General features: G+C 72.2%; 47 protein-coding genes and 1 pseudogene (2 of these 48 only partly in view). 25 read left to right on the top strand and 23 right to left on the bottom strand.

What is annotated here, in order from left to right:
* A protein-coding gene (gene paaN / locus ACIBA9_RS23730) for a phenylacetic acid degradation protein PaaN (protein WP_399365928.1) crosses the window boundary here: on the bottom strand, positions 1-484 show its 5' end (the start). Its footprint begins 1208 nt before the window's first position; the window shows 484 of its 1692 coding nt (coding positions 1-484); its start codon is at positions 482-484; the stop codon falls past the left edge of the window.
* A 159-nt stretch (positions 485-643) separates the two neighbouring features.
* On the opposite strand from paaN, the gene ACIBA9_RS23725 reads away from it, so the two are divergent.
* Positions 644-2155, top strand: coding sequence for a 3-hydroxyacyl-CoA dehydrogenase (locus ACIBA9_RS23725; protein ID WP_362149878.1), 1512 nt, complete (start codon positions 644-646; stop codon positions 2153-2155).
* On the top strand, positions 2152-2739 hold the full coding sequence (locus ACIBA9_RS23720) for a TetR/AcrR family transcriptional regulator (RefSeq protein WP_362149879.1): 588 nt from the start codon (positions 2152-2154) through the stop codon (positions 2737-2739). The genes ACIBA9_RS23725 and ACIBA9_RS23720 overlap by 4 nt, the downstream gene beginning before the upstream one ends.
* A 91-nt stretch (positions 2740-2830) precedes the next feature.
* Here the strand turns inward: ACIBA9_RS23720 and ACIBA9_RS23715 are convergent, their stop codons facing one another.
* Entirely contained in the window at positions 2831-3316 is a 486-nt protein-coding gene (locus ACIBA9_RS23715; protein WP_399366028.1) for an Lrp/AsnC family transcriptional regulator, read from the bottom strand.
* 190 nt (positions 3317-3506) lie between these two features.
* On the opposite strand from ACIBA9_RS23715, the gene pdhA (ACIBA9_RS23710) reads away from it, so the two are divergent.
* From pdhA (ACIBA9_RS23710) to ACIBA9_RS23680, 7 genes are all read left to right on the top strand, one after another.
* Positions 3507-4661, top strand: a complete 1155-nt coding sequence (gene pdhA, locus ACIBA9_RS23710) for a pyruvate dehydrogenase (acetyl-transferring) E1 component subunit alpha (protein ID WP_399365926.1) — start codon at positions 3507-3509, stop codon at positions 4659-4661.
* Complete coding sequence (locus ACIBA9_RS23705; protein WP_399365924.1) at positions 4658-5662, top strand: alpha-ketoacid dehydrogenase subunit beta; 1005 nt, start codon at positions 4658-4660, stop codon at positions 5660-5662. Before pdhA (ACIBA9_RS23710) ends, ACIBA9_RS23705 begins: the two co-directional genes overlap by 4 nt.
* On the top strand, positions 5662-7059 hold the full coding sequence (locus ACIBA9_RS23700; RefSeq protein ID WP_399365922.1) for a dihydrolipoamide acetyltransferase family protein: 1398 nt from the start codon (positions 5662-5664) through the stop codon (positions 7057-7059). Before ACIBA9_RS23705 ends, ACIBA9_RS23700 begins: the two co-directional genes overlap by 1 nt.
* Positions 7060-7227: 168 nt before the next feature.
* Complete coding sequence (locus tag ACIBA9_RS23695; RefSeq protein ID WP_399365920.1) at positions 7228-8139, top strand: DUF6457 domain-containing protein; 912 nt, start codon at positions 7228-7230, stop codon at positions 8137-8139.
* Positions 8136-9497, top strand: a complete 1362-nt coding sequence (locus ACIBA9_RS23690; protein WP_399365918.1) for a molybdopterin molybdotransferase MoeA — start codon at positions 8136-8138, stop codon at positions 9495-9497. Before ACIBA9_RS23695 ends, ACIBA9_RS23690 begins: the two co-directional genes overlap by 4 nt.
* On the top strand, positions 9485-10591 hold the full coding sequence (locus tag ACIBA9_RS23685) for a potassium channel family protein (RefSeq protein WP_362149886.1): 1107 nt from the start codon (positions 9485-9487) through the stop codon (positions 10589-10591). The genes ACIBA9_RS23690 and ACIBA9_RS23685 overlap by 13 nt, the downstream gene beginning before the upstream one ends.
* A gap of 114 nt (positions 10592-10705) precedes the next feature.
* Positions 10706-11686 (top strand): NAD(P)H-quinone oxidoreductase, encoded by a 981-nt coding sequence (locus ACIBA9_RS23680; RefSeq protein ID WP_362149887.1) that lies wholly within the window; start codon positions 10706-10708, stop codon positions 11684-11686.
* Between the two features lie 46 nt (positions 11687-11732).
* On the opposite strand, the gene ACIBA9_RS23675 is transcribed toward ACIBA9_RS23680, so the two are convergent.
* Positions 11733-12494, bottom strand: coding sequence for a hypothetical protein (locus ACIBA9_RS23675; RefSeq protein ID WP_399365915.1), 762 nt, complete (start codon positions 12492-12494; stop codon positions 11733-11735).
* Between the two features lie 175 nt (positions 12495-12669).
* Here ACIBA9_RS23675 and ACIBA9_RS23670 point away from each other — a divergent pair, with 175 nt between their 5' ends.
* Positions 12670-13209, top strand: coding sequence for a bacterial proteasome activator family protein (locus ACIBA9_RS23670; RefSeq protein ID WP_362149889.1), 540 nt, complete (start codon positions 12670-12672; stop codon positions 13207-13209).
* Positions 13210-13343: 134 nt separating this feature from the next.
* On the opposite strand, the gene ACIBA9_RS23665 is transcribed toward ACIBA9_RS23670, so the two are convergent.
* Positions 13344-14993, bottom strand: coding sequence for a protein kinase (locus ACIBA9_RS23665; RefSeq protein ID WP_399365913.1), 1650 nt, complete (start codon positions 14991-14993; stop codon positions 13344-13346).
* A gap of 344 nt (positions 14994-15337) precedes the next feature.
* Here ACIBA9_RS23665 and ACIBA9_RS23660 point away from each other — a divergent pair, with 344 nt between their 5' ends.
* Positions 15338-16975: a protein kinase gene (locus ACIBA9_RS23660; protein WP_399365911.1), complete on the top strand. Its 1638-nt coding sequence runs from the start codon at positions 15338-15340 to the stop codon at positions 16973-16975.
* Between the two features lie 64 nt (positions 16976-17039).
* Here ACIBA9_RS23660 and ACIBA9_RS23655 read toward each other — a convergent pair whose 3' ends face one another.
* Positions 17040-18056 carry a phosphotransferase gene (locus ACIBA9_RS23655; RefSeq protein ID WP_399365909.1) on the bottom strand — a complete coding sequence of 339 codons (1017 nt, stop codon included), beginning with the start codon at positions 18054-18056 and terminating at the stop codon, positions 17040-17042.
* A 223-nt stretch (positions 18057-18279) separates the two neighbouring features.
* A pseudogene (locus tag ACIBA9_RS23650) lies at positions 18280-18405 on the bottom strand (DNA-binding response regulator); the annotation flags it as partial.
* A 422-nt stretch (positions 18406-18827) separates the two neighbouring features.
* Between ACIBA9_RS23650 and pdhA (ACIBA9_RS23645) the strand changes: the two are divergent.
* From pdhA (ACIBA9_RS23645) to ACIBA9_RS23635, 3 genes are read left to right on the top strand one after another with little or no spacing between them, the layout of a single operon-like run.
* On the top strand, positions 18828-20060 hold the full coding sequence (gene pdhA / locus ACIBA9_RS23645; protein WP_399365907.1) for a pyruvate dehydrogenase (acetyl-transferring) E1 component subunit alpha: 1233 nt from the start codon (positions 18828-18830) through the stop codon (positions 20058-20060).
* Between the two features lies 1 nt (position 20061).
* Positions 20062-21039, top strand: coding sequence for an alpha-ketoacid dehydrogenase subunit beta (locus ACIBA9_RS23640; protein WP_393899388.1), 978 nt, complete (start codon positions 20062-20064; stop codon positions 21037-21039).
* 10 nt (positions 21040-21049) lie between these two features.
* Positions 21050-22483: a dihydrolipoamide acetyltransferase family protein gene (locus tag ACIBA9_RS23635; protein ID WP_399365905.1), complete on the top strand. Its 1434-nt coding sequence runs from the start codon at positions 21050-21052 to the stop codon at positions 22481-22483.
* A gap of 109 nt (positions 22484-22592) precedes the next feature.
* Here ACIBA9_RS23635 and ACIBA9_RS23630 read toward each other — a convergent pair whose 3' ends face one another.
* Positions 22593-23495 (bottom strand): D-alanyl-D-alanine carboxypeptidase family protein, encoded by a 903-nt coding sequence (locus tag ACIBA9_RS23630; RefSeq protein ID WP_399365903.1) that lies wholly within the window; start codon positions 23493-23495, stop codon positions 22593-22595.
* Positions 23496-23711: 216 nt separating this feature from the next.
* On the opposite strand from ACIBA9_RS23630, the gene ACIBA9_RS23625 reads away from it, so the two are divergent.
* The gene (locus ACIBA9_RS23625; protein WP_399365901.1) at positions 23712-24386 is read left to right on the top strand and encodes a GntR family transcriptional regulator; all 675 of its coding nucleotides are present in this window, start codon (positions 23712-23714) and stop codon (positions 24384-24386) included.
* Positions 24383-25681 carry a nitrate/nitrite transporter gene (locus tag ACIBA9_RS23620; RefSeq protein ID WP_399365899.1) on the top strand — a complete coding sequence of 433 codons (1299 nt, stop codon included), beginning with the start codon at positions 24383-24385 and terminating at the stop codon, positions 25679-25681. The genes ACIBA9_RS23625 and ACIBA9_RS23620 overlap by 4 nt, the downstream gene beginning before the upstream one ends.
* A 19-nt stretch (positions 25682-25700) precedes the next feature.
* On the opposite strand, the gene ACIBA9_RS23615 is transcribed toward ACIBA9_RS23620, so the two are convergent.
* Positions 25701-26459 (bottom strand): SAM-dependent methyltransferase, encoded by a 759-nt coding sequence (locus tag ACIBA9_RS23615; protein WP_399365897.1) that lies wholly within the window; start codon positions 26457-26459, stop codon positions 25701-25703.
* A 71-nt stretch (positions 26460-26530) separates the two neighbouring features.
* Positions 26531-27355, bottom strand: coding sequence for a maleylpyruvate isomerase family mycothiol-dependent enzyme (locus ACIBA9_RS23610; RefSeq protein WP_399365895.1), 825 nt, complete (start codon positions 27353-27355; stop codon positions 26531-26533).
* Between the two features lie 181 nt (positions 27356-27536).
* Here ACIBA9_RS23610 and ACIBA9_RS23605 point away from each other — a divergent pair, with 181 nt between their 5' ends.
* Positions 27537-28337 carry a carbon-nitrogen family hydrolase gene (locus tag ACIBA9_RS23605; RefSeq protein WP_399365893.1) on the top strand — a complete coding sequence of 267 codons (801 nt, stop codon included), beginning with the start codon at positions 27537-27539 and terminating at the stop codon, positions 28335-28337.
* Positions 28338-28387: 50 nt separating this feature from the next.
* On the opposite strand, the gene ACIBA9_RS23600 is transcribed toward ACIBA9_RS23605, so the two are convergent.
* A complete protein-coding gene (locus ACIBA9_RS23600) occupies positions 28388-28882 on the bottom strand; it encodes an LURP-one-related/scramblase family protein (protein WP_399365891.1) in 495 nt (164 codons plus the stop codon).
* A 134-nt stretch (positions 28883-29016) separates the two neighbouring features.
* On the opposite strand from ACIBA9_RS23600, the gene ACIBA9_RS23595 reads away from it, so the two are divergent.
* On the top strand, positions 29017-30840 hold the full coding sequence (locus tag ACIBA9_RS23595; protein ID WP_399365889.1) for an NHL domain-containing thioredoxin family protein: 1824 nt from the start codon (positions 29017-29019) through the stop codon (positions 30838-30840).
* A gap of 66 nt (positions 30841-30906) precedes the next feature.
* On the opposite strand, the gene ACIBA9_RS23590 is transcribed toward ACIBA9_RS23595, so the two are convergent.
* From ACIBA9_RS23590 to ACIBA9_RS23580, 3 genes are all read right to left on the bottom strand, one after another.
* Positions 30907-31161, bottom strand: coding sequence for a DUF6458 family protein (locus ACIBA9_RS23590; RefSeq protein WP_362149906.1), 255 nt, complete (start codon positions 31159-31161; stop codon positions 30907-30909).
* A 66-nt stretch (positions 31162-31227) separates the two neighbouring features.
* Complete coding sequence (locus tag ACIBA9_RS23585) at positions 31228-32526, bottom strand: M18 family aminopeptidase (RefSeq protein ID WP_362149907.1); 1299 nt, start codon at positions 32524-32526, stop codon at positions 31228-31230.
* A gap of 93 nt (positions 32527-32619) precedes the next feature.
* Positions 32620-34446, bottom strand: a complete 1827-nt coding sequence (locus ACIBA9_RS23580; protein WP_362149908.1) for an acyl-CoA dehydrogenase — start codon at positions 34444-34446, stop codon at positions 32620-32622.
* A 207-nt stretch (positions 34447-34653) separates the two neighbouring features.
* Between ACIBA9_RS23580 and ACIBA9_RS23575 the strand changes: the two genes are divergently transcribed.
* The 3 genes from ACIBA9_RS23575 (at position 34654) to ACIBA9_RS23565 (ending at position 37435) form a co-directional block, all read left to right on the top strand.
* The gene (locus tag ACIBA9_RS23575) at positions 34654-35130 is read left to right on the top strand and encodes an SseB family protein (protein WP_345047353.1); all 477 of its coding nucleotides are present in this window, start codon (positions 34654-34656) and stop codon (positions 35128-35130) included.
* 109 nt (positions 35131-35239) lie between these two features.
* Positions 35240-36211, top strand: coding sequence for a pirin family protein (locus ACIBA9_RS23570; RefSeq protein WP_362149909.1), 972 nt, complete (start codon positions 35240-35242; stop codon positions 36209-36211).
* Positions 36212-36364: 153 nt separating this feature from the next.
* Positions 36365-37435, top strand: a complete 1071-nt coding sequence (locus ACIBA9_RS23565) for an AI-2E family transporter (RefSeq protein WP_399365885.1) — start codon at positions 36365-36367, stop codon at positions 37433-37435.
* A gap of 7 nt (positions 37436-37442) precedes the next feature.
* On the opposite strand, the gene ACIBA9_RS23560 is transcribed toward ACIBA9_RS23565, so the two are convergent.
* Positions 37443-39587 carry a SpoIIE family protein phosphatase gene (locus tag ACIBA9_RS23560; protein ID WP_399365883.1) on the bottom strand — a complete coding sequence of 715 codons (2145 nt, stop codon included), beginning with the start codon at positions 39585-39587 and terminating at the stop codon, positions 37443-37445.
* 196 nt (positions 39588-39783) lie between these two features.
* Between ACIBA9_RS23560 and aspS the strand changes: the two genes are divergently transcribed.
* Complete coding sequence (aspS, locus tag ACIBA9_RS23555; protein ID WP_399365881.1) at positions 39784-41547, top strand: aspartate--tRNA ligase; 1764 nt, start codon at positions 39784-39786, stop codon at positions 41545-41547.
* 90 nt (positions 41548-41637) lie between these two features.
* On the opposite strand, the gene ACIBA9_RS23550 is transcribed toward aspS, so the two are convergent.
* From ACIBA9_RS23550 to ACIBA9_RS23530, 5 genes are all read right to left on the bottom strand, one after another.
* Positions 41638-42324 carry a nucleotidyl transferase AbiEii/AbiGii toxin family protein gene (locus ACIBA9_RS23550; protein ID WP_399365879.1) on the bottom strand — a complete coding sequence of 229 codons (687 nt, stop codon included), beginning with the start codon at positions 42322-42324 and terminating at the stop codon, positions 41638-41640.
* A gap of 190 nt (positions 42325-42514) precedes the next feature.
* Positions 42515-44230, bottom strand: coding sequence for a methionine--tRNA ligase (gene metG / locus ACIBA9_RS23545; RefSeq protein WP_399365877.1), 1716 nt, complete (start codon positions 44228-44230; stop codon positions 42515-42517).
* Positions 44231-44379: 149 nt separating this feature from the next.
* On the bottom strand, positions 44380-46329 hold the full coding sequence (locus tag ACIBA9_RS23540) for a VWA domain-containing protein (RefSeq protein WP_399365875.1): 1950 nt from the start codon (positions 46327-46329) through the stop codon (positions 44380-44382).
* Between the two features lie 73 nt (positions 46330-46402).
* Positions 46403-48358 (bottom strand): FUSC family protein, encoded by a 1956-nt coding sequence (locus tag ACIBA9_RS23535; RefSeq protein ID WP_399365873.1) that lies wholly within the window; start codon positions 48356-48358, stop codon positions 46403-46405.
* Positions 48359-48469: 111 nt separating this feature from the next.
* The gene (locus tag ACIBA9_RS23530) at positions 48470-49252 is read right to left on the bottom strand and encodes an alpha/beta fold hydrolase (RefSeq protein ID WP_399365871.1); all 783 of its coding nucleotides are present in this window, start codon (positions 49250-49252) and stop codon (positions 48470-48472) included.
* A gap of 88 nt (positions 49253-49340) precedes the next feature.
* On the opposite strand from ACIBA9_RS23530, the gene ACIBA9_RS23525 reads away from it, so the two are divergent.
* Positions 49341-50687 carry a PLP-dependent aminotransferase family protein gene (locus ACIBA9_RS23525; protein WP_393899407.1) on the top strand — a complete coding sequence of 449 codons (1347 nt, stop codon included), beginning with the start codon at positions 49341-49343 and terminating at the stop codon, positions 50685-50687.
* Here ACIBA9_RS23525 and ACIBA9_RS23520 read toward each other — a convergent pair.
* The gene (locus ACIBA9_RS23520) at positions 50587-51510 is read right to left on the bottom strand and encodes a hypothetical protein (RefSeq protein ID WP_399365868.1); all 924 of its coding nucleotides are present in this window, start codon (positions 51508-51510) and stop codon (positions 50587-50589) included. The two genes, ACIBA9_RS23525 and ACIBA9_RS23520, sit on opposite strands and share 101 nt — an antisense overlap.
* Before the next feature lie 220 nt (positions 51511-51730).
* Positions 51731-52231 (bottom strand): hypothetical protein, encoded by a 501-nt coding sequence (locus ACIBA9_RS23515; protein ID WP_399365866.1) that lies wholly within the window; start codon positions 52229-52231, stop codon positions 51731-51733.
* Between the two features lie 153 nt (positions 52232-52384).
* Between ACIBA9_RS23515 and ACIBA9_RS23510 the strand changes: the two genes are divergently transcribed.
* Both ACIBA9_RS23510 and ACIBA9_RS23505 read left to right on the top strand, forming a co-directional pair.
* On the top strand, positions 52385-53545 hold the full coding sequence (locus ACIBA9_RS23510) for a PP2C family protein-serine/threonine phosphatase (RefSeq protein WP_399366026.1): 1161 nt from the start codon (positions 52385-52387) through the stop codon (positions 53543-53545).
* A gap of 179 nt (positions 53546-53724) precedes the next feature.
* On the top strand, positions 53725-54837 hold the full coding sequence (locus tag ACIBA9_RS23505) for a hypothetical protein (protein WP_399365864.1): 1113 nt from the start codon (positions 53725-53727) through the stop codon (positions 54835-54837).
* A gap of 4 nt (positions 54838-54841) precedes the next feature.
* On the opposite strand, the gene ACIBA9_RS23500 is transcribed toward ACIBA9_RS23505, so the two are convergent.
* Both ACIBA9_RS23500 and ACIBA9_RS23495 read right to left on the bottom strand, forming a co-directional pair.
* Positions 54842-56809, bottom strand: coding sequence for a YncE family protein (locus tag ACIBA9_RS23500; RefSeq protein WP_399366024.1), 1968 nt, complete (start codon positions 56807-56809; stop codon positions 54842-54844).
* 122 nt (positions 56810-56931) lie between these two features.
* Positions 56932-56951, bottom strand: partial view of an amidohydrolase gene (locus ACIBA9_RS23495; RefSeq protein ID WP_399366022.1) — the 3' end only. 1213 nt of this gene lie beyond the right edge of the window; only the last 20 of its 1233 coding nucleotides appear in the window; its start codon lies off the right edge, out of view; it ends in the stop codon at positions 56932-56934.

Here is a 56951-nt window from a genome sequence, read left to right as displayed (position 1 = left end):
CGCGGTCCTGGGCGTGCGGTCCGCCCGCCTGGAGCGCCATCATGAAGGCCTGGCCGCTGGTGTGCATGACCGCGTGCGCGAACTCGTGGGTGCGGTCGCTGATCCGCTTGAGGATCTCCAGACAGACCACCGCGCGCGTCTCGGCGCCCGCGTCGCGCCAGGCGCCCTGCCCGGCCTTCATCGCGGGCAGCAGGACGTCGATGTCCGCGTGCGGGTAGCTCACGCCCAGCTCGATGCCGTAGGGGGAGACCTCGCCGCCCACCCAGTCGTCGGTGCCGGGCTGGCCGAGGTCGAGCCGGGTGCCCAGCACGGCGTCGAAGGCGGCCTTGCCCGCCGCCGCGTCCAGGCTGCCGTTCTCGCCGTACGCCTTCGGGTGCTCCGGGTGCGGTGACCAGTACGCGCGCGTACGGATCGCCTCCAGGGCCTGGTCGAGAGTGGGCCGGTGCTTCGCGATCAGCTCGTGGGCGGTCAGTTCGGCGGCCATGCGGGACCAACTCCTCGTCTGGAGAACTCTTCGTCGAGTTCACGACCTGGCGGAAAGAGCAGCGGATTGGGGCGGTCAGAGCTAGAGTAACCGAACGATCGGTCGGTACAAGGGGGACCGCCGCATCTGTGGAAAACCCCGTGCGGGAGGATCGCGCACATGACAGCAATCGACCCCAGCAGCCCCGTCGCCGTCGTCGGCACCGGCACCATGGGACAGGGCATCGCCCAGGTCGCGCTGGTCGCCGGCCATCCCGTGCGGCTCTACGACGCCGCCGCCGGGCGCGCCCATGACGCGGCGGAAGCGATCGGTGCCCGCCTCGACCGGCTCGTGGAGAAGGGCCGGCTCGACGCCGCCGACCGGGACGCGGCCCGCGCCCGGCTGAAGCCGGCCGACAGCCTCGCCGAGCTGGCCGACTGCGCACTGGTCGTGGAGGCCGTCCTGGAGCGGCTGGACGTCAAGCAGCGGCTCTTCGGCGAGCTGGAGGAGATCGTCACCGAGGACTGCCTGCTCGCCACCAACACCTCCTCGCTGTCGGTGACGGCCATCGGCGGCCCCCTGCGCCATCCCGGCCGCTTCGTGGGACTGCACTTCTTCAATCCGGCCCCGCTGCTGCCGCTGGTGGAGGTCGTCTCCGGGTTCGCCACCGACGTCACGTCGGCCACGCGCGCGTACGAGACGGCCCGCGCCTGGGGCAAGACGCCGGTGGCCTGCGCGGACACCCCCGGCTTCATCGTCAACCGCATCGCCCGGCCCTTCTACGCCGAGGCGTTCGCCGTCCACGAGGCGCAGGCCGCCGACCCGGCCACCATCGACGCGGTCCTGCGGGAGTCCGGGGGCTTCAGGATGGGCGCCTTCGAGCTGACGGACCTCATCGGGCAGGACGTCAACGAGTCGGTCACCCACTCGGTGTGGCAGTCCTTCTTCCAGGACGTGCGCTTCACCCCCTCCCTGGCCCAGCGCCGCCTGGTGGAGTCCGGCCGGCTCGGCCGCAAGACCGGACGCGGCTGGTACGACCACGCCGAAGGTGCCGAGCGGCCCGAGCCGCACACCGCCGACAAGGAGCGGCCGCCCGCCCACGTCGTCGCCGAGGGCGGCCTGGGCCCGGCCGCCGAGCTGCTCACCCTGATCCGCGAGGCGGGCATCCCGGTCCGCGAGGAGGACGAGGACAACGGCACCCGCCTGGTGCTCCCCAGCGGTGGCCAGCTGGTCCTCGCCGACGGACAGACCTCCGTGGAGTTCCGCGACGTCGTGTACTTCGACCTCGCCCTGGACTACCGTGCGGCCACCCGCGTCGCCCTGTCCGCCTGTCACGACACCGCGCCCGCGACCCTCGCGGAGGCCATCGGCCTGTTCCAGGCGCTCGGCAAGGACGTCAGCGTCATCGGTGACGTCCCGGGCATGATCGTCGCCCGCACGGTGGCCCGGATCATCGACCTCGCCCACGACGCCGTCGCCAAGGGGGTGGCCACCGAGGAGGACATCGACACCGCGATGCGCCTTGGCGTCAACTACCCGCTGGGCCCCTGTGAATGGAACCGCAGGCTGCCCCGCGGCTGGGCCTACGACCTGCTGGACGAGATGCACGAACGCGACCCCTCCGGCCGCTACGCACCCTCCCTCGCCCTCTACCGACACTCGTCCACCGAACCGCGGGAGGGCACCCCATGACCACCGGCAAGCGCGACACGTACACCCCGGAGACGCTGCTCTCCGTCGCCGTGCGCGTCTTCAACGAACGTGGCTACGACGGCACTTCCATGGAGCATCTGTCCAAGGCGGCCGGTATCTCCAAGTCGTCGATCTACCACCACGTCAGCGGCAAGGAAGAGCTGCTGAGCCGGGCCGTCAGACGCGCCCTGGACGGGCTGTTCGCCATCCTGGAGGAGGAGCACGCGCGCGTGGGGCGCTCCGTCGAGCGCCTCGAACACGTCGTGCGGCGCATGGTCGAGGTGCTCATAGCGGAGCTTCCGTACGTGACGCTGCTGCTGCGGGTGCGCGGCAACACCGCCACCGAGAGGTGGGCGCTGGAGCGGCGCCGCGACTTCGACCACCAGGTGGCCGAGCTGCTGAAGGCGGCCGCCGCCGACGGGGACGTCCGGGGGGATGTCGAGGTCCGGCTGGCCACCCGGCTGGTCTTCGGAATGATCAACTCGATCGTGGAGTGGTACCGGCCGGACGCGCGCGGCGCGAGCGACCGCGAGGTGGCCGACGCGGTCGCCCGGCTGGTCTTCGCCGGCCTCCGCCAGGCCTGACCCCGAAGGGCCGGCCCCTGCCCGGCCCCCCACCGCGGCGACCCCGGCAGCGACCCCGGCGGGGCCCCGCGTGGCGAGGCCCCGGCCGGTCTCAGGTGTCCGGTTCCAGGTCCTCCTCCTCGAAGACCAGCAGGGTGCGGGTGCTGCGCACCTCCGGAATCGCCTGGAGCCGGGTGAGCACCAGCTCGCGCAGGGTCCGGTTGTCCGGCGCGTGCACCAGCAGCAGCACGTCGAAGTCGCCGCCCACCAGGGCGATGTGGGAGGCGCCGGGCAGCTTGCGCAGCTGCTCGCGGACCGTGCGCCAGGTGTTCTGGACGATCTTCAGCGTGATGTACGCCGAGGTGCCGTGCCCGGCGCGCTCGTGGTCCACGCGCGCGCTGAACCCCCGGATCACACCGGCTTCGACGAGTCGGTTGATCCGGGCGTAGGCATTGGCCCGCGAGACGTGGACACGTTCGGCGACGGACCGTATCGAGGCACGGCCGTCCGCCTGGAGGATCTTCAGGATGTCCTGATCGATGGCGTCGAGGGGGCGTGGCGGTGGCAGAACCGTGTGGTCCGGCGGTCCGTCGGCCATTTGTTCAGGTCCCATGCTCCCCCGCTCTGTCGCCGTGGACGTCCTGCGTTCATTGCAGGCTGTGGAGAACCGTTTGTCCACAGCCTGGAGGTGCCTGTAGCCAAAATGTGCCGACGACCGAACAATCGGTAGGTGAGGCGCCTCACAGCCGACGCGCCTCCCGTAGCCGCTCCCACGAGGAGGTGCCGTCATGACGGTTCTGGAGCAGCGGAGCGCCTACCGGCCTTCGCCGCCGCCCGCCTGGCAGCCCCGTATGGACCCCGCGCCGCTGCTGCCCGACGCGGAGCCCTACCGCGTCCTCGGCACCGAGGCGGCCGCCAAGGCCGATCCGGATCTGCTGCGCCGGCTGCACACGCAGCTGGTGCGCGGCCGTCGCTACAACACGCAGGCCACCGCGCTGACCAAGCAGGGCCGACTGGCCGTCTACCCCTCAAGCACCGGCCAGGAGGCCTGCGAGGTCGCCGCGGCGCTGGCCCTCGAGGAGCGCGACTGGCTCTTCCCGAGTTATCGCGACACCCTCGCCGTCGTCGCCCGCGGCGTGGACCCCGTCGAGGCGCTCACCCTGCTGCGCGGCGACTGGCACCACGGCTACGACCCCCACGCCCACCGCGTGGCTCCCCTGAGCACCCCGCTGGCCACCCAGCTCCCGCACGCCGTCGGCCTCGCCCACGCCGCCCGGCTCAAGGGCGACGACGTGGTGGCGCTCGCCATGGTGGGCGACGGCGGTACCAGTGAGGGCGACTTCCACGAGGCGCTGAACTTCGCCGCCGTGTGGCAGGCACCGGTCGTCTTCCTGGTGCAGAACAACGGCTTCGCCATCTCCGTCCCGCTCGCCAAGCAGACCGCCGCTCCCTCCCTGGCGCACAAGGCGGTCGGGTACGGCATGCCGGGCCGGCTGGTGGACGGCAACGACGCGGCGGCCGTGCACGAGGTCCTCTGCGACGCCGTGCGTCACGCGCGCGCCGGCGGCGGCCCGACCCTCGTGGAGGCGGTGACCTACCGCATCGAGGCCCACACCAACGCCGACGACGCCACCCGCTACCGGGGCGACGCCGAGGTGGAGGCCTGGCGCGACCACGACCCGATCCAGTTGCTGGAGCGCGAGCTGACCGCGCGCGGCCTGCTCGACGAGGCCGCTGTCGAGGCCGTCCGGCAGGGCGCCGAGGAGATGGCCGCCGACCTGCGAGAGCGCATGAACCGCGACCCGGAGATCGACCCCATGGCCCTGTTCGACCACGTTTACGCGGAGACCACCGCGCAGCTGCGCGAGCAGCGCGCCCTGCTGCGGTCCGAGCTGGAAGCCGAGCGGGAGCAGTACGGCGAGCAGGAAGGCGTGGCTCGATGACCACCGTCGCCGTCAAACCCGCCACCATGGCACAGGCCCTCACCCGCGCGCTGCGCGACGCGATGGCCGCGGACCCCACCGTGCACGTCCTGGGTGAGGACGTCGGCACCCTCGGCGGTGTCTTCCGCGTCACCGACGGACTCGCCAAGGAGTTCGGCGAGGACCGCTGCACCGACACCCCGCTCGCCGAGGCCGGCATCCTCGGCACCGCCGTCGGCATGGCCATGTACGGCCTGCGCCCGGTGGTGGAGATGCAGTTCGACGCCTTCGCCTACCCGGCGTTCGAGCAGCTGATCAGTCATGTCTCCCGGATGCGCAACCGCACCCGCGGCCGGATGCCCATGCCGATCACCGTCCGAGTCCCCTACGGCGGCGGCATCGGCGGCGTCGAGCACCACAGCGACTCCTCCGAGGCCTACTACATGGCCACCCCGGGTCTGCACGTCGTCACACCGGCGACCGTCGCCGACGCCTACGGGCTGCTGCGCCGGGCCATCGCCTCCGATGATCCGGTCGTCTTCCTGGAGCCCAAGCGGCTGTACTGGTCGAAGGACACCTGGAACGCCGAGGACCCGGTGGACGTCGAGCCGATCGGGCGGGCCGTCGTCCGGCGCACCGGCCGCAGCGCCACCCTCGTCACCTACGGCCCCTCGCTGCCGGTCTGCCTGGAGGCCGCCGAGGCCGCCCGGGCGGAGGGCTGGGACCTGGAGGTCGTCGACCTGCGCTCCCTGGTGCCGTTCGACGACGAGACGGTGTGCGCGTCCGTGCGCCGCACCGGGCGCGCGGTCGTGGTCCACGAGTCCACCGGCTTCGGCGGCCCGGGCGGCGAGATCGCCGCCCGGATCACCGAGCGCTGCTTCCACCACCTGGAGGCACCGGTGCTGCGCGTGGCCGGGTTCGACATCCCCTACCCGCCGCCCATGCTGGAGCGGCACCACCTGCCCGGCGTGGACCGCGTCCTGGACGCCGTGGCGCGGCTGCAGTGGGAGGTCGAGGGCTGATGGCGCAGGTGCTGGAGTTCAAGCTCCCCGACCTCGGTGAGGGCCTCACCGAGGCGGAGATCGTCCGCTGGCTCGTGCGGGTCGGTGACGTCGTCGCCGTCGACCAGCCGGTCGTCGAGGTCGAGACGGCCAAGGCGATGGTCGAGGTGCCCTGCCCCTACGGCGGTGTGGTCACCGCCCGCTTCGGCGAGGAGGGCACCGAACTGCCCGTGGGATCGCCGCTGTTGACGGTGGCCGTGGGCGAGACCACGGTGGCCGTGGGCGAACCGGCGGCGGAGCCGGAGGGCTCCGGCAACGTCCTCGTCGGCTATGGCACCCAGGCCCCGGCGGCCCGGCGGCGCCGGGTCCGGCCCGCCGCGACGGGCCCGGCGGCCTCGGCGTCCCACAACGGGCACGTCAGGCAGCCCGATCCCGGCCCCGCTCCCACGTCCCACACGCGCGTGGCGGCCCCGACACCCGCGCCCGCCGACGGGCCGGTCCCGGTGATCTCCCCGCTGGTGCGCAAGCTCGCCCGTGACAACGACGTGGACCTCCGGCGACTGGCCGGCTCGGGGCCCGACGGGCTGATCCTGCGGGCCGACGTGGAGAACGCGCTGCGCGCCAAGGCGGCGCCGGCCAGCACACTCGGGGAACCGGCCGCACCGGTCACCCCGGCCGAGCGGCCCCTCCTACGGACCCCGGCGGGCGCCTCCGCGGCCTCCGCCCCGGGAAGCGTCCGCATCCCCCTCAAGGGCATCCGTGGCGCGGTCGCCGACAAGCTCTCCCGCAGCCGCCGGGAGATCCCGGACGCGACCTGCTGGGTCGACGCCGACGCCACCGAGCTGATGCGCGCGCGGGTCGCGATGAACGCCTCCGGAGGACCCAGGATCTCCCTCCTCGCACTGCTCGCCCGCGTCTGCACCGCCGCCCTCGCCCGCTTCCCCGAACTGAACTCCTACGTCGACACCGAGGCCCGCGAGGTGGTCCGGCTCGCACACGTGCACCTCGGGTTCGCCGCGCAGACCGAGCGCGGGCTGGTCGTGCCGGTCGTGCGCGACGCCCACGAGCGCGACGCCGAGTCGCTGACCGCCGAGTTCGCCCGCCTCACCGAGGCCGCCCGCACCGGGACGCTGACCCCCGGGGACCTCACCGGTGGCACGTTCACGCTGAACAACTACGGCGTCTTCGGCGTCGACGGCTCCACACCGATCATCAACCACCCCGAGGCGGCCATGCTCGGCGTCGGCCGCATCATCCCCAAGCCGTGGGTGCACGAGGGTGAACTGGCCGTGCGTCAGGTCGTCCAGCTGTCCCTCACCTTCGACCACCGGGTATGCGACGGCGGCACGGCGGGCGGCTTCCTGCGCTATGTGGCGGACTGCGTCGAACAGCCGGCCGTGCTCCTGCGCACCCTGTGACGACGACGGCCGGTGCGCGGTCCGCGCCGCGATCGTCGGTGCTCCCCCGCGGCGGGCGACCGTGAGGGTCGGTCCTCCCCCGCGGCCGGTGACCGTGACGGGCGGTGCTTCCGCGCACCCCGTGGCACGCGGGTCCGCGCGGTCACGCCGGCAGGACATACTCGGGGGGTGAGCCCTCACCCTCCGGCCGCGACCGGGGCCGCCGTGCCGTACGACGCCGTCGTACCGGCCGGTGGTGCCGCCCGGCGGCTCGGCGGTGCCGACAAGCCCGGTATGCGGGTCGGTGGCCGCGCGCTGCTCGACCGGGTGCTCGCGGCCTGTGCCGGTGCCCGTACGACCGTCGTCGTGGCCGCGCCCCGGCCCACCGTCCGGCCGGTGCTCTGGGCGCGCGAGGAGCCGCCCGGTGCCGGGCCCGTCGCCGCGCTGGCGGCGGGGCTGCCGCTCACCACGGCCGAGTACACCGTCGTCCTCTCCGCCGATCTGCCCTTCCTCCAACAGGTCACCGTGCGGCGCCTGCTGGACGCCCTGTCGGCCACCGGCGCCGAGGGCGCGCTGCTCACCGACGGCGAGGGCCGCGACCAGCCCCTCGTGGCCGCCTACCGCACCGCCGCGCTGCGCCGGGAGCTGGCCGCCCTGGCCGAGGCGCACGACGGCCTCGCCGGACTGCCCCTGCGCCGGCTCACCGGCGCCCTCCACCTCACCCGCGTCCCGGATCCGCTCGCGTCGTTCGACTGCGACACCTGGGACGACATCGCCGACGCCAGGGCACGCATCAGGGAGCATGGGCACGTGTTGGATGAATGGATCTCCGCAGTCAAGGACGAGCTGGGCATCGACCTGGACGTCGACACCGACCTCCTGCTCGACCTGGCCCGGGACGCCGCGCACAGCGTGGCCCGGCCCGCCGCCCCGCTGACCACCTTCCTCGTCGGCTACGCCGCCGCCCGGGCCGAAGGAGGCCCGCAGGCCGTGGCCGAGGCCGCCCGGAAGGCCACCGCGCTTGCCCTGCGGTGGGAACAAGAGGACAACGGAGGCACGGAAGTGAAGAGCGCGGACCCGAGCGCCCCGGACGCCGGATGACGGCCCCCGGCACCCAGGTCGGCGCCCCCGCCGCGGACAGCGACGACCTCGACGTCGAGGAGGCCTTGGCCCTGGTGAGGGAACCCAAGGACGACGGCATCGCCCCCACCCCCCGGCATGAACCGGTGACGGAAGGAACCGACGGGTCCGAGCGGCACCGCGCCACCCCCTGGCCGCAGGCCCGCGAGATCGCCGCCCGCGCCGCGCGGTCCGGTGCCCGCCGCGCCCCCGTGTCCGTGCCGCTCGGCGACGCCCTCGGGCTGGTCCTGGCCACCCCCCTCGAAGCGCTCACCGACCTGCCCTCGTTCGACACCTCCGCGATGGACGGCTGGTCGGTCGCCGGACCCGGCCCCTGGGAGGTGCGCGACGAGGGCGTCCTCGCCGGACACGCGCAGCCCGAGCCACTCACCGACGGCGAGGCGGTCCGCATCGCGACCGGCGCCCGCGTCCCCGCCGACGCCACCGCCGTCCTGCGCAGCGAGCACGGCCGCACGGACGCCCAGGGCAAGCTCCACTCCACCCGCGACATCGCGCAGGGCCAGGACATCCGTCCGCGCGGCCAGGAGTGCCGCAGCGGCGACCAACTGCTGCCCGTCGGCACCCTGATCACCCCGGCCGTGCTGGGCCTCGCGGCGGCGGCCGGATACGACACGGTCACCGTCGTACCGCGCCCCCGCGTGGAAGTCCTCGTGCTCGGCGACGAATTGCTGACCGAGGGACTCCCGCACGACGGGCTGATCCGGGACGCGCTCGGACCCATGCTGCCGCCCTGGCTGCGCGCGTTCGGCGCCGAGGTCGTCGCCGTACGCCGGATCGGGGACGACGCCCAGGCGCTGCGCAAGGCGGTCACCCGCTCCGACGCCGACCTGATCGTCACCACCGGCGGCACCGCGGCCGGCCCCGTCGACCACGTTCACCCCATCCTGGAGGGCATCGGCGCCGAACTCCTCGTCGACGGCGTCAAAGTCCGCCCCGGCCACCCCATGCTGCTCGCCCGCGTCAAGGAGAACCAGCACCTCGTCGGCCTGCCCGGCAACCCCCTCGCCGCCGTCTCCGGTCTGCTCACACTCGCCGAGCCCCTGCTGCGTACGCTCGCCGCCCACCCCGCCCCCGAGCCGTACGCGCTGTCCCTCAGGGACGCCGTACAGGGTCACCCGAACGACACCCGGCTCATTCCCGTGGTGCTGCGCGGCGACCATGCCCAGTCACTGCACTACAACGGCCCGGCCATGCTCCGCGGCATCGCCGTCGCCGACGCGCTGGCCGTCGTACCGCCGGGCGGCGCCCGGCAGGGCGAGGAGGCGGAGTTGCTGGACCTGCCGTGGGCCGCCGCCGGCATCGGGGTGTGTTTCACGTGAAACTTCCGGGCCACGACGCCATCGCCCGCCAGGCGGGCGAGCATCTGGTGACCCAGCGGGTGAAACTGCCGAAGCAGGTGGTGGAACGCCCGATCCTCCAGGTCGTCAGACGGCTGCTCATGGCTCTCGCGGTGCTGGTCGCCACGGCACTGCTCGTCTACGTCGACCGTGACGGCTACAACGACAACGCCGACGGTTCGGTCGATCTGCTCGACGCGTTCTACTACGCGACCGTCACCCTCTCCACCACCGGATACGGCGACATCACCCCGGTCAGTGACGGCGCCCGGCTCACCAACATCTTCGTCATCACGCCCCTGCGCGTGCTGTTCCTGATCATCCTGGTCGGCACCACGCTGGAGGTCCTCACCGAACGCACCCGGGAGGAGTGGCGGCTGAACCGCTGGAGGTCCACCTTGCGTGACCACACCGTCGTCATCGGCTTCGGGACCAAGGGGCGGTCGGCCGTCCAGACCGTCTGCGCGACCGGGTTGAAGAAGGAGCAGGTGGTCGTCGTGGACCCCAGCTCCAAGGTGATCGACGCGGCGACCGCCGAGGGCTACGCCGGAGTCATAGGCGACGCCACCCGCAGTGACGTGCTCAAGCGGGCCGAGGTGCAGAAGGCGCGCCAGATCATCGTGGCCCCGCAGCGCGACGACACCGCCGTCCTCGTCACCCTCACCGCCCGCCAGCTCAACCACGGCGCGAAGATCGTGGCCGCCGTCCGCGAGGAGGAGAACGCCCCGCTGCTCAAGCAGTCCGGTGCCGACGCCGTCATCACCAGCTCCGGTGCGGCCGGCCGGCTGCTCGGCCTGTCGGTGCTCAGTCCCGCGGCCGGCATGGTCATGGAGGACCTGATCCAGCAGGGCAGCGGCCTGGACCTGATCGAACGCCCGGTCGTCCGGGGCGAGGCGGGCAAGGGACCGCGCGAGACGGACGACCTGGTGGTCAGCGTCGTACGCGGGCACCGGGTGCTGGGCTACGACGATCCGTCCATCGGCCCTCTCCAGCTGACCGACCGGCTGATCACCATCGTGCGCGTCTCCCCCGGCGCGCGGGTCAGGCCGGACACCCGGCCGCTGCCCCGGGACTGAGCGGCCGGGCCGGAACACCCGGCCGCCGTCCCACGACCGGCGGAATCCCTGACTTGCCGAAAACGAGCGGGCTGTCCCGGAGACCGCGCCCCTTGGCGGGGTAGCGTCGCGTCCATGTATGCGATCACGATTCCCGAACCTGGTGGCCCCGAGGCGCTGGTGTGGGCCGAGGTCCCCGATCCGGTGCCCGGCGAGGGCGAGGTGCTGGTCGAGGTGGTGGCCAGCGCCGTCAACCGTGCCGACGTCCTGCAGCGCCAGGGCTTCTACGACCCGCCGCCCGGCGCCTCCCCCTATCCCGGCCTGGAGTGCTCGGGCAGGATCGTCGCGCTCGGCGCCGGGGTGTCCGGCTGGAGCGTCGGTGACGAGGTGTGCGCGCTGCTCTCGGGCGGCGGCTACGCCCAGAAGGTCGCCGTACCGGCCGGGCAGCTGCTCCCGGTGCCCGAGAACGTCGGCCTCGACCGGGCGGCCGCGCTGCCCGAGGTGACCTGCACCGTGTGGTCCAACGTGTTCATGATCGCCCACCTGCGCCCCGGCGAGACACTCCTCGTGCACGGCGGCTCCAGCGGGATCGGCACGATGGCGATCCAGCTCGCCAAGGCCGTCGGTGCCAAGGTCGCGGTGACCGCGGGCTCCAAGGAGAAGCTGGACTACTGCGCCGAGCTGGGCGCGGACGTGCTGATCAACTACCGCGAGCAGGACTTCGTCGCCGAGGTCCGGCAGGCCACCGACGGCGCGGGCGCCGACGTCATCCTCGACAACATGGGCGCCGCCTACCTGGACCGCAACGTCCAGGCGCTCGCCGTCAACGGCCGTCTCGCCATCATCGGCATGCAGGGGGGCGCGAAGGGCGAGCTGAACATCGGCGCGCTGCTGACCAAGCGGGGCGCGATCAGCGCGACCTCGCTGCGCGCGCGCCCGCTGGGCGAGAAGGCGACGATCGTGGCCGCCGTACGCGAGCACGTGTGGCCGCTGATCGCCGCCGGGCATGTGCGCCCGATCGTGGACCGGGAGCTGCCGATGCCGGAGGCGGCCGAGGCGCACCGGGTGCTGGAGGAGAGCGGTCACATCGGCAAGGTGTTGCTGGTCGCGCCCTAGCGGTTCGAGGGGGATGCGGAGGGCGCGGACCGGCTTCTGGGCCGGCTCACGCCTTGCGCAGCCTGAATGCCAGGAGAGCCAGTCCCAGCCCGAGCCCGATCAGGACCAGCCCGCTGCCCAGCGGCAGGATCTGGAGGACCGGTTCGGTGGCGGGCTGGCCCTGGCTCACCGGATCCTGGGCGTCGGGCGCCTGCGTGGGCCGGTCGGGATCGAGGCCGGCCTTCTCGGGCGGCGCGGAGGCGTCCGGCGACCCGCCCGGGACGTCCGCGGTCTCCGGTTCCTCCGGCTCGTCCGCGTCGGTGTCCCGTGCCTGGCCGGCCGGGTCGTCGTCGCCTTCGACCTCGGTCGCGGGGCCGTCCCGCCGGCCCGGCCGCATCCGCCCCTCACCGGCTCGGCTCCCCGCCCGTGACGGCTCGGTACGAGGGTGGGGCTGGTTACGAGGGTGGGAGGGGCGGACCGAGGCGGAAGCGGAGGCGGAGGTGGCGGGGACGTCCGGCCGGGCCGGCCGCTGATGGTCGGCGTGGTCCGACCGCCCGAGCTCCGGACGGCCCAGACGCTCGGCGGCCTCACCCCGTTCGGCGATCGCGCCCCGTTCGGCGGTCAGAGGCTGCTCGGCGGCCTCGCCCCGTTCGGCGGTCGAGGTTCGTTGGGCCGTCAAGGCGCCTCGGGCGGTCGTGAGGCGCCCGGGGCCCGTCTGGGCGTAGGCGTAGGCGCCGTAACCGCCGACGGCGCCGTAGACGGGCACGGCGGCCGTGAGTATGAGCAGCAGCCGTGCGCAGCGGACCGTGAGACGTAGCCATGGAGTCACGCCGGTGACCTCCCCGGAACCCGAGTGCCGTGATTGATGGATGACCGACGGCAACCAGCCTCACATTCAACGGCTTAAAGGGCATATCGGGTTGCTCCGACAGGTGGAAAGGGTGGATCACCCCCATGAGGGGGCACGACGGTGATGAGGTGTAGGCGTGCGAGAGAATGGCGGCATGGAGATGCCGAGGAACGAACGGTCGCCGGAGAACCCCCAGATCCTGGTCGTGGGCCAGGACGGCATGGCCATTGGCGCCGGCGGAGACGAGGACTCCCGCGAGATTCCGGTGACGGAGCAGGTCGAGCAGCCGGCCAAGGTGATGCGGATCGGCAGCATGATCAAGCAGCTCCTGGAGGAGGTGCGCGTGGCTCCTCTGGACGAGGCGAGCCGGGCCCGGCTCAAGGAGATCCACCGCAGTTCCGTCAAGGAGCTGGAGGACGGCCTCGCCCCGGAGCTGGTGGAGGAGCTGGAGCGGCTGTCCTTGCCGTTCACCGACGGGACGACTCCGAGCGACGCGGAACTGCGGATCGCGCAGGCGCAGTTGGTGGGCTGGCTGGAGGGACTCTTCCACGGGATCCAGACGACGCTGTTCGCCCAGCAGATGGCCGCGCGGGCCCAGTTGGAGCAGATGCGCCGAGCGCTCCCGCCGGGCGTGGGCGGCCCCGAGGGCGACGACCCGCGCGCCGGCGGCCGCTCGGGCGGACCGTATCTGTGACCGGACCGCGTCCGTAGCGCGTCCACCCCACTCGATCAAGGCACTTGAAAGGGTCCGGCGGATCACCGCCGGGCCCTTCGGCGTATGGATCCGCGGACCCGGACGCGCGGGTCGACGGGGTGGATACCGCGACGCTACTGCGGGTTGCCCGTCGAGACGCTCAGCTCGATCTTGCCGAGGTTCTTGGGGTCGACGTCCGTGTCCTCGGAGGGGAACTGGTCGATGACGGTCCCCTCGCCCCAGGTGTTCTCGTCGACCTTCTTGATGTCCGCGGTCCAGCCGGCCGCCTGTAGACACTCCTTCACCGAGGTGATGTCCTTGTAGCGGAAGTCGGGCAGCCGGATCTTGTCCGGATCGTCGTACGACTCCTGCGGGTCCGTGCACTTCGCCTTGTCGATGCGCCGTGAGTGGTCCGGACCCCGCGCCCCCGGCTCGTGGGTGGTGGCCGCCGAGGCGCTGGAGCCGCCGCTGCCGCCCTTGTCGTCGCCGCTGCCACGCAGGGACAGCGCGAGGACCAGTCCGGCGACCACGACGAACGCGACGGCGGCCGAACCGATGATCACCGGCTTGTTGCTCCGGCCGCCGCCGGACGGCCGCGTGCCCGGCTGCTGGGGCGAGATCGTGTACGGCTGCGGGGCCGTGGCGCCCTGCGGGCCGTAGCCCACCGGGGGAGTCTGGTAGCCGCCCTGCTGCGGATAGCCGTAGGAGGGCGTGGGGGCGGGGGTGGACGGCCCGCCGTACGGGTTCGGCTGGTAGGGCGTCTGCACCGGTCCGGGAGGCGTCGGGGCCGTCTGGCCGACCGGCGGGAACACCGCGGAGCCGACACCCGAGCCGCTCTGCACCGGACCCGCGCCCGGCACGATGCTCGGCGGGGCGACCTGGACGGAGGCGGCGACCCGCAGGCACTCGTCGCGCATGGCCTCGGCGGTGGGGAAGCGCTCGTTCGGGTTCTTCTTCAGCGCGCGGGCGACCAGGGCGTCCAGCGCGGGCGGCAGCGCGCGGTTGATCGAGGAGGGGGCCACCGGCTCCTCCTGCACGTGCGCGTACGCGATCGCCAGCGGGGAGTCGGCGTCGAAAGGCAGCCGCCCGGTGACCAGTTGGAACAGCATGATGCCGACCGAGTACAGGTCGGAGCGGGCGTCCACGGCGCGGCCGAGGGCCTGTTCGGGCGAGAGGTACTGCGGGGTGCCGACGACCATGCCGGTCTGGGTCATCGAGGTGACACCGGACTGCATGGCGCGGGCGATGCCGAAGTCCATGACCTTCACGACGCCGCGCCTGGTCATCATCACGTTGCCGGGCTTGATGTCGCGGTGGACCAGCCCCATCTCGTGGCTGATCTCCAGCGCCGCCAGCACATCCGCGGTGATCTTGAGCGCCTTGTCGGCGGGCATCGCGCCGTGCCGGCGGATGTCCTCGTCCAGGACCGAGCCCAGCGGGCGGCCTTCGACGTACTCCATGACGATGTACGGCGTCGGCAGCCCGGTGGGGGCCCCGGAGGCGCCGTCGGCCAGCGTGTCCTCGCCGGTGTCGAAGACGGAGACGATGTTGGTGTGGGTGAGCTTGGCCACGGCCTGGGCCTCGCGGCGGAAGCGCTCGCGGAAGGCCTGCTCCCGGCCCAGCTCGGTGTGCAGCGTCTTGATCGCGACCTGGCGGTCCAGCACGGCGTCGTACGCCAGGTGCACCGAGGCCATGCCGCCCTCGCCGAGCAAGTCGCGCAGTTGGTAGCGGCCGCCGGCGAGCGTCTGCCCCACGTACCGGCCGTGAGCGCCGTCCTGGCTCATCTCTCCGTGTCCCCCACTGGCCGTCCGGCGTCGTCGCCCAGCGGACAGGCCTTGATCGAATGTCTCATTCCCGGCCAAGTCTGCCCGAGGGCACTGACACGTCAAGCTCGGTGCCCGTTCCGTGACCGTACGCGAAAGAAGCGTCGCGCAAGCGTTACTCCAGGGGCACGAGCAGAACACGGAATTTGCACGGGAGGCGGAGGTGGGGGTTTCATGACCGGTCCGTCTCAAAGCCGGTTCTGGCGCCGGATCCGGACCGGAGGCCGCCGCGGAGGCTGTAGCGTGGCCGACGGAGACCGTAACTACACCGCGCGCACCGCGGGCAGAAACGACGGCGAGGACCGATGGCACAGACGCACAGCGCCCAGGGCCCGTCCGACCCCGAGGCGACTGGCGGCGGCATGTCAGAGACGCCGGAGATGTGGGGCAACGGAGGGCTCGTCGGCGACGGCCGGTACCGGCTCACGCACCGGCTCGGCCGGGGTGGCATGGCCGAGGTGTTCGCGGCCGAGGACGTGCGCCTGGGCCGTACGGTCGCGGTCAAGCTGCTCCGCGCCGACCTGGCCGAGGACCCGGTCTCCAAGGCCCGGTTCACGCGTGAGGCCCAGTCGGTCGCCGGCCTCAACCACCACGCGATCGTCGCCGTGTACGACTCCGGCGAGGACTACGTGGGCGGCCAGTCCGTGCCGTACATCGTGATGGAGCTGGTCGAGGGCCGCACCATCCGCGACCTGCTGATGAACGCCGAGGCGCCGGGCCCCGAGCAGGCCCTGATCATCGTCTCCGGGGTGCTGGAGGCGCTCGCCTACTCGCACCAGCACGGCATCGTGCACCGCGACATCAAGCCGGCGAACGTCATCATCACCTCCAGCGGCGCCGTCAAGGTCATGGACTTCGGCATCGCCCGCGCCCTGCACGGCGCGTCCACGACGATGACGCAGACCGGCATGGTCATGGGCACCCCGCAGTACCTCTCCCCGGAGCAGGCGCTCGGCAAGGCCGTCGACCACCGCTCCGACCTGTACGCGACCGGCTGTCTGCTGTACGAACTCCTCTCGCTCAGACCGCCGTTCACCGGCGAGACGCCCCTGTCCGTCGTCTACCAGCACGTCCAGGACATCCCCACGCCGCCCTCGGCGGTCTCCGACGGTTGTCCGCCGGAGCTGGACGGTCTGGTGATGCGCTCCCTCGCCAAGGAGCCGGACGACCGGTTCCAGACGGCGGAGGAGATGCGTGGCCTCGTCCAGTACGGCCTGCAGATGCTGTACGACCAGGGCGCGCACACCGGCACCTGGAACACGGGCCCGGTGGAGGCGCACGGCGGCCGGAACACCCCGGCGGCCGGTTTCGCCGGGACGACGGCGATGCAGCACTCCGGTGACTTCGGCGCGGGCACCGCGCAGATCCCGCAGCCGATCCTGCCCTCCGGGTACGGCAACGGCGACGACGGCGGTTTCGAGGGCCACGGCAACAAGGGCAGCGGGCGCGGCAAGATGTGGATCCTCGCCGTCCTCGCGGTCATCGCGATCACGGCGGGTGTCGCGCTGGCGCTCAAGGGCACGGGCGGCTCCGGCGGCGGCTCCGGCAACGGCACCGACACCAAGCCGACGACGACGCACTCCAAGAACACGAAGGACGACTCGCCGGCCGCGAAGCCGAGCGACGACCACACCGGCCGGCCCACGGATTCCTCGACCGGCAACGGCTCGGGCTCCGGCGGCACCGGCTCGCACTGGACCCCGTCGTACACGCCGTCGTACACGCCGTCCCAGCCGGCCAGCCCCCCGCCGAGCAACGAGCCGTCGGCCCCGCAGACCTCGCAGTCGCAGTCCACCGACCCCGCGGCCGGTGGCACGGACCAGGGCACCACGGACGGCACCACCGCCGGCACCAGTACGGACGGCACCACCGCCGGCAACACCACCGACGGCACCACCGCGGGGACCACGACGGACGGCGGCACGGGCGACACCGCCGGTTGAAGAACACCGACGGCGCCGGAACCGACTACACCCTGACCCGCGGGCCCGCTCCGGGGCCCGCGGTTCACCGTACGAACGCGTCGCAGACCGCCCCGTACTCGCGCGTCCACCACACCGCGAGCGCCGAGGCGGCCGGGAACTGGCAGTCCGCGCGCGTGTCGCCGCGCTCGTAGTGCCAGCGCAGCATCCAGAAGTCGTTCAGCCGCTCCCACCACACCCGGTGCACGGCCGCCGCCAGCTCGGCGGGCGGGGCGCCGGCCGCGCGCCGGTACGCGCGCGCGTAGGCCCGGACCTTGGGCAGGTCCAGGGCGCCGACGGGCCGTACGAAGAAGATCGCGGCGGCGCGTACGGCCTCCTCGGCGCGGGGCTGCACGCCGAGCCGGTCCCAGTCGACGATGGCCGCCGGGGCGTCGTCCTTGTAGAGCAGGTTGAACGGGTGGAAGTCGCCGTGCACCCAGCCCACCGAACCGCCGCGCGGCGGACGCCGGTCCGCGTGCTGCTCCAGCAGGTCCCGGCGTTCCAGGAGGCGGTGGCGGGCCAGCTCGTCGAAGGCGTCGGCCGGGCGGTGCCGGCTGACGTGCGCGAGCAGGTCGTCGATGAGGGCGTAGGTGTCGGCCGGGTCGGCGCTCTCCACGGGATGCGGGCTCGTGGCCGGGCGAGTGCGCCCCTTGGGGGGCATGACGCGCTCCAGACAGGCGTGTACGGCGCCAAGCAGCGCCCCCAGGCGTGCGCTCTGCGCGCGCGTGAGCTGGCCGCCGTGGCGGTGCCTGCCGTCGATCCAGGGGTGCAGGGCGTAGGCGTGGCCGCCGACGACGGCGACCGTGCGCCCCTCGCGGTGGGCCAGCGGCGGGGCCACCGGCATCCCCAGGTCGGCCAGTCGCTGAGTGGCCCGGTGCCGGTGTTCGATGGCGTCCGGGTCGGCGGTGTCGGGGTCGAAGTGGTGCTTGAGGAAGTAGCGGCCGCGGGTGGTGCGCAGCCGGTAGCCACGGTTGAGCAAGCCCTGGTCGACCGGTTCACAGGTGAGGGCGCTCCCCGCGGCGTACAGGCGCAGCAAGGGGGCGAGAGGGGGCGCATGGGGCATGAGGGGTGGTACACAAGAGCGCGGCACGCGCCAGATGCTAGGGCACGAAAACCCCCCTGTGAGCTGCGGCTTGTCACAGGCAGTCGCCGTCGGTCGCTTTCGGTCACAGGGTGCTCCGACGCTTTCTCCGGAGGCCTGCCTTTCGGCCGTTCGGCGAAATTCGGGGGCGGAAAAAGAAATCCCCGGGGCCGTTCCCCGCGATGGTCCCTCGGGGGCCGCGGTGCTTTTCCGCGTGCGGCCGAGCGGCATAGGCGGGCGCTCGGGAACGTCGTTGCACATCGAGTTCGGCGAGCGGCCCGGAGACGTAATTCTTGATCGTTTTCTCCGTCGGGTGCAGCCGCTCGCCGATCCGACCGCTCCTGCACGCGCGCGGTGGCGAGCGGGTCCAGCGGGCCGGACCTCATGATCGTCAAGGAGAAGAACCCGATTTGTCCGCCTTGGGCGCGCTGAGTCGGTCTCACACGCAAACTCTTCCCGTGACCTGGGTGAGCGGGATAACGTGCGGTAGCTCCGGCCAAGAGCAAGGCTGTGACCAGCACGCTTGCCCACCTTCTCGACTTACTTGGAAATCCAAGCAAAAACGCAGGTCAGGTGGGGTTTCACAGAAATGTGGAGCACTGGGTAACGTGATGGTCGCAGGGCGCTCGCCGGGGCACCTTGTCACGCCTGTTCCCGGCCGAGTGGCACCCACCCCGTGCCCGGTGGTCGACAACAGGTGAGCCGCACTGGCCTACCGGCAACCCCGGGGGCCGGAACGACGGAGGAGCACACGTGACCGTGGACAGCAGTGCCGCGCGCAAGCCGCGACGCAGCGCCGCAGGCAAGGCCGGCACCACCGGCAGCAAGGCCGGCACGACCGGTGACGCGACCGGAGCCACCGGCACCAGCCGCACCACCCGAAGCACGGCGAAGAAGAGCACCGCCCCCGAGCTGGTGCAGCTTCTGACCCCGGAGGGCAAGCGGGTCAAGAACGCCGAGTACGACGCCTACGTCGCCGGCATCACCGCGGAAGAGCTGCGCGGTCTGTACCGCGACATGGTGCTCACCCGCCGTTTCGACGCCGAGGCCACCGCCCTGCAGCGCCAGGGCGAGCTGGGCCTGTGGGCCTCGCTGCTGGGCCAGGAGGCCGCCCAGATCGGCTCCGGCCGGGCCACCCGCGAGGACGACTACGTCTTCCCGACCTACCGCGAGCACGGTGTCGCCTGGTGCCGGGGGGTGGACCCGACCAACCTGCTCGGCATGTTCCGCGGTGTGAACAACGGCGGCTGGGACCCGAACAGCAACAACTTCCACCTCTACACGATCGTCATCGGCTCCCAGACGCTGCACGCCACCGGCTACGCGATGGGCATCACCAAGGACGGCGCGGACTCGGCCGTCATCGCCTACTTCGGTGACGGCGCCTCCAGCCAAGGCGACGTGGCCGAGGCGTTCACCTTCTCGGCGGTCTACAACGCGCCGGTGGTCTTCTTCTGCCAGAACAACCAGTGGGCGATCTCCGAGCCCACCGAGAAGCAGAGCCGGGTGCCGCTGTACCAGCGCGCACAGGGCTTCGGCTTCCCGGGCGTGCGGGTGGACGGCAACGACGTGCTGGCCTGTCTGGCGGTCACCAAGTGGGCGCTGGAGCGGGCCCGCAACGGCGAGGGTCCCACCCTGGTCGAGGCGTTCACCTACCGCATGGGCGCGCACACCACCTCCGACGACCCCAGCCGCTACCGGGGCGACGAGGAGCGGGCCGCCTGGGAGGCGAAGGACCCGATCCTGCGCCTGCGCCGGTACCTGGAGGCCTCAAACCACGCGGAAGAGGGATTCTTCGCGGAACTCGAGACGGAGTCCGAGGCGTTGGGCAAACGAGTGCGCGAAGCGGTCCGCGCCATGCCCGACCCGGACCGGTTCGCCATCTTCGAGAACGCGTACGCGGACGGACACGCGCTCGTCGACGAGGAGCGGGCGCAGTTCGCCGCCTACCAGGCGTCGTTCGCGGACGTAGAAGGGGGTCACTGACATGGCCGAGAAGATGGCGATGGCCAAGGCCATCAACGAGTCGCTGCGCCGCGCCCTGGAGGCCGACCCCAAGGTCCTCGTCATGGGCGAGGACGTCGGCAAGCTCGGCGGTGTCTTCCGTGTGACGGACGGCCTGCAGAAGGACTTCGGTGAGAGCCGGGTCATCGACACCCCGCTGGCCGAGTCCGGCATCGTGGGCACCGCGATCGGCCTCGCCCTGCGCGGCTACCGCCCGGTGGTGGAGATCCAGTTCGACGGCTTCGTCTTCCCGGCCTACGACCAGATCGTCACCCAGCTCGCCAAGATGCACGCCCGCTCGCTGGGCAAGGTGAAGATGCCCGTCGTGGTGCGCATCCCCTACGGCGGCGGCATCGGCGCGGTCGAGCACCACTCGGAGTCCCCCGAGGCGCTGTTCGCCCACGTGGCCGGACTGAAGATCGTCTCCCCGTCGAACGCCTCGGACGCGTACTGGATGATGCAGCAGGCCATCCAGAGCGACGACCCGGTGATCTACTTCGAGCCCAAGCGCCGCTACTGGGACAAGTCCGAGGTCGACACCGAGGCCATCCCGGCCCCGCTCCACAAGGCCGAGGTGGTCCGCGAGGGCACCGACCTCACCCTGGCCGCCTACGGCCCGATGGTGAAGCTCTGCCAGCAGGTCGCCGACGCCGCGGCCGAGGAGGGCAAGTCCCTGGAGGTCCTGGACCTGCGCTCGGTGTCGCCGCTGGACTTCGACGCGATCCAGGCGTCCGTGGAGAAGACCCGCCGGCTGGTCGTGGTGCACGAGGCGCCGGTGTTCTTCGGCTCGGGCGCCGAGATCGCCGCGCGGATCACCGAGCGCTGCTTCTACCACCTGGAGGCCCCGGTGCTCCGGGTCGGCGGCTACCACGCGCCGTACCCGCCGGCCCGCCTGGAGGAGGAGTACCTGCCGGACCTGGACCGCGTGCTCGACGCCGTCGACCGCTCGCTGGCGTACTGAGGAGAGGGTCGTGACGACGATGACGGATGCGTCCGTACGCGAGTTCAAGATGCCGGACGTCGGTGAGGGACTCACCGAGGCCGAGATCCTCAAGTGGTACGTGCAGCCCGGTGACACGGTCACCGACGGACAGGTGGTGTGCGAGGTCGAGACCGCCAAGGCGGCCGTCGAACTCCCCATCCCCTACGACGGCGTGGTCCGGGAACTGCGCTTCCCCGAGGGCACCACGGTGGACGTGGGTACGGCCATCATCACGGTGGACGTGGCGGGCGGCGCGGCGGCGCGGACACCCGCCGAGCAGCCCGAGGCCGAGCCCGCGGCCCCCGCACAGCCGGCCGCCGCCCCCGCGCGGCCGGCCGAGGAACCGAAGAAGGAGGTCCGCCAGCCGGTCCTCGTCGGTTACGGCGTGGCCACCTCCTCCACCAAGCGCCGGCCCCGCAAGGGCGCCGAGACCGCCGCCGCCGTGCCCGCCCAGGCGGTCCAGACGGAGCTGAACGGCCACGGTCACGCCGGGCTCGCGGAGAAGCCCCGCCCGCTGGCCAAGCCGCCGGTGCGCAAGCTCGCCAAGGACCTCGGCGTGGACCTGGCCGTGATCACCCCGTCCGGCCCGGACGGTGTCATCACGCGCGAGGACGTCCACGCGGCGGCCGTCCCGACGGCTGCTTCGGCGGCCGCCCCCGAACCGGCGGCCGCGGCCCCTGCGGCCCGCCCGGCCGTCGCACCGGCCGCGACCTACGACGGAGCGCGCGAGACGCGCGTCCCGGTCAAGGGGGTGCGCAAGGCGACGGCGGCCGCGATGGTCGGCTCGGCGTTCACGGCCCCGCACGTCACGGAGTTCGTGACGGTCGACGTGACCCGCACCATGAAGCTGGTCGAGGAGCTGAAGCAGGACAAGGAGATGCAGGGGCTGCGGGTGAACCCGCTGCTGCTGATCGCCAAGGCCCTGCTGGTCGCCATCAAGCGCAACCCGGACGTCAACGCGGCCTGGGACGAGGCGAACCAGGAGATCGTGCGCAAGCACTACGTCAACCTGGGCATCGCTGCGGCGACCCCGCGCGGTCTGATCGTGCCGAACATCAAGGACGCCCAGGCCAAGACGCTGCCGCAGCTGGCGGAGTCCCTGGGCGAGCTGGTGTCGACGGCCCGTGAGGGGAAGACCTCGCCGGCCGCGATGCAGGGCGGCACGGTGACCATCACCAATGTGGGTGTCTTCGGTGTCGACACCGGCACGCCGATCCTCAACCCGGGGGAGTCCGCGATCCTGGCGGTCGGCGCGATCAAGCTCCAGCCCTGGGTCCACAAGGGCAAGGTGAAGCCCCGCCAGGTCACCACCCTGGCGCTCAGCTTCGATCACCGCCTGGTGGACGGGGAACTGGGCTCGAAGGTGCTGGCCGACGTGGCGGCGATCCTGGAGCAGCCCAAGCGCCTGATCACCTGGGCGTGACGGGCTCGGCGCGACGGTAGGGACAGCGGAAGGGCCGCGCACCCGGTTCGGGTGCGCGGCCCTTCTCGCGCCGGGACACCCGGGCGGACCCGGGTGTCCCGAGGGCGCGTCAGCCGAGCTTGGCGAAACCGTAGTTCAGGAGCTTCTTCGCGTCCGCCTCGCGCTGGGGGATGGAGGAGGAGGCGAGGACCGTGCCGATGATCGTCTTGCCGTTGCGGGTCGCGGCGAAGACCAGGCAGTACTTGGCCTCGGGGCCCGAGCCGGTCTTCACACCGATGGTGCCGCTGTAGCTGTTGAGAAGCCCGTTGGTGTTGTCCCAGGTCTTCATCGTGCGGATGCTGCCGGTCTTGGTGATCGTCTTGGCGGTGTAGTGCTTCGTCTTGACGACCGTGCGGAAGGTGGCGCTCTTCATCGCGCTGCTGGCGATCTTCGTCAGGTCGCGCGGCGTCGAGTAGTTGTTGCCGTTGCCGATGCCGTCGAAGGAGTCGAAGTGCGTCCTCGTCAGGCCCAGGCTCTTGGCGGCGGTGTTCATCTTGCCGATGAAGTTGGCCACGCGCTTGTCGCGGGTGGAGCCGGTGCCGTACTTGTCGGCGAGCGCGTAGGCGGCGTCGCAGCCGGACGGCAGCATCAGGCCGTACAGCAGCTGGCGGACGGTGACCTTGTCGCCGACGATCAGGTGCGCCTGGGAGGCGTTGTTCTTGACGACGTAGTCGCTGTACGCCTTCTGGATCGTGACCTTGGAGTCGAGGTTGAGGTTCGACTGCGCGAGCACGACCTTGGCGGTCATGATCTTGGTGGTGGAGCCGGTGGCGAGCTGCGTGTCCATCTTCTTGTTGAACAGCGTCGAGCCGTTCGCGTTGTTCATCACGTAGCCGCCCTTGGCCACGATCGAGGGCGCCGTGACGGCCTGCGCGGGAGCCGCGGTGAGGGCCCCGGTGGCGAGCAGCGCGCCGGAGGTGACGGCGACGGCCGCGGCGCGGCGGATGCGGTTGCCCTTAATGCCGGTAATCAAAGTGAGATACCCCGATTGTCTTGAATGCCCCTGGTGTGCGGCCTAGTTGAGGTGGCACAGAAAATAGGGCCGCACGTGTGTGACACGTAACTAGCACACAAGGTTGTGCGGTCGTTGCGATAAATTTCCCGGCGCTCGGGTTCGGGCGGACCCCCGCGCGGTCCGCATGATGGACAGCGCTCCCCCATGGGTGCGTGATGTATCTATCCTGTCGGCATGAACACGGCCGTCGAGCACCCCGCGCCACAGCCCCTCAAGCAGCCGCCTGCCGCCGAGCGCGTCTACGCCCACGTGAAGCAGGGCGTCCTCGACCGCCGCTACGAAGGCGGAACCCTCCTCACGGAGGGTGAGCTGGCCGAGGCCGTCGGAGTCTCGCGCACACCAGTGCGGGAGGCGCTGCTCCGGCTGGAGGTGGAGGGCCTGATCCGGCTCTATCCGAAGAAGGGCGCACTGGTGCTGCCGGTCTCCGCGCAGGAGATCGCCGATGTGGTGGAGACGCGGCTGCTGGTGGAGGAACACGCCGCCCGCAAGGCCGTCCCCGCCCCGCCCGCCCTGCTGGAGCGGCTGACGCGGCTGCTGGAGCAGCAGAAGGCACAGGCCGCCGCCGGTGACTTCGCCGCGGCCGCCGTGAGCGACCGCTGCTTCCACGCCGAGATCGTGCGCAGCGGCGGCAACGAGATCCTCTCCCGGCTGTACGACCAGCTGCGCGACCGCCAGCTGCGGATGGGGGTGGCCGTCATGCACTCCCACCCCGACCGGATCGCCAAGACGCTCAGCGAGCACGAGGAGATCCTGCGGGCGCTGCGCGCCGGGGACGCCGAGGCCGCCGTCGAGGTCGTGCACCGGCACGTGGGCTGGTTCTCGCATCTGGCGCGGGGTGAGGCCCGATGAACAACGCCACCCTCCCGGGTGATCCGCCGGGCGGTCGCCGGGCCGTCGCCGTGTGGTCCATAGGCGTCGCCGTCTACTTCGTCGCCGTGATCTTCCGCACCTCGCTGGGCGTCGCCGGTCTGGACGCGGCCGACCGCTTCCACGTCAACGCCTCCGCCCTGTCGACCTTCTCGATCCTCCAGCTGCTGGTCTACGCCGGTATGCAGATACCCGTCGGCCTGCTGGTCGACCGGCTCGGCACCAAGAAGGTGCTGAGCATCGGCGCCGTGCTGTTCACCGCCGGACAGCTGGGCTTCGCCTTCTCCCCCTCCTACGGCACCGCGCTCGCCTCCCGGGCGCTGCTGGGCTGCGGCGACGCGATGACCTTCATCAGCGTGCTGCGGCTCGGCACCCGCTGGTTCCCGGCCCGGCGCGGGCCCGTGGTCGCGCAGCTCGCGGGCCTGGTCGGCATGGCGGGCAATCTCGTCTCCACCCTGGTCATCGCCCGGATGCTGCACGGCATCGGCTGGACCCCCGCGTTCGCGGGCAGCGCGCTCGCCGGCGTGATCGTCCTGGTCCTGACGCTGCTCTTCCTCAAGGACCACCCCGAGGGGTACGCGCCCGAACCGCTCTCGCACCAGGGCTCGGCCTACGTCCGGCGGCAGATCGCCGCGTCCTGGCGGGAGCCGGGCACCCGCCTCGGACTGTGGGTGCACTTCACCACCCAGTTCCCGGCGATGGTGTTCCTGCTGCTGTGGGGCCTGCCGTTCCTCGTCCAGGCCCAGGGGCTCAGCCGGGCCACGGCCGGTGAGCTGCTCACCCTGGTCGTGCTGTCCAACATGGTCATCGGGCTCGTCTACGGGCAGATCATCGCCCGGCACCACGCGGCCCGGCTGCCGCTCGCGCTCGGCACGGTCGGGGCGACGGCGACGCTGTGGGCGGTGACGCTGGCCTACCCGGCCGAGCACGCGCCGATGTGGCTGCTGGTGGTGCTGTGCGCGGTGCTCGGGGCGTGCGGTCCGGCCTCGATGATCGGCTTCGACTTCGCCCGCCCGGCCAACCCGCCCGAGCGACAGGGCACCGCGTCCGGCATCACCAACATGGGTGGTTTCCTCGCCTCCATGACGACGCTGTTCGCGATCGGCGTGCTGCTGGACGCCACGGGCGACGACTACACCGTCGCCTTCTCCGCCGTGTTCGTCCTCCAGGCGCTGGGCGTCAGCCAGATCCTCCGGCTGCGCGGCCGGGCCGTCCGCCGCGAGCGCGAACGCCTGGTGGCGAGTCGCGTGGAGACGGTGCACGTGCCCGCGGCCTGACCGCGGGCACGCAGCGAGGTCAGCCGGCCGCCGTCACCGGTACGAGGGTGAGGTAGGCGATTCCGAGGACGCCCCGGTAGCTCATCCACTGGGCGCGGTGCCGGTCCAGGCGCTCACGGGTCCCGGCGGCCAGGGGATGCTCCGGGTGCCCGGCGAGCCAGACCTCCAGATCCGCCTGGTACCCCGACTCGAACTCCTCCCACTCCCGGCGGTCGGCCGTCTCGGTCCACTCCGGCCGGAAGCCCGCCTCGACGGCCAGGTCGAGCAGGGTGGCGAGGTCGTGGTGGTCCGAGGCGGCGGCGCCCGGCCACATGCCGGACAGCTCGCTCTCGGTGGGCGGCCGCTCCCAGAAGCCCTCGCCGAGCAGGACGCGCCCGCCGTCGTTCACCAGCCGGCGCAGCTCGCGCAGCGCCTCGGCGGTGGACGGCTCGGCCGTGGTCAGGGCCTGGCTCGCGCCGAGACACAGCACCACGTCGGCGGGGCCGCGCGGCGTCCCCAGGGCCGACTCCTCGACGAACTCCACCCGGTCGTCGAGTCCGCGCGCCCCGGCGTTGCGCCGCGCCCTCGTCAGGTCCTCGCCGTCGATGTCGATGCCGGTGCCCTTGGCTTCCGGTACGGCGGCCAGGAGGCGCAGCAGCATCTCGGCCCAGCCGCAGCCGATGTCCAGCACGCTGCGGGGTCGGGTCGCCGCCAGGCGGCGGACCATGCCGTCCGCACGGGGTTCGGAGAGGGGACCGTGGAAGACGAGTCGGCTCAGGCGGGGCGGGGTGTCGGTCATCCCGGGACGCTATGCGCCACCCGGGTCCGCACACCACCGGTTTACGAGGGCGCCCGCCGTCGGCGGCTCTTCTACGGCGTCACCGCGAAGTTGCGCAGGATCGCCGAGGCGAGGTCCTGGTCGCCCACCGTCTTCACCCGGTCCGCGACCGCCTCGGGGGTGGTCCGGCCACAGGCGAGGCGGACGTAGGTCTCCCAGTCGAGGGTGAGGGTGGCGGCGGGGCCGAGGGCCGGCGCGGTCTCCAGGGAGCCGCGGCCCTGGATGTCTACGCGGATCGTGCGCAGGAACTCCACCGGCCCGTGTACGTCGAACACGACCGCCGAACTGCGCGGCGCGTCCGCTCCCTTCGCGACGACCTTGGGCAGCGCCTCCAGCAGCACGTCCCGGACGACGTACGCGCCCGGCGAGTCGAGGTTGCCGGGCCGCCCGAGGGCCGCGCGCAGATCCTGTTCGTGCACCCACACGTCGAACGCCCGCATGCGGTAGGCCTCTTCGAGGGTGACCTCCGTGCCCAGCGGGCCGCGCACCTTGGTGCCGGGGTCCCGGGACTCGTTGCGCAGCTGGCGATTGCGGCGGATGACCGTGTACTCCAGCTCGGCCGTCATCTCCGGCGCCGTGTGGTGACGACGGACGTCGACCTGCATCTCCATATAGCGCTGGTGCTCGGTGGCGACGTGGAAGAGGTCGCTGGGCAGGGAGTGGATGGGGCGCGGGTCGCCGAGGATCTCGCAGTCCAGGCCGATCACATGGGACACGATGTCCCGCACCGACCAGCCCGGGCACGGGGTCCGCCGGTTCCACTCGCCGTCGGCGAGCGACTGCACCATCTCGGATATCGCCTCGATGGAGTGCGACCAGGCGTCGGCGTAGGGCTGGAGGGTGGGATGCAGACTCACGGAAACGGGACCCCTCGGCGTTCGGTACACGGGCAGGTTGTGGCGGCGTTGCCAGCGCGGTGGCTGCACTCGGCGGGTGTCTTGGGACGTTAAGTTACGCTGCTGGAAGGCACCCCGGCAGTGCTTTCGTGTGACGATCGTAGGCCTGTGTGGACGACTCGAATGCCAGGACGGTGGTAGTGTGCGCGCCTCGCTGATCCAGATCGCCGTGGACGAGGGCGAATCGGTCGACTCCCGGCGGCGGCGGGCGGCCGCGCTGGTCCGGGAGCAGTCCGGCGCCGACCTCGTGGTACTGCCCGAGCTGTGGACCACCGGCGCCTTCGCCTACGAGGAGTTCGGCCGGGAGGCCGAGCCGCTCGACGGGCCGACGCACGAGGCGATGGCCAAGGCGGCGAGCGACGCGGGCGTATGGCTGCACGCGGGGTCCGTTCCCGAGCGCGCGGACGACGGCACCCTCTACAACACCTCCCTCGTCTTCACCCCCTCCGGTGACCGGGCCGCCGTCTACCGCAAGATTCACCGCTTCGGTTTCGACCGGGGCGAGGCCGTCCTGATGGGCGCCGGGCGGGACCTGGCGACGGTGCGGCTGCCGGAGACCACGCTCGGTCTGGGCACCTGCTACGACCTCCGTTTCCCCGAACTCTTCCGCGCTCTCGTCGACGCCGGCGCCGAGGTGCTGGTGCTCCCGGCGGGCTGGCCCGAACGGCGACGCGCGCACTGGACGCTGCTGGCTCGGGCGCGGGCGGTGGAGAACCAGGCGTTCGTGCTCGCCTGTGGAACGGCCGGGACCCATGCGGGGGTTCCGCAGGCGGGTCACTCGATCGTGGTGGATCCGTGGGGCGAGGTACTCGCCGAGGCGGGCTCCGGCGAGGAGATCCTCACGGTCGACTTCGACCCCGCGAAGGTGGCGGCCACCCGTGAGCAGTTCCCGGCGCTGAAGGACCGGGTCCTCGGCCTGCGCCCGCCCCACGCCCAGGCGTAGCGCCCACCGGCCCGCCCGCCTCCCGGGGGCCCCTTGGGGCTCCCGCCCCGTCAGTCCTCCTCGCCCTCCTTCTCCGCGAGGTGGATCACGCACACCGCCACCGCGATCAGCAGCGCCGGATCGGCGTCGTCGCGGACGACGTCGACGCCGTAGGTGTCCCGGAGGGTGAGCCAGCGCCGGGAGATCACCGCGAGCAGTTCGCCGTCGTACTCGACGGCGAACTCCCGGTCCAGGATCTTGCCGCTGACGTCGAGTTCGCTCCCGTCGGCCAGGGAGACCCGGTAGTGGTTGCGCAGCAGCGACAGCCGTTTGCGCTTGATCCTGGCCAGGCCCTCGCCGTCCCGTTCGATCACCATCGTGTCGCGCAGCGCGAACATCTTCTGGTGGATGTCGATCAGGACCCGCCCCTGGGTGTCCTTGAGCTCGAAGGTGTCCCGCAGCCGCATGGCCTTGCCGTCGACGAGGAACACCTTCCGGCCGTGCTCGTCCTCGATCCACCAGTCGTCGCCGATGCCGAGGATGCGGTCGCGTACGAGGAATCTCATACGGGGGATGCTTCCCCGGCATTCCTTGATCGTCACGAGGTCACCACATCGGGGGTCGCGGGACGTCGCGCGGGCGCAGGGCCGAACCGCCAGGCGCCGACTCGGTTGCCGGAGCCGGATGGCACCCTTGAACCATGACCGACTCCACACCCCGACGCGCCCGCGTCCGCGCCCCCGAGCTGATCGGCAAGGGTGGCTGGCTGAACACGGGCGGCACCCAGTACACCCTCGCGGAGCTGCGCGGACGCATCGTCGTCCTGGATTTCTGGACGTTCTGCTGTGTGAACTGTCTGCACGTCCTGGACGAGCTGCGTGAGCTGGAGCGGAAGCACCCGGACACGGTGGTGGTCGTCGGGGTGCACTCCCCGAAGTTCGTGCACGAGGCCGAGCACCAGGCGGTCGTGGACGCGGTCGAGCGCTACGGCGTGGAGCACCCGGTGCTGGACGACCCGGAGCTGGCCACCTGGAAGCAGTACGCGGTGCGTGCCTGGCCGACGCTCGTCGTGATCGACCCCGAGGGATACGTCGTCGCCCAGCACGCCGGCGAGGGCCATGTGCACGCCATCGAGCGGCTGGTGGCCCAGCTGGAGGCCGAGCACGCCGCCAAGGGAACGCTGCGCCGCGGTGACGGCCCGTACGTGCCGCCGGAGCCGGAGCCGACCACCCTGCGGTTCCCGGGCAAGGCCCTGCTGCTGCCGTCCGGGAACCTGCTGGTCAGCGACACCACCCGGCATCGGCTGGTGGAGCTGGCCGAGGACGGCGAGACGGTCGTGCGGCGGATCGGTTCGGGCGTCCGCGGCTTCTCGGACGGTGGCCCGGACGGTGCCTCCTTCAACGAGCCGCAGGGCCTCGCGCTGCTCGCGGACGGCACGGCCGTGGTCGTCGCCGACACGGTCAACCACGCCCTGCGCCGTGTCGATCTCGGCACGGGCGAAGTGACCACCCTGGCCGGCACCGGCAGGCAGTGGTGGCAGGGATCGCCGACGTCCGGTCCGGCGCGTGAGACGGACCTGTCCTCACCCTGGGACGTGGCGGTCTTCGACGGCCGGGTGTGGATCGCCATGGCGGGCGTCCACCAGCTGTGGACGTACGACCCGGTGGCGGGCACCGTCGCCGTCGCGGCCGGCACCACCAACGAGGGCCTGGTCGACGGCCCCGCCGCCGAGGCCTGGTTCGCCCAGCCCTCCGGCCTCGCCGCCACCGCCGACCGGCTGTGGCTCGCCGACTCCGAGACCTCCGCGCTGCGCTGGGTGGACCTCGACGGCCGGGTGCACACGGCCGTCGGTACCGGTCTGTTCGACTTCGGCCACCGGGACGGCCCGGCGGACCAGGCTCTGCTCCAGCACCCGCTGGGCGTGACCGCCCTGCCGGACGGCTCGGTCGCCGTCGCCGACACCTACAACCACGCCCTGCGCCGCTACGACCCGGCCACCGGTGAGGTCACCACGCTCGCCACCGATCTGCGCGAGCCCAGCGACGCCGTGCTGGTCGGCGAGGACATCGTCGTGGTCGAGTCGGCCCGGCACCGGCTCACCCGGCTGCGGCTGCCCGAGGAGGCGGTCCGCGTGGAGTCGGTCGCCCACCGCACCCGGCGGGCCGCGACCGAGGTCGCCCCGGGCACCCTCCGCCTCGACGTGATCTTCCAGGCCCCGGCCGGCCAGAAGCTCGACACCCGCTACGGCCCCTCGACCCGGCTGCTGGTCTCCTCGACCCCGCCCGAGCTGCTGCTCAAGGGCGAGGGAGCGGACACCGACCTGACCCGCGAGCTGGAGCTGAACCCGGCCGTCACCGAGGGCGTCCTGCACGTCTCGGCGATGGCGGCCTCCTGTGACGACGACCCGGCGAACGCGTACCCCGCCTGCCACGTCCACCAGCAGGACTGGGGCGTTCCGGTCCGCCTCGCCGAGGGCGCGGCGGACCGGCTGCCGCTCGTCCTCGCGGGGATGGACGAGCAGTAGGCGGACAGACGACGGGGCGCGGCCGGTCGGCCACGCGGGGCCGGCCGGTGGCGCACGGGCGGGGGATCAGACGCCGTAGCCGTCGGTGTAGCCCTCGCCGCGGTGGTGGTGATGGTGGACCTCCTCCTCGACGACGGGCGCCGGCGGCATCACCACCCGGCGGCGCCGCGCGATGCCGGTGAAGGTGGCGACACCGATCAGGCCGACGGCCATCAGGATCAGGCCGACGACCGTCAGGTTGACGCCATGCATGTGCCAGTCGGTCGCGAACGTGAGGATGGCCCCCACGGCAATGAGGATGATGCATCCGCCGAGCCCCATGAGGCTTCGCCTCCCCTTCCGGTTCCGGAATCTCCGGTGCCGTGCGGGTACCCGGCGGGGCCCGAACTAGCCCTCCAGGAAAGCCGTCAGCGCGTTCGCCAGCAGGAAGGGGTCCTCGGCGCCGCAGAGTTCACGGACGCTGTGCATGGAGAGGATCGCGACGCCGATGTCGACCGTGAGGATTCCGTGCCGGGCGGCGGTGATGGGGCCGATGGTGGTGCCGCACGGCATGGAGTTGTTGGAGACGAAGGTCTGGAAGGGCACGTTGGCCTTCTCGCAGGCGGCGGTGAACACCGCGCGCCCCGAACCATCGGTGGCGTAGCGGTTGTTGACGTTGACCTTGAGGATCGGGCCGCCGTTGACCCGGGGGTGGTGTGTCGGGTCGTGGCGCTCGGCGTAGTTGGGGTGGACGGCGTGTCCGGTGTCGGAGCTGAGGCAGACCGTGCCGGCGAAGGCGCGCGCCCGGTCCTCCAGCGACCCGCCGCGGGCGTACACCGAGCGCTCCAGCACCGTGCCCAGCAGCGGGCCGTCGGCTCCGGTGTCCGACTGCGAGCCGTTCTCCTCGTGGTCGAAGGCGGCCAGCACGGGGATATGGGTGAGCGCGGTGCCGGAGGCCGCGGCGGCGGCCAGGGCGGCGGCGCCCGCGTGCACCGACAGCAGGTTGTCCATGCGCGGCCCGGCGACCAGTTCACGGTCCCGGCCCAGGTACGCCGGCGGCTCCACCGGGTGTGTCATCAGGTCCCAGCCGGTCACGGAGCCCGGCGTCAGCCCCGCCTCCTGCTCCAGGAAGGCGATCAGGTCGCCCTCGCGCACCTCGTCGTCCAGGCCCCACACCGGCTGCAGATGCCGCTGCTTGTCGAGCTTGAGCCCCTCGGTGGCGACCGAGCGGTCCAGGTGGATGGCGAGCTGGGGGACGCGCAGCAGCGGCCGGTCCACGTTCACGAGCACCGAGGTGCCGTCGCGCTGGGTGAGGCGGCCGGCCAGCCCGAGATCCCGGTCCAGCCAGGAGTTGAGCAGCGGTCCGCCGTAGATCTCCACGGCCACCTGGCGCCAGCCGTGCGCGCCGCTGTCCGGGCGCGGCTTGACCCGCAGGCTCGGGGAGTCGGTGTGCGCGCCGACGATGTGGAACGGCGTGTGCGGGTCGGCACCCTCGGGGACGTACCAGGCGACGATCGCGCCGCCGCGCACCACGTACTTGCCGCCGCTCGTACCGTCCCAGGCGTCCGTCTCGGCGACCTGCCTGAAGCCGGCCTTCTCCAGCCGCTCGGCGGTGTTCGCCACGGCGTGGTACGGCGAGGGGCTCGCCGCGAGGAAGGACATCAGGTCGTCGGTGTGGCCGCGATCGAAGCGGGTTGCTGCGCTCATGGGTTCACCTTAACGACGTGCACGGACCCGCTCCCGGGAAAGGGAAGCGGGTCCGTGCGGTAATCGGCGGGGACGTCCGGAACGTCTGGAACGTTAGAACGCGGCCTCGTCCAGCTCCATCAGGTCCAGCTCGACGGTCGCGGCGACCTTGCGGGCGAGGGTGACGCCCGGCAGGACGTTCGCCGCGAAGAACTTCGCCGCGGCGATCTTGCCGGTGTAGAACGTCCTGTCCTTCGCCGTGGCCGTGGCGAGCTTGTCGGCGGCGACCGCGGCGCCCTTGAGGAGCAGGTAGCCGACGATCACGTCACCGGAGGCGAGCAGCAGGCGGCTGGTGTTCAGGCCCACCTTGTAGATGTTCTTGGTGTCCTGTTCGGTGGCCGCGAGGTCGGTCAGCATCAGGCCGACGATCGCCTCCAGCTCGACGGCCGCCTTGGCGAGGTGCTCGCGAGCGCCGGCCAGCTCCTCGCCGCCGGTGCCGAGGGCCAGGAACTTCTTGATGTCCTCGGCGAGCGAGTTGAGCGCGGCGCCCTGGTTGCGGACGATCTTCCGGAAGAAGAAGTCCTGGCCCTGGATCGCGGTGGTGCCCTCATAGAGGGTGTCGATCTTGGCGTCCCGGATGTACTGCTCGATCGGGTACTCCTGCAGGAAGCCGGAGCCGCCGAAGGTCTGCAGCGACTGGGCGAGCTGCTCGTAGGCCTTCTCGGAGCCGTAGCCCTTGACGACGGGCAGCAGCAGGTCGTTCAGGGCGTGCTCGGCGGAGGCGTCCTCGCCGTTGGCCTCCTTGACCTGGATCGCGTCCTGGATGGAGGCGGTGTACATCACCAGGGCGCGCATGCCCTCCGCGTACGCCTTCTGCGTCATCAGCGAGCGGCGCACGTCGGGGTGGTGGGTGATGGTGACCTTGGGCGCGGTCTTGTCCATGAAGTTAGCCAGGTCCGGACCCTGGACGCGCTCCTTGGCGTACTCCAGCGCGTTCAGGTAGCCGGTGGACAGCGTGGAGATCGCCTTCGTGCCGACCATCATGCGGGCGAACTCGATGATGCGGAACATCTGGCGGATGCCGTCGTGCTTGTCGCCGATCAACCAGCCCTTGGCCGGGTGCTTGTCGCCGAAGGTCATCTCGCACGTGTTGGAGGCCTTCAGGCCCATCTTGTGCTCGACGTTGGTGGCGTAGACGCCGTTTCGCTCGCCCAGCTCGCCGGTCTCGAAGTCGAAGAGGTACTTCGGCACGAGGAACAGCGACAGGCCCTTGGTGCCGGCGCCGGCGCCCTCGGGACGCGCGAGCACGTAGTGGAGGATGTTCTCCGACATGTCGTGCTCACCGGAGGTGATGAAGCGCTTCACGCCCTCGATGTGCCAGGAGCCGTCCTCCTGCTGGACCGCCTTGGTGCGGCCGGCGCCCACGTCGGAGCCCGCGTCGGGCTCGGTGAGGACCATGGTGGAGCCCCACTGCTTCTCCACGGCGACCGAGGCGATGTGCTTCTGGACCTCGTTGCCCTCCTCGAAGAGGATGCCGGCGAACGCGGGGCCCGAGGAGTACATCCACACGGCCGGGTTGGCGCCCAGGATCAGCTCGGCGTAGGCCCAGATCAGGGAGCGGGGCGAGGTGGTGCCGCCGATCTCCTCGGGCAGGCCGAGCCGCCAGTACTCGGAGTCCATGAAGGCCTGGTAGCTCTTCTTGAAGGACGCCGGGACGGGCGCGGTGTTGGTCTGCGGGTCGAAGACCGGCGGGTTGCGGTCGGCGTCGGCGAAGGACTCGGCCAGCTCGTTCTCCGAGAGGCGGGTCAGCTCCTCCAGGACGCTCTTGGCGGTCTCGACGTCCATCTCCTCGAAGGGGCCGGTGCCGTACACCTTGTCGCGCCCCAGTACTTCGAAGAGGTTGAACTCGATGTCGCGGAGATTCGGCTTGTAGTGCCCCATGGCGACGGCTCCGTAGAGAGATCGGCGAGGCACTGGCTCCTCGCACCTAGTTCACGTACCAACAAGTAGCTCCGATGATGCTACCCGCCGGTAATAAGACGCAACCCCCGCCGGGGCAAGTGTGAGAAGGGTCTAGTCCGCCGCGTCTGGACGGCGTACCTTTCCCGGCGGCCCCCACGCCCGCTTCCGCTCGGTAGTCTTGCGCGCATGTACGGCTACGACCAGAACGTGGGTGCGCAGCAGCAGTACGCCCCGCCGCAGCAGCAGATGCCGGGCGGTGTCGGTGGGTACGGCCAGCAGCCGCCGCTCTACCCGGAGCCGTCCCCGCCCTCCCTCGCGGACGCGGTGCGCGCCTTCACCACGGGCCAGATGGCCGCCGAGGACTTCCAGCAGATCTTCGCCACGTCGAAGGTGTACTGTCCGCGCGGCGACACCCCCGGCTTCCTCGCCCTGCACAACACCCAGCAGCCGGTGATCCCGATGTTCACCTCGCTCAAGGAGCTGCGCCGGTACGCGGGCAAGGAGTCCAAGTACTTCGTCATCACCGGCGCCGAGGTCATCGACCTGCTGCCGACCGGCTACGGCTTCGTCCTGGACATGGAGGGCGAGCACCGGATGGTGTTCGACGCGAAGGCGGTCGAGCAGATGGTGGACTTCGCCATGCGCCGGATGTACGGCGGCTGAATGAGGCACGACTCGGGGCCCGGAGGGAATTCCCTCCGGGCTTTCTCTGTTTCGACTGGCAAGAAGTTCAACGCTCAACTAAAGTGGGCGTACCTAGGAGGTACCGACCATGCCCGCAGTGACCGTCGAGAACCCGTTGACGCTGCCCCGTGTGACCGCACCCGCCGACGCCGTGGCACGTCCCGTGCTCACCGTGACGACCGCGCCGAGCGGATTCGAGGGCGAAGGCTTCCCGGTGCGCCGCGCGTTCGCCGGGATCAACTACCGCCACCTCGACCCGTTCATCATGATGGACCAGATGGGCGAGGTGGAGTACGCGCCGGGCGAGCCCAAGGGCACCCCCTGGCACCCGCACCGCGGCTTCGAGACCGTCACCTACATCATCGACGGCGTCTTCGACCACCAGGACAGCCAGGGCGGTGGCGGCACCATCACCAACGGTGACACCCAGTGGATGACCGCCGGCTCGGGCCTGCTGCACATCGAGGCTCCGCCGGAGTCCCTCGTCGTGTCCGGCGGCCTCTTCCACGGTCTGCAGTTGTGGGTGAACCTCCCGGCCAAGGACAAGATGATGGCGCCGAGGTACCAGGACATCCGGGGCGGCAACGTCCAGCTGCTGACCACGCCCGACGGTGGCGCGCTGCTGCGCGTGATCGCGGGCGAGCTGGACGGCCACGCGGGGCCCGGCATCACCCACACCCCGATCACGATGGTCCACGCGACGCTGGCTCCGGGCGCGGAGATCACCTTGCCGTGGCGCGAGGACTTCAACGGCCTCGCGTACGCGCTCGCGGGCCGTGGCACGGTCGGCGTCGAACGCCGTCCGATCCACGTCGGCCAGACCGCCGTCTTCGGCGCGGGCTCCTCGCTGACCGTCCGCGCGGACGAGAAGCAGGACTCCCACACGCCGGACCTGGAGGTCGTCCTCCTCGGCGGACAGCCCATCCGGGAGCCGATGGCGCACTACGGTCCGTTCGTCATGAACACCCGCGAGGAACTCCAGCAGGCGTTCGACGACTTCCAGAAGGGGCGGCTGGGCACCGTCCCGGCCGTGCACGGGATGTCCGAGGGCGGCCTGTAGAACCCGCCTGGACCACCGCCGACGAGCCCCGTCCGGTCACGGACGGGGCTCGTCCGCGCGTGCCACCCGCCCCGCCCCGGTGGTGGGTGCCCGGCTCACCCGGCCGGCCGCCCGCCACGGGACAGTGGGCCGCTTTCATGATCCGCTGAACGTGTGCAGCTGCTGCCCGCCCCCGTCCGCCGGTTCGCCGCCTGGTGCGCCGTGCTGCTGCTCGCCGCCGGGGTGGGGTGGGTCGGGGTGCGGCTGTGCGCGGAGCTGCGTACGGCCGTCACGCCGGTGCTCCTCGCGCTGCTCGGGACGGCGCTGCTGCGGCCGCTGTACCGGCGGCTGCTACGGGCCGGGGTGCGGGCGTCGGTGGCGGCCGGGCTCACCTGTGTGGCCGTCGTCGCCGTCGTCGGCGGTGCCGTGTACATCGTCGTCGCCGCGCTCGTCGACACCGGTGGCCAGATCGTCGACTCGCTCCGGGCAGCCGCCAAGGCCGTCACCCGGCACTTCGGCGCCGCCGGCACCTCGCTCGACGACCTCGCCGCCAACTCCCGTCAACTGCTGGGCAAGTTCGGCGGTACGGCCGCCTCCAACGTGATCAGCGGCGTCAGTGTCGTCGGCGAGAGCATCGCCATGGCCGTCCTCGCGCTGCTGCTGGTCTTCTTCTTCCTGCGCGACTCCGAGCGGGCCGTACGGGCCCTGCGCTCGGGTGCGCCCGGCGGCACCGCCGACGTGCTCGAGGCGATGGCCCGGCGCGCCTTCCGGGCGGTCGAGGGGTTCATGCGCGGGACCACCGTCATCGCCCTCATCGACGCCGTCTGCATCACCGTGGGCCTGCTGATCCTCCGGGTGCCCGGCGCGGTCGGGCTCGGCGCGCTCGTCTTCGTCGGCGCGTACATCCCCTATCTCGGCGCGTTCATCTCCGGCGCGGTGGCCGTGCTGGTCGCCCTCGCCGACCGGGGCGTCGTCATCGCGCTGTGGGCGTTCGGGGTGGTGCTGGCGGTGCAGGTGCTGGAGGGACACGTGCTGCAGCCGGTGATCCAGAGCCGGACCGTGCAGATGCATCCGGCCGTCGTGCTGCTGGCCATCACGGCCGGCGCGTCCGTCGCGGGCATCCTCGGCATGCTGCTGTCGGTGCCGCTGACCGCGGCCGCCTTCGGTGTCGTCCAGGAGTTGCGCGAGCGGTACCCGGGGCCGGGCGGTGGCCCACCGGCGCCGACGCCCACGCCGCCCGGCTGAGCCCTGGTCAGCCGCCGGCGCCCGTCGGATCCCGGTCGTCCGACTCGTCGAGTTCGAACCAGATGCTCTTGCCCCTGCCGCGCGGGACCACTCCCCAGGCGTCGGCCAGAAGACCGATGAGGATCAGGCCGCGGCCGGAGGAGGCCAGTTCACCGGGGCGGCGGGTGTGGGGCAGGTCGTCGCCCGCGTCGGTGACCTCCACCCGTAGCCGTCGTCCCGGGGTGCCCTCGGCCACCTCGGCCAGCAGCAGCGCGTCGGTGTCGGTGTGGACCAGGACGTTGGTGACCATCTCGGAGACCAGCAGGACCGCCGAGTCGATCTGCTCGGCGCAGGCCCAGTCGTGAAGCAGCTCGCGCAGATGCTGGCGGGCCTCGGCGATCCGCTCGGGTTCGTCCTGCGCCACCGACAGCAGGGTGCGCCGCACCGTGGGCCGTTCGGTCATGGTGTCGCTACAGCCGCAGCCCTCCCTGGGCCGGCACAACAGCATCAGCGCGATGTCGTCCTCGCGGCGGTCGGCCAGCGGACCGGTGGTGTGGTGCGAGGACGGCCCGTGCACCGCCTGCACCAGCGCGTCGGCCAGCTTCTCCTCATCGCCGTCGTGGCTCTCCAGCACCGCGCGCAGCCGCTGCCAGCCGCTCGCCATGTCGTGCCCGCCGGTCTCGATCAGGCCGTCGGTGCACAGCAGCATCGTCTCGCCGGGCTCCAGCGCGAACCGGGTCGTCGGATAGTCCGCGTCGGGGTCGACGCCCAGCGGCAGCCCGCCGGCCGTCGGCCGCATCATCACCGTGCCGTCGGCCATCCGGATCGCCGGGTCGGGGTGCCCGGCGCGGGCGCACTCCAGCATCCCGGTCGCCGGGTCGGCCTCCACGTACACGCAGGTCGCGAAGCGCGGGTCGGACTGGTGCTCGTCCCCGGACTCATGGGTGATGCCGTGCAGGAAGCGGGAGGCGCGGGAGAGGACGGCGTCCGGACGGTGGCCCTCGGAGGCGTAGGCGCGCAGGGCGATGCGCAGCTGGCCCATGAGCCCGGCGGCGCGCACGTCGTGGCCCTGGACATCGCCGACGACCAGCGCGAAGCGGCCGGAGGGCAGCGGGATCATGTCGTACCAGTCGCCGCCGACCTGGAGCCCGCCGCCGGTCGGGATGTAGCGGGCGGCGACCCGCATGCCGGGTATCCCTGGGCCCAGCGACGGCAGCATGGAGCGTTGCAGGCCCTCGGTCAGCTCCCGCTCGGTCTCCTCGGCCCCGGCCCGGGACAGCGCCTGGGCGAGCATCCGGGCCACCGTCGTCAGGACCGCCCGCTCGTCCGGGGTGAACGCCACGTGATAGGTGAAGGCGGCCATCCAGGCGCCCATCGTCCGCCCGGCCGCGGTCAGCGGCAGGAAGGCCCAGGAGTGCCGGCCGAAGGGCCGGACGTGCGGCCAGGTCGCCGGGTAGCTGGACTCGTACTGCTGCGGTGAGGACAGATAGACCGCGCGGCCGGTGCGCACCACCTCCGCCGCCGGATAGTCGGCGGCCAGCGGCATGTCGGAGAAGGGCCGGATGTCGCCGGGCTGGTGGCCGTGGTGACCGATGATCGTCAGCCAGTCGCCCTCCACCCCGAACACCACGAACCCGTCAGGGGAGAAGCCGGGCATCGACAGACCGCCCGCCACCCGCAGTACCTCCGCCGTGGACCGTGCCTCCGCCAGGGCCCGGCCGGCGTCCAGCAGGAAGGCCTCACGCGAGCGCCGCCAGTCCCCGGTCACCGCGCTGCGTGCCGCCGCCGTGCCCGGCACGGGCTCGGTGACCTCCTGGAGGGTGCCGATCAGCCGGTAGGCCCTGCGCTCGGGGTGGAAGGAGGGCTTCGAACGGCTGCGGACGATCCGGACGACCTGCCCGCGCTCGTCCATGATCCGGATCCGCACCTCGGCGAGCGTGCCCTCGTCGACCGCCAGCGGCACGACCCCGGTGATCTCGTTCCAGTCCTCCGGGTGCAGCCGGGCGCGGGTCTGGCCCTCGGTGAGGGTGGTCTGCTCCGCGGGCAGCCCGAGCAGCCGCGCCGCCTCCGCGTCGACGGTGACCAACCCGGTGGCCGTGTCCCAGTGCCATACCCCCGTTGCCAGGGCGGCGAGGACGTCACCGACGGACGGCAGGGGCTCGCTCGTGCGCATTGCCCTACTTTAGGGAGATCTGATCGATACCCGCCACCGAGGACGCCCCGGCGGTACGGTGGCCGCTCGGGGCGGGCGGTAAAGGTGGGGAGCCGATCTTGGCCTGCCCGGTACCCTTGATGGGTCCGGGCCCCGTGCCCGTTCCCGCCGGGAGAGCAACCCCGGCACATCCACGAACGAAGGACGATGAACGACGATGCATCGGTACAGGTCCCACACCTGCGGCCAGCTCCGCGCCTCTGACGTCGACACCGACGTCAGGCTGAGTGGCTGGCTGCACAATCGGCGCGACCTGGGCGGCATCCTCTTCATCGATCTGCGCGATCACTACGGCATCACGCAGTTGGTGGCCCGGCCCGGCACCGCCGCCTACGAGGCCCTGGACAAGCTCTCCAAGGAGTCCACGGTCCGCGTCGACGGCCGCGTTGTTTCACGTGGAACCGAGAACGTGAACCCGGACCTGCCCACCGGCGAGATCGAGGTGGAGGTGACGGAGGTCGAGCTGCTCGGCGCCGCCGCCCCGCTGCCCTTCACGATCAACGCCGAGGACGGGGTCAACGAGGAGCGGCGCCTGGAGTACCGCTTCCTCGACCTGCGCCGCGAGCGCATGCACCGCAACATCATGCTGCGTACGGCCGTGATCGCCGCCATCCGCCAGAAGATGGTCGCGATGGGCTTCAACGAGATGGCGACGCCGATCCTGTCCGCCACCTCCCCCGAGGGCGCTCGCGACTACGTGGTCCCCTCCCGGGTGCACCCGGGCCGCTTCTACGCGCTGCCGCAGGCCCCGCAGCAGTTCAAGCAGCTGCTGATGATCTCCGGCTTCGACCGCTACTTCCAGATCGCGCCCTGCTTCCGCGACGAGGACGCCCGCGCGGACCGCTCGCCGGGCGAGTTCTACCAGCTCGACGTGGAGATGTCCTTCGTCGAGCAGGAGGACGTCTTCCAGCCGATCGAGAAGCTCATGACGGAGCTGTTCGAGGAGTTCGGCGGCGGTCGTCACGTCACCTCCCCCTTCCCCCGCATCCCGTTCCGCGAGGCGATGGCGAAGTACGGCTCGGACAAGCCGGACCTGCGCGCCAAGCTGGAGCTGGTGGACATCACCGATGTCTTCGAGGGCTCGGAGTTCAAGGCGTTCGCGGGCAAGCACGTGCGCGCGCTGCCGGTGCCGAACGTCTCCGCGCAGCCCCGCAAGTTCTTCGACCAGCTCGGCGAGTACGCCGTGGAGCAGGGCGCCAAGGGCCTGGCCTGGGTGCGCGTGGCCGAGGACGGCTCGCTGTCCGGCCCGATCGCCAAGTTCCTCACCGAGGCGAACGTCGCGGAGCTGACCAAGCGGCTCTCCCTGGCCCCCGGCCACGCCGTCTTCTTCGGCGCGGGCGAGTACGACGAGGTCTCCAAGATCATGGGCGCGGTCCGGGTGGAGGCCGCCAAGCGGGCCGGCCAGTTCGAGGACGGCGTCTTCCGCTTCTGCTGGATCGTCGACTTCCCGATGTACGAGAAGGACGAGGAGACCGGTGGGATCGACTTCTCCCACAACCCCTTCTCGATGCCGCAGGGCGGCTTGGAGGCCCTGGAGACCCAGGACCCGCTGGACATCCTGGGCTGGCAGTACGACATCGTCTGCAACGGCGTCGAGCTGTCCTCGGGTGCCATCCGGAACCACGAGCCGGACATCATGCTCAAGGCCTTCGAGATCGCGGGCTACGACCGGGAGACCGTCGAGGAGAAGTTCGCGGGCATGCTGCGCGCGTTCCGCTTCGGCGCCCCGCCGCACGGCGGCATCGCCCCCGGCGTGGACCGCATCGTCATGCTGCTGGCGGACGAGCCCAACATCCGCGAGACGATCGCCTTCCCGCTCAACGGCAACGCCCAGGACCTGATGATGGGCGCCCCGACCGAGCTGGACGAGTCCCGCCTGCGCGAGCTGCACCTGTCCATCCGCAAGCCGCAGCCGAAGTAGCCGAGGCGAGTTCAGCTGCCACCAGCGCGCCGAAGGGTCCGGAACCGACAACGGTTCCGGGCCCTTCCGGCCGTGTACGGTCCGTGCGGTCTACGGCTCCTCGTCCGGGCGGTCGGGAGAGGCGCCGTCCTCCATCAGCCGCTCGGCGATGTCGTCCGACCAGTGCTGGGCCCAGGCGCGCAGCGCGGAGATCGCCGCCTCGTCCAGGCCGTACCGGGTGAAGTCCCGGTCGGGGTAGAAGTCCGTGCCGGTCAGGCGGGACTGGAGAGTGGGCAGGTCGAAGAAGTCGTGGGCGTGCCGGCGGCCCAGTTCCTCCAGAGCGGGGAGGGGGAAGCGGGCGGCGGCGGCCCGCGCGTCGATGAGGTCGACGGACGCACCCCGGTCGTACAGGGCGCGGATCTTCGTACCGACGGCGTCCTCCAGGGACAGCGCGGGGCCGTATTCGGTCAGTTCCGGCGGCTGCCAGAACACCTCCTTGTGCAGCGCCAGGGCGCACGGCTCGCCGGTCGGCGGGTCCGTGACCGTCAGCTGCGCCGTGAGCGCGCTGACGGCCCCGGCCCGCACCTGCCGGCCCCGTGCCTCCAGGGCGGCGGTCACGGCTGCGGCGATCCGGTCCATCGCCTCGGAACCCTCCGTGGCGAAGTCGAGGTTGGCGTGTGGGCGTGCCGGCAGACCATGCGCCTGCAGGGCGTATCCACCGGCAAGGACCAGCCGGTGGGAGCCGGTCGCCGAGACGACGTCCGCGAGGAGCCGCCGATGAGGTTCGGGGAGGTTCACGACACCGGTACTTTGCCAGAACGGACGCGGTGCGCACGCGCGCGGGACGCGCACGCCGGGCGAAAAAAACTCCCGGCCGCTGTCGCACGGCTGCCCCGGGCGGTGTCGCAGGGGCCGGCCGGCCGAGGGGTCGACCTGCCGGCCGACGGGGCCGGCCGGAGGGGATCCCCGGCCGGCTGCGCCGGTGGCGTCAGGAGGCCTCGCCGCCGAAGCGCTCCTTGTACGTGGCCAGGTCCTCGTCGGTGAGCTTCGCGAACAGCACCGGCGGGACCGTGAAGGGAGTGCCGGCCGGGACGGAGGCCAGGGCCGCGGCCTCGTCGGCGGAGACCCAGGCGGCGGTGTCGTCCGCCAGCTCGAACGCGCCGCGCATCGCCGCCGAGGTGGCCGGGATCAGGGGCTCGGAGACCACCGCGTACAGGTGGATCAGGTTCATCGCCGTGCGCAGCGTGAGGGCCGCGCCGTCCTTGTCGGTCTTGATCTCCAGCCAGGGGGCCTTCTCCTCCAGGTAGGAGTTGCCCGCCGACCACAGGGCGCGCAGGGCGGAGGCCGCCTTGCGGAACTGGAGCGCCTCCATCTGGTTCTCGTACTCCGCGAGCAGCCCGGCGATCTCCTCGCCCAGGCGGGTCTCCGCCTCGCCGGGCTCGCCGCCCGCCGGGACCTCGTCGCCGAAGCGCTTGCGGGAGAAGGACAGGACGCGGTTGACGAAGTTGCCCAGCGTGTCCGCCAGATCCTTGTTCACCGTGGCGGTGAAGTGCTCCCAGGTGAAGGACGAGTCGTCCGACTCGGGGGCGTTGGCGATCAGGAAGTAACGCCAGTAGTCCGCGGGCAGGATGTCCAGGGCCTGGTCGGTGAAGACACCCCGCTTCTGCGACGTGGAGAACTTGCCGCCGTAGTACGTCAGCCAGTTGAAGGCCTTGACGTAGTCGACCTTCTTCCACGGCTCGCGCACGCCCAGCTCGGTGGCCGGGAACATCACGGTGTGGAAGGGGACGTTGTCCTTGGCCATGAACTCGGTGTAGCGGACGCTGTCGTCCGCCTCGTACCACCAGGACTTCCAGTCCCGGTTCCCCGGGTCCTGGTCCGCCCACTCCTTGGTCGCGCCGATGTACTCGATCGGGGCGTCGAACCAGACGTAGAAGACCTTGCCCTCGGCCGCCAGCTCCGGCCAGGTGTCCGCGGGGACGGGGACGCCCCAGTCCAGGTCGCGGGTGATCGCGCGGTCGTGCAGACCCTCGGTCAGCCACTTGCGCGCGATGGAGGAGGCGAGCTGCGGCCAGTCCTCCTCGTGCCGGGCCACCCACTCCTCGACCTCGTGCTGCAGCTTCGACTGGAGCAGGAAGAGGTGCTTGGTCTCGCGGACCTCCAGGTCCGTGGAGCCGGAGATCGCCGAGCGCGGGTCGATCAGGTCGGTCGGGTCCAGCACGCGGGTGCAGTTCTCGCACTGGTCGCCGCGGGCCTTGTCGTAGCCGCAGTGCGGGCAGGTGCCCTCGACGTAGCGGTCGGGGAGGAAGCGGCCGTCGGCCGGGGAGTACACCTGGCGGATCGCCCGCTCCTCGATGAAGCCGTTCTCGTTCAGCTTGCGGGCGAAGTGCTGGGTGATGTCGCGGTTCTCGGCGGAGGAGCTGCGGCCGAAGTAGTCGAAGGCCAGCGCGAAGCCGTCGTATACCGCCTTCTGCGCGTCGTGCGCCTGGGCGCAGAACTCGTCCACCGGCAGGCCCCGCTCCTTCGCGGCCAGCTCGGCGGGGGTGCCGTGCTCGTCGGTCGCACAGATGTACAGGACGTCGTGGCCGCGCTGGCGGAGGTACCGGGAGTACACGTCCGCCGGGAGCATGGACCCCACCATGTTGCCCAGGTGCTTGATCCCGTTGATGTACGGAAGGGCGCTGGTGATGAGGTGTCGAGCCATTGCGGGCTGCTCCCAGGTCGGGTTGTTTCGCGAACCTTCAAATGGTAGCGGAGATGGGTCGGCCGCCCGCTTCCCGTTTCGTCCTGTGGGAAGGGGCGGCCTGGTCGGGGCGGAGACGGTCGCCTTCGGTAGCGGCCGTCAACGCACCATCACTGTGCCGGGCGCCACTCCGCGAGCACGCCCTCGTACAGCTCGGTGTCCGTCAGCTCGCGCGGGGTGGGGCCCGCGTGGAAGAAGGACGTGTTGCCGGTCTTCAGCTTGCGGAGGTAGTCGAAGGCCTTGTTGTCGTGCTCGCCGAAGGCGACGAAGGAGAAGAAAAGGGTGGGGTGCGTCGCGGCCGCCTCGGTGAGGGCCTGGGTCGCGGGGGTCTTCGCGTCCGGGGCGCCGTCGGTCTGGAAGACCACGAGGGCGGGCGTGGTGGGGTCCGCGTGCTCGTCGAAGTGGGTGATGACGGCTTCCACGGCGGCGTGGTAGCTGGTACGGCCCATGCGGCCGAGGCCGGCGTGGGTGTCGTCGATCCTCGTCTCGTGGTCCGGGACGAGGGTGAGGTCGGTGGTGCCGTCGACCTCGGTGGAGAAGAAGACGGTGTGGACCGTGGCCTCGGGGTCCAGGTGGGCGGCGAGGGCGAGGGTCTGGTCGGCGAGGGCCTGGGCGGAGCCGTCCTTGTAGTACGGGCGCATGCTCGCGGAGCGGTCGAGCACGAGGTAGAGCTTCGCTCGGGTGCCGGTGAGGTCGGTCTTCTCGAGGGTGGTGGTGGCTGCCTTGTAGGCGGTGGTGAGGGCGGGGGTGCGGGACTTGATCTCGGTGAGGGGGGTGGCCGGTGCGGGGGGCTCCTGGGGCGCCTCGGCTTCGCCTTCGGCGTCCGTGTTCCCACCCGCACCACCCGTGCGGGTCTCGTCGTCGGGTGCCGGTGGCCCCTGCGGGGTGTCCTCGCCGTCGGCGGCCTGCGGGTCCGTCGTCGTCGGCTCCGCACCTCCCGCCCCGAGTGACAGCGTCAGCGACAGCGGCTCGACCGCGGCCTCGGGCTCCGGGGCGGAGGGCTCGGGTGCGGCGGCTACCACGGGCTCGGGCTTGGCCTCCGGTTCCGGCTTCGGCTCCGTGTTGGCTTCGGCCTCGGGCTTGGCCTCCGGCTCCGGCTCGGCGTGGGCTTCCGCCTCGGGCGCCGGCTCGGGCTCCGGCTCGGGCTCGCCTTGTGCTTCCGGCTTCGCTTCAGCGGTGGGTTCCGGCTTGGCCTCGGGCTCCGGCTTGGCCTCGGGCGCGGTCTGCGCCTCGGGCTCGGTCTCCGGGTTGGTGGCGTTGGCAGCCTCCGCCTCGACCTCCGGCTTGGCCTCGGACTCGGCGTCCGGCTTGGGCTGTGCTTCGGGCTTGACCTCAGCCGTGGGCTCCGGCTCGGCCTCGGTCTGCACCTCAGCCTTGGGCTCGGCCTCGGTCTGCGCCTCAGCCGTGGGCTCCGGCTCGGCCTCGGTCTGCGCCTCAGCCTTGGGCTCGGGCTCGGTCTGCGCCTCAGCCTTGGGCTCGGGCTCGGTCTGCGCCTTAGCCTCAGCCTCGGCCTCGGTCCGCGTCTCGGCTACAGCCTTCTGCTCGGCCTCAGCCTCCTGCTCGGCCTCCGGCTTGGCCGCAGCCGCAGCCGCAGCCGCAGCCTCCGGCTCTGTCTCCGCCCCCGGCTTGGCTTCAGTCCCAGCCCCAGCCGCAACCCCAGCCCCAGCCTCCGGCTCGGTGGCCGGGTTGGTCTGGGCTGTCGGTGTCGGCTGCGGGGTGGGGTCGGTGGTCGGGGGGTTGGTTTCGCCCGCGGTCGGGTTCGCGGGGGCGGGGACCTTCACGTGGTCGAAGGCCGCTGCCACGAGGTCGTGTTCGCCGGGGCCCGCCTGGCGGGGCTCGGGGATGTCCGCGGTCCGGGGGCCGGGCGCCGCCGGCTCGGGGATCCGGGGGTGTTCCGTGTCCGGGGCCTGCGTCGGTGCGGCTTCGGCGGCCGGCGGCTCGGTGGCCGGAGCTTCCGGGGTCGGGGGCTGCGTGGGAAGCCGGTCCGCACCCTCCGCCTCGGTGGCTCGTACCTTGCGTGAGCGGCCGAATGCGTTCCGCAGGAGAGTGAGAATGCCCATGTGCGCAACCCTTCGCGTGAGTTGATGCCCGTTAATCCCTGGCCAGGACGGACACGTAAGGTTAGCGAAGCGCTCAGTGTGGGGACGCGATCGACCGGGCCGCCGCCACTTCCTGGCGAAGCGGCTCCAGGACACTGCCGTCGGGACCGGCCAGGTCCGTGCGGACGGCGATCAGGGTCTCCGAGTTCCGCAGGGCCTTTGACAGCTCGTGCAACTGCCGGGTGACCTGCGCGACCTCGGCCGTGGACGGCGGCGGCGCCCCGTGCCGGACGCGGACCCTGGCCGCCGTCGTGGCGTCCACGATGCGTTCCACGGCGACCACCAGCGGCCACCAGGCGGCAGCGCGCCGGCCGGTCGGCGGCGGTTCGGTCAGGGCCCGCTGGAACTCGGTGCGGACGACGGAGAGGTCCCGGTAGAGGCGGCGGCGCATACGGGCCCGGCCGGCCGGGTCGGTGTGCGGGCCGAACGCCGCCTCCACATAGCCCGCCGTGTCCGTGACCGCGTCGGCGAGACGGTCGCCGACCCGGGTGTGCCAGCTCTCCGGCCACAGTAGGTAGCCGGCGATCAGGGCGACCGCGCAGCCCAGCAGTGAGTCGGTCAGCCTGGGCAACAACAGGGCCGTGCCCTGGTGGTTGAGGAGGTCGGACAGAAGGAGGATCACCGGGGTGATGGCGGCCGTCTGGTAGCCGTAGCCCCGTGGGGTCAGCGCCGGGATCAGCGGGGCCAGCACGAGCAGGGCCGGGACGTCCCACCAGCCCAGGGGCACCTCCGCGAGGACCACCGCCGCGATGACCAGCCCGGCCACCGTGCCGAGGGCGCGCAGCAGGGCGCGGGAGAAGACCGAGCCGAAGTCCGGTTTGAGGACGAAGGTGATGGTCAGGGCGACCCAGTAGGAGCGCGGGACCGGGATCAGGGAGACGAGGGCCTGGGCGATGCCGATACAGACGGCCAGGCGCAGGCCGTAGCGCCAGGAGTTCGCCGAGAGGACGACCGTACGGGCGGCGCGGGCCGTGCGGATGCCGAGCGTCGCCGGGCGGCCCAGCCGGTCGTCGATGCCCCGTGGGTCCACATCGGGGGCGGCGACCACCTCGGCGGTGTGCCGCAGGGCGTGGTCCATCGCCCGGGCCGCCTCGGTCGTCGGGACGGGCAGGTCCCGGGGGAGGTCCAGGACCGCCGGGCCGGTGGTGCCGGTCTCGACGGCTCGGGCCAGGTGGCGCAGGGCCTCGGGGATGGGCGCGGGCAGCGGACGGCCCGCGAGGTGGGCCGCCGGAGCCGCCTCGACCACCGGCGTGATCGCGTTCAACTGGGCCAGCAGCCGGGTGGGTTCGGGGCTGCGGCCGTGCTGCCGGGCGCGCCGGGCCAGGATCAGGTCGTAGGACTGGTTCAGGGACTGGGTGACGGCGCGGCGGGCCTCGTCGTACTCCTCGGTGCGGTCCGTGCCGGAGACGGACAGCAGGGCCGCGGCCGTGCGGTAGGTGGCGGCGACCGCCGCCCGCTCGGGGATGCCCGAGCGCAACGGCCAGGCCAGCAGGGCGAGGAGCAGGACCAGCAGACCGCCGCCGGTCATCAGGGCCGGGGCCAGCCACCAGGGCGACGGCAGCGGCAGGCCGGCGCCGATCACGCAGTTCAGGAGCAGGAGCAGGCCCGAGACGGAGGCCACGGCACCGATCGTCGAGATCATGCCGGACAGCAGCGCGACCCCGGTGAGCGTGGCGACCGCGTACCAGCCGTGCCCATACGCCAGTGTGCCCAGCGTCACACCGAAGGCGCCGAAGAGCTGCGGTACGGCGATGTTGAGGATGCGCATGCGGTAGGCGTCGGCGGTGTCGCCGATGACGCCGGACAGGGCGCCCATGGAGGCGAGCGCGCCGTAGGCCGGTTGGCCCGCGGCGAGGCCGATCGCCAGGGGGAGGCTCATGCCGAGGGCGGCGCGGGCGACGGCGGCCCGGTTGACCGGTGCCCGCGCCGGTCGCAGGTTCCGGACCAGCCAGTCGGGAGGGGTCAGGCCGATCGGGAACTCGCGCCGCATGCGCCCATTATGGCGGCTCGGGGCCGGCCCTCCCGGAGGCGCGGGCCGGTCGGTCCCGAGCCCGCCCCCGCTCGTCGGCGCCGGCGGCGGGCGCGTTCGACGACCCGGCGGTCAGCCCTCCAGCCGCTCCAGCAGCTCGGCCAGCGCCTGGTTGAACTCCTTCGGGCGCTCCAGGTTGGGAAGGTGCGCGGCGCCCTCGATGACGCGCAGCCGGGAGTCGGGCAGGGCCGCGTGCATGGCCTCGGCGTCGGAGACGGGGGTGTAGGTGTCGTCGGCGCCGACGACGACCAGCGTGGGCACCCGCACCCGGGTCAGCAGCTCGCGGTAGTCGGGGCGCTCGGCCCGGCCGCGCAGGGCGGCCGCCGCGCCCTCGGGGGAGGTGGCGGTCATCATGCGGTGGACGTGCGCCTTGACCTCGGGGTGCGCGTAGGGGGCGACCATCCTCTCCAGCACCTCGTCCGCGTAGCCCGCCATGCCCTCGGTGAGCAGCCGGGCGGCCACGGCCGCGCGGGCCCGTCCGCCCTCGGGGGTCTCCGCGGCCGGGAAGGTGTCGGCGAGGACCAGTGCGCGGACCCGGTCGCCGAAGCGGCCGTAGCACTCCATGGCGATCTGACCGCCCATGGACAGCCCGGCGAGGACGAAGGCGTCCACCTCCAGGTGGTCCAGCAGTTCGGCGATGTCCTGGGCGTGGCGGGAGAGCGGGACCGAGCCGGGGGTGAACGGGGAGGCGCCGTAGCCGCGCAGGTCGGGGGCGATCACCCGGCGGTCCGCGGCGAACTCCGCCAGCTGTGGGTTCCACATCGAGCGGTCGAAGGGGTGGCCGTGGACGAGGACGAGCGGAACCCGGGTAGACGTTCCAGGGCCTTTGTCCTCGTATGCGAGAGCGGGAGGCATGTGAGCGACCCTAGGCGCCCCAACTACTCGGTGCAATAAGATCTTTGCTCTCGGTGCAATCGACGCACCGGTGCGGAAGGGGGGACGCGTGGACGACTACCGGCGCATCGCCGACCGGATCGCCGACGACATCAGCGGCGGACGGCTGCGGCCGGGCCAGCGACTGCCGCCGCAGCGGGCGTTCGCCCGCCGGCACGGGATCGCGTCGTCGACGGCCGGCCGGGTCTACGGCGAACTCGTCCGCCGGGGGCTGGTGGTGGGCGAGGTCGGGCGCGGCACGTTCGTGCGGGCCACCGAGCCGGACGGGCAGCCCGGGCGCGCCCTGGCCGAGGCGGCCGGCGGCGCGACCGTCGACCTGGAACTCAACTACCCGGTCGCGCCGGGGCAGCCGGAGCTGCTGGCGGCGGCGCTCGCACCCCTGCTGCGGCCGGACGCGCTGGGACAGGCGCTGCGGCCGGCCGCGGCCGCGGGCACCCCGGCCGCCCGCGACGCGGTGGCCTCCCTGCTGGCCCAGGGCGGTCTGCGGTCCGGCGCGGCACGGATCCTGTTCACCGGCAACGCCCGCCAGGCGATCGCCGCGACCCTCGCCTCGCTGGTCCGGCCCGGTGGCCGGGTGGGCGTGGAGGAGCTGACGTATCCGCTGGTCAAGGAGATCGCGGCCCGGCTGGGCATCGTGCTCGTCCCGCTCGCGACGGACGAGGAGGGGCCGCTGCCCGGGTCCGTCGCCGCCGCCCACCGCTCGGCCCCGCTGTCCGCGCTGTACCTCCAGCCGACCCTGCACAACCCGACGTCGCGGACGACGAGCGCGGGCCGGCTTGAGCAGCTGGCCGACACCGTCCACAGGCTGGGGATACCCGTGGTCGAGGACCGGATCTGGGCTTTTCTGCACCCGGGCGGCGCACCCCCGCTGGCCGCGCTCGCACCGGGACTCGTCCACCTCGTGGACGGGTTGTCCAAGCGGGTCGCGCCCGGGCTGACGGTCGGCTTCACCGTCGTACCGCGCGAGCGGGTCGAGGCGGTGGCGCGGGCCGTCCGGTCCGGCGGGTGGAGCGCGGGCGGGTTCGCGCTGGAGGCGGCCGTGCGGTGGATCGCCGACGGCACCGTGGACCGGCTGGTGGCGGCCAAGCGACGCGACGCGCACCGCCGGCAGCGGCTGCTGGCCGGGGAGCTGGCCGGGTTGCGCGTACGGTCCGATCCGGCGGCCTGCTTCGCCTGGTGGGAGCTGCCCGCGCCGTGGCGGGCGGACACCTTCACGGCCGCCGCGCGGGCCCACGGGATCGCGATCACGCCGGGTACGGCCTTCGCGGTCGGCACCGGACGGGCGCCGGACGCGGTCAGACTCGGGCTCGCGTCGGCGCCTGAGCCTGAGCTGAGGCGGGCGCTGGCGACGCTGGCCCGCGTCGCGCGAGGCGGGCCCGGCGCAGCTGCCGGATGAGCCAGGTGGCCAGGGCGACCGCCAGACCGAGGCCGAGCAGCAGCCAGGCGACCGTGCGCAGGGTGCCGGTGAGGGCGTCGTAGACGGCGCCCACGGCCGGGTGCGGCACGTCGGCGGGCAGGTCGGACAGGGTCATCCTGCGGCCGACGGCCAGGGCCAGCACGAGCAGGGCGCCGCCGAGGGCCGTGCCCAGCGCGGTCGCGACGACCGCCCGGCGGCGGCGGACGGCCAGCCCGATCCCGGCCGCGGCGAACACGACGGCGGCCACCGGCAGCCAGAAGCCGGCGACCTCGAGCACCTGGAACCCCTTGCGCAGCGCGACGAGTTCGCCCGCCGGCAGCACGGCCACCGCGGTGTGCTCCACCGGTATGCGCTGCGCGAGCGGCACATGGTCCTCGGTGAGCTGCCGCTTGACCTGCGCGGTGACGGGCGCGAGATCGACCGTGACGTCCCGCTCGTCCTCCTCGCGCAGGGCCCGCAGGACCGCGTCGTGGGTGACCTGGTTGCCGGTGTCCCAGGCCATCCGGAACGCCTCGGTCTGGGTGAAGGAGCGCACGGCGTCGCGCACGAACGGACGGACGGAGCCGCGCACCGGCCGGACGTCGAGATGCTGGTCCACCGCGCGCAGGATGCCGTCGCCGACCGTGTCCGCGACGGCCTCCCGCACGTCCGGGTCGGCGGCGAGCGGGGCCATCGCGGTGACGTAGCGGTCGGTGTCGGCGAGGCCGTACGCCGCCCAGGCCGCCAGCGCGCCGAACGGCACGAGGAGACAGGACAGCGCGATCAGCACGGCCGACAGGGCGCTCCTGAGGCGTGGGGACACGTTTCCAGGCAAGGCCCCCGGTCACCGGTGCGCGAGCCGGGCGCCCGCGTTCGGGTGGAATCCGGGGCCGTACGGGTGTCGCCCGGCCCACCCCGCTTCCGGTGGAGGGGTGGGCCGAACGGGTGTTTCCTGGTGCTGGGGAGGCTGGTGGGGAGGGAAGGACAGGGGAGCGCGTGGGCCCCGGCTGCTGCGGCCGGGGCCCACGCGTACTCGGACGGGATCAGCGGATCCGGTGCCCGGAGGCGTCCTCCCGCGTGTAGTAGCGGTAGAAGAACACCACGAACGTGGCCGCCGACACGGCGAGCGACATCAGCACGGACCGCAGGATCGTCGCCCCGGTCTGGCTGTAGGCGAAGCCGAACGCGCAGCCGACGAACGCCGTCCACAGCAACGCGTGCACCTCCCGCCGCATCCTCGGGGCCTGGACCAGCAGCGCCATGCACACCACCGCGAACACCAGGGCGCTGACCCACCCGAGGAGCAGGTTCCAGCCGGTGATGGCGCTGCCCGAGCGGCTGTTGGCCGCCACCACGTAGCCGTAGACGAGGCCCAGCACGACCGGGACACCGATCCTGGCCATCCGGTGGGTGCGGGCGTCGAAGACGTCGGGCAGAGGGCCGCGGGCGCCGGACGACCGGCGTGCCGTAGCGGACGTCCCGCCGGGCACGGGCCTGCCGCCGGGCCCGGACGATCCGCCGGGCACGGGTGCCGCTTGAGCCATGGGAGCACTCCTCTCTCCTCGCCCCCGGTTTCCAGGGCACACCTGGAAGGCATCGACCGGCAAGTCGGCCGGGGGCCTGCCGGGTGCCCGGATGCGTGCCGTCGACGCGCGTGGTTGGCTGAGACACATGGAGGGCTGCCCGCCGTGACGGGGATGGAGTACGGGCGGCGGCGCCGGGGCCGGCTGCTGCGGATCGGCGGGCGGAGCATCGCCTGGGTGGTGCCCCTGCTGCTGCTCGTCGGCATCGCGCTGGCCGACTTCAACACCGCCGAGCAGTTCCGGATCATCTCCTGGATCGTGCTCGTGCCCGGTATCGCCGCCGCGATCTGCGGGGTGTGGACCACGGCCTCCTTCAGCCTGCTGTCGGTGATGACGTACGTCGCCGTGGACAGCGCCTGGCCCAACGAGTACCGGGCGGGCTTCCCCGACTTCGTCCTGGTGGCCGTCGGTGGTCTGCTGGCCACGCTGGCCGCCGTGGTCCGGGTGCGCCGGGAACGGGAGACCCTGCACATCCAGGACATCGCCGAGACCACCCGCCGTACCGTGCTGCGCCCGCTGCCACCGCGCTGGGCCGGCCTGGAACACGCGGGCGTGTACCTGGCCGCCGACGTCGACGCCCGGGTCGGCGGCGACTTCTACGACATCCAGCCCAGCCCCCACGGCGCCCGCGTCCTCGTCGGGGACGTGCAGGGCAAGGGCCTCGGCGCGGTGGAGACCGCCGCCGCGCTGCTCGGCACCTTCCGCGAGGCCGGCTATCACGAGGCGGACCTCGCGACCGTCGCCGCCCGCCTGGAGATCCGGATGTCCCGGCACCGCGCCCACACCACCGCGCTCGGCCGGTACGACGGGGAACGCTTCGCCACCGCCGTGCTCATCGGCTTCCCCGAGGACGGCACGGACGCGATCGAGGTCGTCAACTTCGGCCACGAGCCCCCGCTCGCGGTCGGCCCGCACGGGGTGCGCGAGCTGCCCAGCGGTGACGGGGTCCCGCTCGGGTTCGCCGAGCTGGCGGACGGCCTGCCGCCCGTGCACCGCGTGCCGCTCGGCGCAGACGAGACCCTGCTGCTGGTCACCGACGGGGTCACCGAGGCCCGCGACGGCCCCGGCGTCTTCTACCCGCTGGTCCACGAGGTCGACCGGGCCGTCGGCGCCGACCCGCGACGGGCCGAACCCCGGCGTCTGGTGCGGCGGGTCCGCGACGGTGTACTGCGGCACAGCGGCGGCCGACTGGACGACGACACCACGGTGTTCGCCGTGCGGCGGACGACGAAAGGGGTGGGCGAAGCCCCCGAACGGGGACGTTTGCGGTCCTGAGGCACCGATGCGCGGCGCCAGCGGTTACGGTGCTGGCTGGAGAGCGGATCCACGCGCCCGACGGACGGGCGGGACCGACGGACCGAGAGGGCCGACGGAGCGGTGGAGCCGACGAGTTCGCCGTGTCGCCGGACTCGCTGGGCCCGTGGATCCGCCCGGGGCCGACAGGGGGAGGACCGATGCCCGGAACCGTGCTGCTGATCGCGGCCTCGCCGCTGGGCCGGGGACGCCTGGTCGACGCGGCGGCGGTGCTGCCGGTGCTGGCCGCCGTCGCCCCCGGTGTGCTGGCCGGCACCGACACGGCCAACGTGGTGGAACTCGCCGACCCGCTGGAGCCGCAGGCCGTCCTCACCCGGCTGCGGGCCGCCGCGACCGCCCCGGGCCCGCTCACCGTGTACCTCACCGGCCAGCTGCACCTGGACCGCCGCCAGCGGCTGCCGCACCTGGCGCTGGCCCGCACCACCGCGGCCACCGTCCGCTACACCGCCCTCCCCTGGCAGTGGATCCGGGAGGAGCTGCGGCTGCGGTCCGCCGCGCAGACCACGCTCGTCGTCGACCTGCACGCGGACGCCGATGCCTGGCGGTACGTCACCGAGCGCGGGCTCGACTGCGGCCCCACGACCGCCGTCTACGGCCGCGTCGCCCCCGCGCGGGCGCCCGGCCGGCGGGGCACGGCCGAGCCGGCGTACATGAAGGCGGTGGCGACGCTGTTGCGCAGCGGGCACCGGCCGCCGCTCGCAGAGCTGCACGAGCGGGCGCTGGCACGGGCCGCCGAGTCGAGCGCGGGGCGGGACCTGGTACTGGCCGGCACCGGCGGCTTCGCCCCGCGCCCGCCGTCCCGGCCGGCCGGGACGGCGGCCGGACCGCCCCCGGTGGATCCGCACGCCGCGCTCAGCGCCGCCGTGCAGGCCGGGCGGCACACCGACGCCGACGCGCTCGCCGCGGGGTACGAGCTGGCCGCCGTACGGGCGTACGGGGCCGCATCCGAGGATGCCCTGCACTGGACCGAGGTCCGTGCGGATCTCGCGATGTTCGCGGGGGACCCGGTGCGCAGCTGCCGGGCCTGGCTGGCGGTCGCCCAGGTGCGGCTGGCCGCGGGGCAGCCGGCCGACGCGCCCGCCGTGGAGTCGGCCGTGGACCGCGCGCACCACCAGTGGGGCCGGATCGAGGACGCGGCACGGGCCCGTGAACTGGGGCCCGTTCTCGCGGAGTTGAGGCTCAGGGTGCCGGGGCGGCGCAGCGGCGCGCTGGAGAACGTCCAACGGCAGCTGCGGCAGCTCCAGGTCGGTTGAGGCCTCAGCGGGTGTAGGTGAAGTACTTCCAGGCGCCGTGCGTCGTGGAGTTCACGGTGTCACCGGAGGAGCCGTTCAGGTACGACGAGCGGATCCGGAAGCGCCAGCCGACGTCCTGGCCGTGGTCGCCGGTGATCTCCACCCGGGAGACGCCGTCGCGGCCCAGCTCGAAGTAGGCCGGGTCGCCCGGGTACCACGTGCCCTGGTAGTACACCTCGAACTCGAACTTCTGCCGCCGGCCCGGGTAGTACGGCATCTTCGTGGTGATGCGCGGGTTCTTGGACTTGTGGAAGAAGTAGTACGTGTGGCCCCACGCGGACTTGGCCTTGTAGTGGTTGCCGACCGAGGTGGAGACGCTGACCCTGGCGCCCACGGTGCTGGAGGCCGAGGCGGACTTGTAGCGGGAGTCGCCGGTGAACTTGGCGGTGACCTTGGTGTCCCGCTTGAGGTCCAGGGTGACCGACAGGGCGCCGTGCGAGTCGACCTTGCCGGACTTCACCTGCTTGTTCGGCTTGTCGGAGCCGAAGGGGTCGGCCCAGATCTCCACCGTGCGGTTCTTGTAGGTCTTCCCGAGGTGGGCCGTGAACTTCACGTCCTTGCCGTACGAGTAGACCTTGTGGTTGTTGTCGATCGTCAGAGCCGGCTTGGCGCGCGAGACGTCGACGGAGTCCGAGCCGGAGGCCGGGGCGTGGTCGGCGTCACCGGCGAAGGCCACCGCGTACTTCACCCTGCCGCCGGCCGGCGGGGTGTCGGTGAAGGAGAAGGTGCCGTCGGCCTTGGTGGTCACCGAGGCGAGCGCCTTGCCCTTCGGGGAGTCCAGGTCGGTGCGGGTGACGGTGAGCCGCACCCCGGCCGGGAAGACCGCCTTGGAGGTCACCTTGCCCTTGACGGTGAGCTTCCTGGCGCGGGTCGCGGTGCCGGGGGCGTCGACCCGGACGAGCGTGGCCGCCTTGGTGGGCGTGGTCAGGACGCGCAGGCGGTAGACGCCGTCGTCGTTGTACGACACCGCGAACAGCCGGGAGTCGTCCGGGGCCCAGGCGAGGGCGCCGGCGGCGAGCAGGTCGGCGTTGCCGCCACTGCCGGTGGACGGGAAGTCGTACTCCCGTACCGAGGTGCGCGAACCGGGCCTGAAGACGTACACGTCCGGTTCGTTCGCGCCGTCGATGCCGGTCGCGACCGAGCCGTCCGGGGCGATGTCGACGGCGTTCGGGTAGGCGTTGGCCGGGTACTGCCCGTCGGACGTCAGGTCCGAGGTCTTGTAGACGGCGTGGTAGTAGGGCGAGGCGTTGGCCACCACGACGTCCTGGCCGTCGGGTGTGACGGCCAGTTCCTTCAGACCGCTGCCCTCCACGCTCGTGTGGACGGTGCGGGCGAGCGTGCCGGACGAGGCGTCGTACACGGCCAGCTCGGACGGGCTCTGCTCGGGCATGCCCGCGACCAGGGTGCCCTGGGCGCCGTCCAGCATCGGCGCGGAGAACCACGGGCTCTCGGGGTCCTGGGCCAGGGAGACCTTGTGCCCGGGGTCGGCGAGATCGACCGAACCGATGTTGCCGCCCGACTGAGGGGTGCCGTAGCCGAACCACAGCTTGCCGCCCATGAGCGCCAGGTACGCGGGGTGCGGGCCCGCGGGGTAGCGCGCGGACTCGGTCGCGGTGGCCGTGTCGAAGGCGACGATGGCATCGCTGCCGGGCACGGCCGCGTACACCGTGGCCGAGTCCGCGGACAGTTCGAGGTCGCCGACGCCGGGCAGCGAGGTCAGCTGCTTGACGACCGTCCCGCTGTAGTCGGTGACGACGATCTTGCCGTTGCCCGGGTCGCTGACGTAGACCCGCTGGTGGACGCCGTCCACCACGATGTCGCCCGCCGACTTCACCGGCAGGATCCTGGTGCTGTCGGCGAACGCCGGAGTGGCGGCGATGGCCACCGAGCTGAAGAGGACCGCCAAGGTGGTGGCGGTGGTGAAGGTGCGCATACGCACGCTGACTCGAACCCCCCGGAACGAATGAAGAGATGAGCGCCGACGGCACGGACGTCGTGTGAGTCTCCGGTGAGCCGTGTGCGGCGGGTGGGTGAAGACTAGGCCGGAAGGCTAGGTCATGCCACTGACAAAAAGG

It is taken from the genome of Streptomyces sp. NPDC051452, from assembly GCF_044454765.1.
Lineage (GTDB): Bacteria > Actinomycetota > Actinomycetes > Streptomycetales > Streptomycetaceae > Streptomyces.
The sequence above is the reverse complement of the archived record's forward strand: the minus strand, read 5'-3'. Positions and strand labels throughout refer to the sequence as shown.

Coding starts and splice junctions, on each gene's coding strand:
- ACIBA9_RS23700 (WP_399365922.1), top strand. CDS start 5,662: ATGGCGCAGGTGCTGGAGTTCAAGCTCCCCGACCTCGGTGAGGGCCTC.
- ACIBA9_RS23575 (WP_345047353.1), top strand. CDS start 34,654: ATGTACGGCTACGACCAGAACGTGGGTGCGCAGCAGCAGTACGCCCCG.
- ACIBA9_RS23670 (WP_362149889.1), top strand. CDS start 12,670: ATGGAGATGCCGAGGAACGAACGGTCGCCGGAGAACCCCCAGATCCTG.
- ACIBA9_RS23500 (WP_399366024.1), bottom strand. CDS start 56,809: ATGCGCACCTTCACCACCGCCACCACCTTGGCGGTCCTCTTCAGCTCG.
- ACIBA9_RS23715 (WP_399366028.1), bottom strand. CDS start 3,316: ATGGCCGACGGACCGCCGGACCACACGGTTCTGCCACCGCCACGCCCC.
- ACIBA9_RS23510 (WP_399366026.1), top strand. CDS start 52,385: ATGGAGTACGGGCGGCGGCGCCGGGGCCGGCTGCTGCGGATCGGCGGG.
- ACIBA9_RS23570 (WP_362149909.1), top strand. CDS start 35,240: ATGCCCGCAGTGACCGTCGAGAACCCGTTGACGCTGCCCCGTGTGACC.
- aspS (WP_399365881.1), top strand. CDS start 39,784: ATGCATCGGTACAGGTCCCACACCTGCGGCCAGCTCCGCGCCTCTGAC.
- ACIBA9_RS23595 (WP_399365889.1), top strand. CDS start 29,017: ATGACCGACTCCACACCCCGACGCGCCCGCGTCCGCGCCCCCGAGCTG.
- ACIBA9_RS23660 (WP_399365911.1), top strand. CDS start 15,338: ATGGCACAGACGCACAGCGCCCAGGGCCCGTCCGACCCCGAGGCGACT.
- ACIBA9_RS23580 (WP_362149908.1), bottom strand. CDS start 34,446: ATGGGGCACTACAAGCCGAATCTCCGCGACATCGAGTTCAACCTCTTC.
- ACIBA9_RS23585 (WP_362149907.1), bottom strand. CDS start 32,526: ATGAGCGCAGCAACCCGCTTCGATCGCGGCCACACCGACGACCTGATG.
- ACIBA9_RS23690 (WP_399365918.1), top strand. CDS start 8,136: ATGACGGCCCCCGGCACCCAGGTCGGCGCCCCCGCCGCGGACAGCGAC.
- ACIBA9_RS23625 (WP_399365901.1), top strand. CDS start 23,712: ATGAACACGGCCGTCGAGCACCCCGCGCCACAGCCCCTCAAGCAGCCG.
- ACIBA9_RS23720 (WP_362149879.1), top strand. CDS start 2,152: ATGACCACCGGCAAGCGCGACACGTACACCCCGGAGACGCTGCTCTCC.
- ACIBA9_RS23725 (WP_362149878.1), top strand. CDS start 644: ATGACAGCAATCGACCCCAGCAGCCCCGTCGCCGTCGTCGGCACCGGC.
- ACIBA9_RS23640 (WP_393899388.1), top strand. CDS start 20,062: ATGGCCGAGAAGATGGCGATGGCCAAGGCCATCAACGAGTCGCTGCGC.
- ACIBA9_RS23705 (WP_399365924.1), top strand. CDS start 4,658: ATGACCACCGTCGCCGTCAAACCCGCCACCATGGCACAGGCCCTCACC.
- ACIBA9_RS23515 (WP_399365866.1), bottom strand. CDS start 52,231: ATGGCTCAAGCGGCACCCGTGCCCGGCGGATCGTCCGGGCCCGGCGGC.
- ACIBA9_RS23540 (WP_399365875.1), bottom strand. CDS start 46,329: ATGGGCATTCTCACTCTCCTGCGGAACGCATTCGGCCGCTCACGCAAG.
- ACIBA9_RS23615 (WP_399365897.1), bottom strand. CDS start 26,459: ATGACCGACACCCCGCCCCGCCTGAGCCGACTCGTCTTCCACGGTCCC.
- ACIBA9_RS23590 (WP_362149906.1), bottom strand. CDS start 31,161: ATGGGGCTCGGCGGATGCATCATCCTCATTGCCGTGGGGGCCATCCTC.
- ACIBA9_RS23600 (WP_399365891.1), bottom strand. CDS start 28,882: ATGAGATTCCTCGTACGCGACCGCATCCTCGGCATCGGCGACGACTGG.
- ACIBA9_RS23535 (WP_399365873.1), bottom strand. CDS start 48,358: ATGCGGCGCGAGTTCCCGATCGGCCTGACCCCTCCCGACTGGCTGGTC.
- ACIBA9_RS23680 (WP_362149887.1), top strand. CDS start 10,706: ATGTATGCGATCACGATTCCCGAACCTGGTGGCCCCGAGGCGCTGGTG.
- ACIBA9_RS23530 (WP_399365871.1), bottom strand. CDS start 49,252: ATGCCTCCCGCTCTCGCATACGAGGACAAAGGCCCTGGAACGTCTACC.
- pdhA (WP_399365926.1), top strand. CDS start 3,507: ATGACGGTTCTGGAGCAGCGGAGCGCCTACCGGCCTTCGCCGCCGCCC.
- ACIBA9_RS23505 (WP_399365864.1), top strand. CDS start 53,725: ATGCCCGGAACCGTGCTGCTGATCGCGGCCTCGCCGCTGGGCCGGGGA.
- ACIBA9_RS23560 (WP_399365883.1), bottom strand. CDS start 39,587: ATGCGCACGAGCGAGCCCCTGCCGTCCGTCGGTGACGTCCTCGCCGCC.
- ACIBA9_RS23620 (WP_399365899.1), top strand. CDS start 24,383: ATGAACAACGCCACCCTCCCGGGTGATCCGCCGGGCGGTCGCCGGGCC.
- ACIBA9_RS23655 (WP_399365909.1), bottom strand. CDS start 18,056: ATGCCCCATGCGCCCCCTCTCGCCCCCTTGCTGCGCCTGTACGCCGCG.
- metG (WP_399365877.1), bottom strand. CDS start 44,230: ATGGCTCGACACCTCATCACCAGCGCCCTTCCGTACATCAACGGGATC.
- ACIBA9_RS23665 (WP_399365913.1), bottom strand. CDS start 14,993: ATGAGCCAGGACGGCGCTCACGGCCGGTACGTGGGGCAGACGCTCGCC.